This is a genomic window from Corallococcus sp. CA054B (assembly GCF_003611625.1).
In the GTDB taxonomy this organism is placed as follows: domain Bacteria; phylum Myxococcota; class Myxococcia; order Myxococcales; family Myxococcaceae; genus Corallococcus; species Corallococcus coralloides.
This window is the reverse complement of the sequence record NZ_RAVY01000021.1, coordinates 1-56,212: the sequence shown is the minus strand read 5'-3', so window position 1 is coordinate 56,212 and position 56,212 is coordinate 1. Positions and strand designations below refer to the sequence as shown.

Sequence of the window (56,212 nt, the reverse complement as noted above, 5' to 3'; positions counted from 1 at the left end):
GCCAAGCAGCAGCACCGTGTTGGCCCGGTGGAAGACCTGGGCCGCCTTGGCGATGCCGATTCCGCGCACGGCGATGGAGGAGCGGCCCCGTGGGTGCTGGCCGCCCTGGGACAGCAGATAGAACGCCAGGTTCGGGATGCCCGAGCTGTAGTGGACGTCGGTGAACGGGCTGAAGGTCTGGTCGAAGTAGTCCAATGACTGCCCATCCCGCTGCGGGTCGTTCATGTAGCGGAGGGCATCGCCAGATGTGGCGGGGGTATAGATTTCCTCCGCGCACTTCCAGGTGTTGGCATTCACCACCTGCCCGTTGCGGTACCACTCGCACACACTGCCCATGATGTCGGACATCGACTCGTTCAGGGCACCGGGCTCGGCGAAGTACAACAGGTTGGAGGTGGAGATGGTGAGCCCATGGGTCACCTCATGCGCTGTCACGTCCAGCGCGTTGACCATGCTGCCGAACGTCACGCCGTCGCCGTCGCCGTACAGCATCTGATTCTTCGAGCCGCTCCACGCCGCGTTGGCGTAGCCGTAGCCATAGTGGACCGAGCTGACGAGCCTGGAGCCCGCGCCGTCGTAGGAATCGCGGTTGAAGAGGCTCTTGTAACAGTCGTAGGTCGTCCCCAGCAGGTCGTATGGAGGACGAGTGCGGCACCCAGGACCTCACGGCCATGTTTGCGCTGCACATAGACGAAGTGCCGGTCGCCCATGCCATCCGTGACGGCCCGCTGGAAGGCGAGCTCCGCGGGGTCCGCATGGAACACCTTGCTCACCGCCAGGAGGGAAGGGCGCAGCGCGCTGACCGCTGCCTCCTCGGTCCGCTCCTTCCCGCCGAGCCGGAGCTGGCCGAAGTTCCCATTCGCGAACGTGGGCACATGGCCCTCGTCGGCGCCCACCACCTGGAGTTCGGAAATCGTGACACCCAGGGATGCGTCCGGCTCGGCGCCGGTGCGCTTCTCGTGCTCTTCCATTCCCTGGCAGGCCGAAAGGCCGACCAGGGCGCCCAGGGTCGCGAGACCCCGAATCCGATGCGCGGTCATCCGTGGGCGGGTCGCGGAGTTGCTGTCTGCCGGGCCACCCCAATCCCAATTGCTTCTGCACGCCCCTGGGCGTCTGGGCCTGCAGCGCGCTGTGACGCGCTCGGGGGCCCACGGACTCGCCTCCTGCCAGCACGGCGCTGGCAAGAGGCGGTCACGGCACGGACATCAGTCGCTGACCCAGCAGAACCACTTGTTGAAGGGGACATCCTGGCAGTAACACTCCCCCAGAGCGCCATTGGCCCAATAACAGCTGTTCGACGTGTCATAGACACAGGGGCGGGTCTGGAGCGTCTCACAGCTGTTGACGAGCGCCGAGGAGTCCTGCCCGAGCGACTCTCCGCTCTCGGGACCCTCCGTCACTTCCGCGCCACCACAGCCCATTCCGAAGATGGAGACGACCGCGGCCATCGCGAGCCCACGAAGAAGCATGATGCCACTCCCTTTCGCTGAAGAAGCGCTTCAGTTGCTCAGGCAGACCCACTTGTTGGCGGGGATCTCCTGACAGAAGCACTCGCCAAAGGTGCCATTGGCCCACTGGCAGCCCGTCTCCGCCCCCGGAGTACAGCGGCGGGTCTGGAGCGTCTCACAGCTGCTGAGGGCCTCGGCGGAGACCTGACCGGACTGCGCACCGCTCTCGGCACCGTCCGTCACTTCCGCACCACCACAGCCCATCCCGAAGATGGAGACGACAGCGGCCATCACGAACCCACGAAGCAACATGTGACGCTCCTTTTCGCTGGTGAGGTGCTGATGCAACTGCGGACGAAAGGGTTGGTCAAGGTTTGCCTGGAAAGCCGCGATGTCATTGAAAAGCTATGCTCGGAGCGGTCTCAGCGTCTGAGATTGTGCTTCGTCCTCAGGCTCAGCAGAACGCCCGCGAGCAGCGCGGAGCCACCCAATAGCAAGCGCTGGGTGAGGGGCTCTCCGAGCAGCAGCACCGCGCCCACCGCCGCGATGACCGGGACGCACAGCTGCACCACCGCCGCGCGCGCGCTGCTCAGGTGGGGCAGCGCTGCGTACCAGAGGCTGTAGCCCACGCCCGAGGCGAGCGCGCCGGACGCGACCGCGAGCAGCAGCCCCTTCGGCGACGGGGGTGGGGCCGCCTCCAGGGCGAGGGAGAGCATCACGAGTGCCAGGGCCAGTGGCACGCTGCGCACGAAGTTGCCGGCCGTTGCCGCGAGCGGGTCCGTGCTCCCACGCCCTCGCAGGCTGTAGATGCCCCACGCCACGCCCGCCGCGGCCATGAGCCCCGCGCCGAGCGCATCCGGCGCGCTCGCTCCAGGAAGCGTGAGCCCCGCGAACCCCGCGAGTGCCACCGCGAGCCCCACCCACTCGAGCGCGCGCGGCCGCTCACCGCGCGCGAGCCCCGCCGTGAGCATGGTGAGCTGCACGCAGCCGAAGAGCAGCAGGGCGCCCACGCCCGCCCCGATGCGCACGTACGCGAAGCTGAAGCCGGCCGCGTACACGAAGAGCGCGAGCGCCGAGGCCCAGCTCCCATGCCCCGCCGCCCCTCGGCCGCCCCGCCGGAGCCGCAGCAGCAGCGCGAGCACCAGCGCTCCCGATGCAAGCCGCACCAGCGTGAACGAGCCCGCGTCGATGCCGCGCGCCGCGCCACCGGAGAGGGCCGCGCGGCACAGCAGCGAGTTCGCGGCGAAGCCCAGGAGGGCAAGCAGGGTGAGGAGGGGCGTGCTCACGCGGCACCGGACATAGCGGGCCGCGTGACGCGCGTCATGCCCCCTGGCATCACCTCCTGGCTGAAGTGTTCTCCCTCCCCAAGTCCGTAGGAGCAGGTTCACGTCGGCGCGCTCTGTCGACGAGCCCCGCCCCTCGGTGGCTGCTCACGCGCGAGCCGCTGCCTGCCTGCCCCCTTCCACAGCCCTGTGAGCGTCCGGTGGAGGCGGACGCCGTACGCGCAGCCAGGGAGCGCTTCCTCGCGAAGGTGCCGGCGCACGACGCCGCGAGACTCGACTTCTTGTGTGACGGGAAGATGCAGCCCGTCATGGCACCGGGCTTGAAACACGCCTTCCGCACGTTGGGGAGCGTGTAGGTGTGGTTTCTCTCCGATGCGCCTTGCCCGGGTCAGGGGCGCACCCGAAAATGCCGTCCCATGCGTTTAATCCTGATGGCAGTGCTGTGTGCCTCCGTGTTGGCGGGGTGCAAGAAGGACGACTCGAAGGCCGGAGCGCTGAACGTCACCATCGGCTACAGCGGCTTCACGCGCGGATGCGTCACGGTGACCGCCACGGACGCGGACAACGCGGGGAACACGAGCAGCCTCGACGTGGCGATCCCCGGCAAGACTCCGGGCACCGTGTCGGTGGCGGTGTACCGGAAGAAGGACTGGGGCCGCGTGCTGAGCGTGACGACGCAGCTGCACGAGGTCGACTGCTCGGGCCCCGTGGTGGGCGAGCCGCAGGAGCAGAGGGCTCAGGTTCCCGAGGAGGGCTCGCTGGACGTGGACTTCACCGTGAGGGCCATCGATGGGGATGGGGACGGCTACTTCAGCAGCGCCGACGCTGAAGGTGTCGTCAGCGGCACCGACTGCAGTGACGGGGACCCCGCCGTGAACCCCAGCGCCATGGAGGTTTGCAACGGGAAGGATGACAACTGCACCCTCGGCGAGACGGACGCGAACGACAAGAAGGTCTGGTTCGTGGATGCGGATGGGGACACCTACGGAAGCACTCGGGTGGAGAGCTGCACCCAGCCTGCCGGGGCCGTGGATAGAGGGGGGGACTGCAACGACAGCGATGGGCAGGTCCACCCGGATCGCGCGGAGTTCCGCTGCGATGGCAAGGATGACAACTGCAATGGCATGGACGACGAGGACTTCGACGTCGACGGTGATTGCAAGGATGAGCTCAAGTGCAATGGCAAGGTCGCGTGTGCCTCCACCCCGAGCCAGACGACCTGTGCGCGACTCCCGACCGAGAATCCGGTGGCCTGGTTCGTGGACGGCGACGGTGACGGTTTCAAGGGCCAGGACGTGGGGCCGGCCTGTGAGGCCCCCGTGGTTGGCGCTGTGACCCAATCCGAGGACTGCGATGAGAGCTCAACCTACGTCCGGAATGGGTTGGCGGAGGCCTGCGACCGGCTGGACAACAACTGCTCCGACGGCGTGGATGAGGGATGCGCTCCCCTCGAGTGGACGACGGGAGCGGGCGTTGGAGGAAATGCGGAAGTAACGGCCATCGCCCTTTACGACGAGGGGCGGAAGGCGTGGCTGGTCGGTCAGGACAAGCTCGTCCATTTCGACAGCACGACCAGTCCGACCCCCACGGTGACGTCGTTTACGAGACCTTCCTGCAAGGGGAACTGGAAGGCGGTGTGGGCGTCCGCGAGCGGGCGCGTCTTCGCCGTCGGTGATGGAGGGAGGATGACGACCCGGGGCCCCCTAACCACCGATCTGGAGTGTTACACGCCCACCGCGCCCGGCTCGACCGGCCAGACGACGTTGTATGGCATCACGGGGATCGAGCAGCCCACGGAACCCACTGTCTATGTGGTCTCGAACCAGGGCAAGACCTTCAAATGGGTGGAGCCCTACAACCGGCTCAACACGGATCTGACTGAGTTCGGCACTGTTCCCGACAACCTTCGTGCGGTCGCGAGCGCCGGTTCCGAGGACACCTTGCTGGCCGTGGGCGGGGATGCCAGTAACAAGGCAGTTGCCTACCGTTATGACACGGCAAGCTCCTCGTGGAAGCCGGACCCCCTGGGCGGATCCTTCGACGGATTCCTCAAGGGCATCCATGTCACGGATGGCCGCTTCGCCTACGCGGCAGGCGACAATGGGATGGTCTTCAAGAGGAGTGGAGGCGTCTGGACCTCCTTGCCTACCGCCTTCGAACCCAATGGAACCACGAAGGCCGCCATCCGGGACGTCCTTGCCTTCAGTGAGAAGGGCATCTACGTCGCCACCAGTGAAGGGAACATCCTCTTCTACAATGGCTCCGAGTGGAGCACCGCGTACCAAGGGCAAGCGACAACCCCGCTGTCCTCGCTGGATGGCCCTTCACCCACTCGCATCGTGGCCGCCGGAGCCGGTGGCACCGTGGTGGACTTCACGGCGCCGCCTGCGCCCTGAGCCATCCATGACCGGCTGGAATCGCGCGCCGAATCCATCGGCGCGCTTTTCCCCGGGCCCTGGTGCTGGACGAGGCGTCCGCTGACATCCTGGGGGCCGGCGCTCCCGGTCCCCGGGCTCAATCCCTGACTTTGCGGCCGCGCCAGAGCCGCAGCGTGGCGAGGAGCCCCAGCACCGTCAGGCCCCCTCCCGCCTGGGTGCAGCCGTTCTTGGACGGGCTGTGGAGGGGATCCTCATCCACGGGGTCTTCGACCACGTCAGTGCCCCCGTCGGCGCAGCGGAGCTCGAAGTCCACGCTCAGCGGCGGCAGCGTGAGGTCCGCGTGCTCCAGCGTTCCCCTGAGCGTGGCCTGATGGAGCCCGGGCGTGAGGCCCCGGTTGGGCGGCGGCGGGTTGTACGCCGTGCAGACGGTGTAGAGCGCCAGTAGCTGCCGGTTGTACTCGTACTTGTGGCTGTCCGGGTTGTCCTCGCCCGTCGAGCTCAGCCCGTGGTGATTGCTGAACGACCAGGGCTGGCCGTCCACCTCCACCTCCCAGCGCATCCAGGGCATGAACGGCACCAGCTCCGCCGAAGGGGTGAAGCGCAGTGTGGTGAAGTCCCCCTCCTGCGGACTGCCGCAGTTCGAGTCCCCGAACACGGAGAACACCCCGCGGCTCGGCGTGTCCACGCTCAGCGTGCCCAGGGTGGTGGGCAGGGGCCGTTCCGGGCCCGCGGTGAAGGTCGCGGACTGCGTCTGGGTCTCCTGGAACTGGCAGAGGCCCTTCGCCTCGATGCGGTACTGCGTGCCCGGTACGAGCGGCGCCTTCGGGACCACGACATGCGTCCTGCGCCCGCCATCCGCCAGCGTGAAGGGCACCTCCGTGCCATCCGCCCGGGTCAGCTTGAGGGTGGAGACATCCGTGTTCTCCACGAGCGGCGGCACCACCACCAACCCGGGGACGTTCGCGGGGACCGTCCCTCCGTCCTCGGGGAGCGGGAAGCGGACATCCACCAGGCAGTTGGGCGCGACACACGCGTCCGCCGACGAGGGAACGAGGGCCCCCATCGCCAGGAGGGCCATCCCTACCGCGCCACGTGTCCACGTATGTCCGTGCATTTGCTTCATCAGACACCGGAGCCCGGGAGCCTGGGACATTCCTCAGGGATGTTTCCCGCGTCGCCAGAGCTGGAGCGTGGCCAGGAGTCCGAACGCCGCGAGGCCTCCGCCCGCCTGGGAGCACCCCTCGTTCCGCGGAGCCTCGGGCTTGGGGCCGGCGTCAGGGGCTGGCCCGGGCTCGGGCTCGGGCTCTTTCTCGGGGCAGCTCAGCTCGAAGGAGACCTCCAGGGCGGGAAGCGGCGTGGGGGACTGTTCGAGCACCGGACGCAGCGTGGCCACATGTCTTCCGGGAGGCAGGCCCTGGTCGGTGGGGGGCGGCTGTTGCTGTGGGAACTCGCAGACCGAGTACACGGTGAGCAGTGCATGCGGGTACTGGAGCCGGTCCATGAAGCGGAGGGTGCCCGCCGGCTCCACCACGCCGTGCGGTGCGATGGCCCACTGCTGCCCATCCACCTCCAGCGTCCAGTGCACCCACGGCAGGAAGGGCACCAGCTCCGGCGAGGGCGTGAAGTCCAGCGTCACCTCGCTGCCCTCCACCTCTGTCGAACAGGAAGCGCCGCCATAGACGGGGAAGGACCCGCGCTGCTCGGGGCCGGCTTGCAGGGTCCCCGACGTCGCGGGGAGCGCGACCGCCGGGCCCGCGGTGAACGTCGTCACCGCGGTGTTCTCTTCCTCCGAAGCTCCCGGGCATACGCTGTGGCCCTCCAGCCGGTAGCCGGTCCCAGGTACGAGCGGCGCCGCCGGGACGAGGACCCCGCTTCCGCGAGGGCCTGACAGGAGCCGTGCCTCCACGTCGGCGCCGTCCTCCGTGCGCAGGCGCAGACTTCCGCTGTCGACGGGGGGCCATCCGGTCGACGCCATCACCAGCGCCGGCACGTTCGCGGGCACGACCGCGTCCGCCGGCATCGGGAAGTCGATCCATCGGGGGTAGCAGGGAGCGCCGCTGCACGCCTCCGCGGAAGGGGGCAGCACCATGCCCCCTGCGAGCAAGAACGTCCCCACGCCCAGGGCCTTCCATCCACGTGTCGTCATGGCCTTGAGACACGCGGGCCCGGCGGGTTGGGACAAGGCGTTCGCGGGAGGCGCCGGTTCGGATGGGACCGCGACCGTTCAGTGCACGGGGCCGACCGTCCGGCTCGAGGCGCCACGATGCGGCCCCGCCCACGGCCGAGACTGCCGGGCATGCGACGCAAACTCGTGCTGCTGGTGCTGGCCGTGGCGGTGTGGCTGCCCGCGCTCCACCTCCTGTTCCGGCCCCGCGACCGGGAAGCGCTGACGGCGGCGCTGGCCCTTCGCCAACGCGCGTTCTCGCTCCAGGAATCGAGCGCGGAGCGCGACGTGCTCCACCGCACGAATCCGGAGTGGGACCTGATGGTGCGCACCTTCTCCGTGCTGTCGTTCGCGAACCTCGCGCTGTCGGAGCCCGCGCGAAGGGCGGAACACCTGGCGGTCGTGGACGCGCTCATCGGCCGGACGCTGCGAGACGAACGGCGGGCGCACGAGGCCTTCTTCCTGCCCTACGTGCACGCGGGCCCCTTCAAGGACCCGGCCGGGCGCAGCCTCTTCGTGGACGGTGAGCTGGCGTTGATGCTCGCCGCACGCCAGATGGTGGAGAAGCGCGCGGACCAAGCGCCGCTCCTGCGCGAGCGCGTGGACCTCATCGCCGGACAGCTGGAGCGCGCGCCGGTGCTCGCGGCGGAGAGCTATCCGGATGAAGGCTGGACCTTCTGCAACACGGTGGCGCTCGCGGCGCTGCGCCTGTCGGACCGGGTGGACGGGCGGGACCATGGCGCGCTCCTGCGCCGGTGGGTGGCCTCCGCGCGGGAGAACCTGTCCGACCGTCGGACCGGTCTGCTCGTGTCCAGCTTCACCTACGACGGCGTGACGAAGGACGGGCCAGAGGGCTCCACGCTGTGGCTCGCGGCGCACATGCTCCAGGTGGTGGACGCGGACTTCGCGAGCGACCAATACCAGCGGGCCCGCGCCGCGCTCCTGGGGCAGGCGCTGGGCTTCGCGTGGGCAGGGGAGTGGCCCGAGGAGACAGCGGCGGTGCAGGACATCGACTCCGGGCCCACGATTCCGTGGGTGAACGCGAACGCAGGCTCCAGCGGGCTCGCCCTCGTGGGGGCGGCGGCGTTCGACGACGAAGAGGCGCTGGACGGGCTGCTCACGAGCCTCCACTTCGCGGCGTTCCCGGTGCACGACGACACCGGTTTGCGCTTCGCGGCGGGCAATCCGCTCGCGGACGCGGTGCTGCTGTACGCGCTCGTCGAAGGACCCCTCTGGCGTCTCGCGCGGGCGCCGCACCTGGAGGCGCACCGATGATGCGACATCCGTTCGTCCTTGCCGCGCTGGGCCTCGGCGCGCTCTTCCTGGCGCTGCACCTGGGCGGGGGGCGTCAGTCCGTGGGCGTGCTGTCCGGGACCGTCATGGGCGGCCCCGGGAGCATGGGCTTCGGCGTCCTCTACGCGCTGGCCTGGTTTGGCGCGGTGCTGGCCGCGCCGGTGCTGCTGCTGGCGGGGCTGGCGGACAGCCTGCTCGGCCGCGTCCGCCGTGCGAGGCGTTGAGCGCCGCTTCAGCGCCGGTACAGCGTGCCGCCCTTCATCACCAGGCGCACCTGGCGCACTGCGCGGATGTCCTGCGTGGGGTCGCCCTCCACGGCGACGAGGTCCGCGAAGAGCCCGGCCTTCACCTGTCCGACGCGGTCCTCCCAGTGCAGCATCCGCGCGTTGCCGGAGGTGGCGGCCTGGAGCGCCTGCGCGGGCGTCACGCCGCTGGCCACCAGCAGCTCCAGTTCGCGCGCGTTCTCCCCGTGCGTGAAGACGCCCGAGTCCCCGCCCACGCACAGGGGCACGCCCGCCGCCAGCGCGGCCTTGAGGCCCTCGCGTTTCTTCTTCGCGGACTCGGGCTCCGGGTCCACGCCGCGCTTCCAGCCGCGGTACTGGAGCATGGCGTCGCCCGCCGCCAGCGTGGGGCACAGGAACACGCCCCGCTGGGCCATCAGCTTCCAGACCTCCGGCGTGCCGGCGTCTCCGTGCTCGATGCTCTCCGCTCCGGCCAGCACCGCGCGCTTCATGCCCTCCGGCGTGCTGGCGTGCACGGCCACCGGACGCCCGCCGCTCTTCGCCGTCTCCACGATGAGGCGCAGCTCGTCCAGGGAGAAGGTGGGGAGCGCCTCGCCGCGCGGGCCCCAGCGGTAGTCGCCGTAGACCTTGATCCAATCCGCGCCGCGCCCCATCTGCCCGCGCACCGCGCGCGTGAGGCCGTCCACGCCGTCCGCCTCCTCCGCGCCCTGGGGCACCGTCCATTCGGACGCGAAGCCCTTGGGGCCGTAGCTGCCGGTGGCCACCAGCGCGCGCGTGGTGACGACCATGCGCGGGCCCGGGATGATGCCCTGGTCGATGGCCTGCTTCAGGCCCACGTCCGCGTCCGCCGCGCCCTCCGTGCCCAGGTCGCGCGTGGTGGTGAAGCCCGCCAGCAACGTCGCCTTCGCGTGGTTCGTGGCCCGCGCCACGCGCAGCGCCAGGGACTCCTTGAGCACCTGGTCGTTCCAGTTCGCCTCGTTGTACGGATGCAGGAACAGGTGCGAGTGGCCCTCGATGAGGCCGGGCAGCAGCGTCGCGCCGGGCAGGTCGATGACCTCCGCACCCTCCGGCGCCTTCACGCCCTGCGACGGTCCCGCCGCGACGATGCGCTCTCCGGTGACGACCACCACCCAGCCCGTGTGGGGCTTCGCGGTCGTGCCGTCGAAGACGCGCGCCGGGCGCAGCACGTAGGAGCGGGAAGGGGCCTGGGCCCGCGCGGACGCGGAGCCGAGGACCCCGGACAGGACGGTGGCGAGGAGCAGGGCGCGCATGTGGGGGCGCAGTCTGCGCGCGTCGCGCCGTCCGGGGCCATCGGTTCGTGGGGCAGGGCCTTCCGAGTGCTTTTCTTCGTGCACGACGTCAGCTGGCGCGGGTTCGTGCGTCAGGGGGGCGGCTTTCGAATGCCGCACCGTTCTGATGGGGGACCTTCATTGCATCGCTTGATTGTGCTCGCCGTGCTGCTGTGCGTCGCCTGTGGCGACAAGACCGACCCGCCCACCCACACTCCGGACGCGGGCCCGGAAGGCCCGGCCACCCTCATCGTCCATTCGGACTGGTGGGACTTCGTCGCCGGCCTTGGCGACATGCAGGGCATCACCGTCCTCCTGGGAGATGGCAGCCGCTTCCGTCAGCCGCTGGGCCGTGACGGCATCGCACGGTTCCATGACGCGGCCATCACCGGCCCCCAGGACATCACCGTCGTCATGGTGGGCGACGGCAAGGTGTGGGCCAGCACGACGCTGAACGTGGAGGGCACGGAGGTGTGGGTCCGCTCCGGCTTCGGCTTGCTCGCGGGCGGCTTCCAGGGCAGCCGGCAGGCCACGCTCACCGGGCGCGTGACGAACCTCTCGGGAAGACCGGCGCAGGTGCGCGTGGTGGGAGAGGGCTTCTCGGGCGTCGACAACACGGAGGCAGATGGCACCTTCAGCGTCGACGTCTGGAGCGAGACCGCCGGCCAGGTGGCGCTGTTCGTCACCGACAACACCGACCACAGCGGGCGGGTTTCCGCCGTGGGGCTGCTGCGGGACATCGCCGTGGGAGAGGGGCGGACCGTCAGCGGGCTGGTCATCCCCCTGGACCACCCGCTGGACCAGCGGCTGCCCGTGGAGGTGACGAACCTCCAGCCCTATGGGGCGCTGTCGGGCGTCACCGCCACCTTCTCGCTCGGGTCGGAGTACCTCTTCACCACGAGCACCCCCGGCGCCACGCCCATCGAGGTCCCGGCCATGGCCCGGACGCCGCCGTTCGACACCGTGGACGTCCGCTTGTCCGCGACGGCGGGCCGTGATGAGCGGATCTCCTCCGGGCGGATGGTCGTGAACGCGCCGCTGGCTGCTGGAGGTGTCACGTCGCTGGCCCTGCCCGCGCCCGTGACGCTCGCCTCGCCTTCGGTGGGCACGGAGGCGGCGCCCGGTTCCGGGCCGCGCTCCGGGCTGACGCTGCGCTGGAGCGCCGACCCCGCCATGCACAGCGTGACGGTTCGCATGATTCCCCAGCAGGCGCCCGAGCTCGACTGGTACGTCACCGCCCCCGCGACCGTGGGCAGCTTCACCCCTTTCATCCTCCCCGCGGAGGTGTCGCCGCTGCGGGAGCTGGGCGCGGGCCGCTACTTCGTGCAGTGGTCCTCCCGCTCCCTGGGGATGGGCCACGGCTACCAGGACCTCTACAAGGCAGTCCCCCCGGGGTTCGAACCGGACTCGTGGAGCTCGAACGCGTACGGCTACGTCGTCCTCCAGGACTGAGCGCGCACCCCCTTCCGCGTGCTGGCGCTACGGCGTCAGCGCGCGGAACACCTTGGTGTCGCCGTCGTAGTTGCCGGGGTTCCAGTACACCTTGTCCGCGCCGTCCCGGCCGTCGATGTCCGCGAAGAAGAAGTCCGTGTTCTCCGAGTTGCTGAAGCCCGTGTTGTCCATCACCGGGCTGCCCGCGAAGTTCGTGCCGGTGCTCGGGTAGATCTGCATCCGGCCCTCGCGGAAGCCCGGCCGCCAGAAGACCTTGTCCGCCTTGCCGTCGCCGTCCACGTCCGCGAAGTAGAAGCGGGACGTCTCCACGCCGCTGGTGCCTGACTCGTGCAGGAAGTGCAGCGTGAACGCCCCCGCGCCGGTGGAGCGGTACACGCGCGTGCGGCCCCCCTCCTGAGCCGGGTTCCAGAGGATGCGGTCCGCCTTGCCGTCGCCGTCCACGTCCGCGAAGTACACGCGGGTGCCGACGCTCGTGTTCGCTCCCGTGGTGCTCGTCACCGCGGCGCCGAAGGACACCGTGCCGTTGCACTTCGACACGAAGGTGTCGAAGGCGCCGGACTTCTGCGTGGGATTCCAGCGCACCAGGTCCGCGCACCCGTCGCCGGTGATGTCCGCGAAGAAGAAGCGCGTGGCGTCGCTGGTGCTCGCCGCCTGGGTGATGGCCACGCGGTCGCCGAAGGTGCCGTCGCACTTCGCGGGGTAGATGCGCACCTCGCCGTCCCCCAGGTTGGGGCGCCAGAGGACCTTGTCCGCGCACCCGTCGCCGGTGACGTCCGCGAAGAAGAAGCGCGTGGTGGCGACGCCGCTCGTCGCGCCCGTGTTCTTCACCGCCGTGGCGAAGCCGCCGTCGCACTTCGACTTCGCCACCCACGTTTCGCCCTCGCCCGCCGCGTAGTTCCAGGTGATGCGGTCCGCGCAGCCGTCACCGGTGACGTCCGCGAAGAACAGCTGCGTGCTGGTGGACGTGCCGCTCGGGGTGGGGGAGAGGGTGGAGCCCGCGTTGAAGATGGAGGGGCGAATCGTGGCGAGCACCGGGTAGTGGTCCGACGGCGTGAGGCCGCCGCTCTCCGTCCGGTCGATGGCGGGCGCGGACGAGGTGAGCGCGCCCCCGTTGTGGAAGATGTAGTCCAGCCGCTGGTACTTCGTGGACGTGGACCCGTTCCACGCGTTGTTGAACGTGGCGTCATCCACGCCCGTCACGCCGTCGAAGCGCGCGGTGCGGAACAGCCGGGCCCCGCCCTCCAGGTCCGCGATGGTCGTCTCCCCCGGCGTGGACTGGCCCTGCGCGTCGGAGTTGAAGTCCCCCATGGCGATGACCGGCAGGCCCCCGGGCTTCGTGGCCAGGAACGACGCCATCTGCTCGGCTTCCCGCAGCCGCCCCAGTGAGCACGCCGCCGCGTAGGCGAAGTGCGTGTTGGCCACGAAGTACACCTGGCCGGAGGCCAGGTCTCGCAGGCCCACCCAGGCAATCTTCTTGCCCTCCGCGTGGCTGAAGCACGTTTCGCTGGAGGCATAGGGATTCACGAGCGCCTCGTTGCCCTGGCCCACCTCCGGGGCAATCTCGAAGCGGCTCTTCTTGAAGAAGATGAGCTTCGGGCTGCCGCCACCCGGGTTGTAGACGCCGTAGGGCTTGTCCGCGCCCGTGAGCCCCGCGATGAGGTCCGCGGGGATGCTGGGGCCGCCCGAGGGCGCCTGGGCCTCCTGCACGCCGACGATGTCCGCGTTGTTCGCGAGGATGCGCTGGAGGACCGCCGCCTTGCGGTTGGGCCACGCGCGCACGCCCGTGTCCAGGGGACCGCGCACGTTGTACGTCATCACCCGGAACGCCTTGTGTCCCGTCGTCGCCAACGCTCGCGCCTGCCCGGGCTGCACGTCAGGGGAGGGCGGCGCGCTTCCGTCCGGCCCGCAGGCCAGCAGCGGAGTGAACACCGAGAGCAGCGCGGCGGCGCGCGCGAGATGGGGACGGAGGCATCGCATGGTTGCGATTATACATGGAAAACTAGAAATAGCTTAAATTCCTTCAATGTGCCGTCGCGGCGTGGATGGCTCACGGCGCACGAAAGGCCGCGTCCAGGAACCGGACGCGGCCTGGGCATGACTGCGATTGCGAGCTACTGGCGCACGACGCGCTTGAGCCGGAAGGGCGAGGGCGACTCGCTCATCGTGTAATAGGCCGTGCCGGTCGAGTCGTACTCGATGGCCTCGCCCTGGCCCTCCACGGTGTCCGTCAGGGAGACGGGCGTGGCGGCGAACGCGGTCTCGAAGGCCGCGCCGGCGGCGGCGCGGAACTCATACACCTTGCGATAGGTGCGCAGGATGAAGCGGTTGGCGCACGGGTGGATGGCGCCGGACGTGGCGGCGCCGTAGTTCGTGTCCGTGGTGGTGGGCAACGGGAGGTTGGCCACGAACACGAGCGTGCTCATGGTGCCCGGCGTGGGGAGCGGCTGGGGGAACTTGTAGACCTTGCTCGCGCCCGAATAGGACTTGGTGACGATGTAGATGTCGCCCGTGGTGGGGTGGACCATGATGGTCTCCGCGTCCTTGGGCGTGTCCGGGTACTGGAAGGGGAAGGCCTCGGCGGTGAGGTTTCCGCTCGTCTGGCCCGCGCCGATGTCGGGCTCCGGGATGCGGTAGACGGCGAAGGTGGACGGCGGCGTGGGGAAGTTGGCGCTCGAGCGGCCGATGTCGCCCATGTAGATGCACTGGCCGGCGGGGCACGGGCCGGTGGCGACGTCCTCCCAGTCCGCGGGCGTCACGTTGGACACGGTGAAGGTGCCCTTCGTGCTCGCGTCCGCGGTGCTGATGGCGACGATGGCGGTGGTGTCCTCGTTGTGCGCGTAGAGGACGCCCGGCGTGAGGCGGCTGGCGGCGATGCCGGACGGCTCCACCAGCGCGGTGGCCGTCACGGTGCCTTGGGTGGTGTACGCGGTGGCGAAGGTGTCTCCCACGGAGCAGGAGGCGGAGGTGTTGGCCGCGCGCAGCGCCACCACCTGCGCGGTGTTCGTCTCCGCGTAGGGGGAGGAGCCGTTGAACGAACCCTGCGCGCCCGCGGCGCCCAGGTCCTTGTGGGCCACGTTGTAGATGACGCCGGTGGACGAGGACACGAGGCAGGTGTCCACCGGCTCGGTGAAGCCCGCGGGCGGGACGATGGGGCTCGCCGGGCACGCGGAGCCGGTCCACAGCTGCGAGCCGAACCACACCGCGACGCCATTGGCCGTGCTGGTGGAGAGGGCGGGCGTGTTGAAGCTGGCGGTGAGGCCGTTCTTCTGGCCCGTCTGCGCGTCGATGGGGTTGGCCGTGTCCACGCCGGAGAACGCGGAGATGCTGCCGGCCATGTAGCTGGCGATGTCGATGGTGAACTCGTACGTGGACGGCTCGGAAGCGGTGGCGACCTTGTAGAAGATCCACGCCTTGAGCTGCGACGCGCTCTGGTCCGAGCGCACCAGCGTCCAGCCCGCGGGCGGCGTCGCCACCGCGGCCACGTTGTTGCGGTTGATGATGCGGGCCAGCAGCACGTCACCCACCGCCGTGCCCGCGGGCTTCGCGATGCTCAGCGAAGTGCGCGTGCTGCCGCCTGCCGTGGCGCTGCTCCGGTACGCGATGTTGGACACCGCCTGCCGGGCGGTCGCGACCTCCTGCTCGGGGAGGGAGGAAGCGTCCTGTTCCAGCGGCCCGCAGCCTGAGAGCGCGAGCAGGGACACCGAGCACAGCATGCGTGAAACATTCCGGTTGAAGAACGTCAAGGTCACTCCTGCCTGGGGGATGAGGCGAGTTGAAGCAGGAGGTTTTCGACAGGTCCCGGAAAGTGTTGCGGATTCCGTGCGCGGTGGCCGCTGAGTTGACTGTGATTGCAATCTTCCACGAGAGACCTTTCCTCGCGTGCGCGGGTGTGGAAGAGGGGAGGACATGAAGCGTCACGCTCCGGCCACCGAACGCAACCGCGAACCGCTCCTCGCCGTCCTCCGGGAGGTGCTGCCCACGGAGGGCACGTTGCTGGAGGTGGCGAGTGGCACCGGCCAGCACGCGGCCTTCTTCGCGAAGGCGTTCCCGGGCCTGACCTGGCAGCCGACGGACGGCGACCCGGCGGCGCTGGAGAGCATCGACGCGTGGCGCATGGAGGACGGGTTGGCCAACGTCCTGCCCGCGCGCTGGCTGGACGCGAGCTCGGACGCATGGCCGGTGGAGCACGCGGACGCCATGCTCTGCGTGAACATGATCCACATCGCGCCGTGGGCGGCCTGCCAGGGATTGATGCGGGGCGCGGCGCGGGTGCTGCGCCCGGGCGGACGGCTGGTGCTGTACGGCCCCTACTTCGTGGAGGGGAAGGAGCCCGCGCCGAGCAACCTCGCCTTCGACGAGTCGCTCCGCGCACGCGACCCATCCTGGGGCGTGCGCGAGCTGGGCGCGGTGACCGCCGAGGCTGCGCGCCACGGGCTCCAGCGCGAGCGCGTGGTGGAGATGCCGAGCAACAACCTCACGGTGGTGTTCCGCCGGTAGGGCCTCCACCGGGACGGCGTTCGTCACGCCGTCCCGGCGCGTGGGCTACATGCCGGGGCAGAGGCCACCCTTCAGCTGACGGGCGGTCTCGTGGACCTCGTCGATGAGCTGGCGCTTCTGCATCTGGTCCTGCGCGGAGTAGGTGATGGTGATGCCCTGCGGTGTGTCCGTGGCCACGGCCTGGGCGGGGACGGTGGGCGCCCCGGCCATGCCCTGGGCGCCACCTCCGCCGGTGGCGCTCTCGTCGAGGCCATCCTGGATCTCCATGGAGCTGTCGCCCAGGTCCTCCGCTCGCGCCATGCCCATGGGCGTCTCCTCGCTGGAGCCCTTGGATTGCTCTTTCAGCATCCGCCGGGCGCGCGTCTGGAGGTCTGACACCTGCGACGGGTCGGACGTGGTGAACATGAGCGCCACGCCGTCGGACGTGTCCTGCGTCTGGACCTGCGCGCCCGGGACCGACATGGGGCAGCGCTGGTCCCCCGTGGATGACATCGCGGTGGCGGACATCGGCTCCTTGGACTCCGCCTTGTTCATCCCCTTCTTGGAACAACCCGCGGAGAAACAAAGCGCCGTGGTCGCGGCGAGCATCAGCGGCAGTCGGGACATGGGCATGGTGTGCCTCCTCTGTCGTGGGTTCGTCGTGCGGCAAGGTGGAGAGGCGTCCCTGTCCTCGCAACACGTCCTCCACGCCGCCTTGCCTGAAGGCCCCACCCCGGGGATGGACAGCTCCATCGCGGAGCCGACACGGGCCTGCGAGCCTCAGTCCCGCTTCGTCATGTCGAACAGCGCGCGAGCCTGCGGCCCCAGGAACCCGTCGAACCCTCCCGAGCGCTGGGCGATTTCAAAGTACGCATACGGCCATGCGCGCGTGCCACCCCCCCGGAGCGTCAGGGGCAGTGGGGCCGCGTGCGTGGCCGTCTGCCGGAGTGAAGTGCCGGGCGCGCCCTCGATGTCCGCCTTCATGGGCACGCCCGCTTCGCGCATGCGCCGCTGCCACGCCTCCACGTCGTCCACCGCGCCGGTGAAGTGATTCACCTTGCGGCCGAAGGCCAGCAGCCACGCGCCGTACTGCGTCTCCTTCTCCAGCTCCAGCAGCGCGGCCTCGTCCGGCGGCGGCGGCGCCGTGAACCACGCCGCGAGCGCCTCCACGTCCTCCGGCGGCGGCGGATCCACCGGCAGCGCGGCGAGCAGCTCGCGGGCGCGCGGCGACAGCTCCTCCTGCTTCAGCTCGGACAGGAAGACGCGCGGCAGGCCGTCCGGATGCGACAGGTAGATGGCGGACAGGTGCGCGTCCGGGAACGTGTACGCGCCAGCCGGCTTCCACCCGAACCGCTCGAACACGCGGGAGAAGAGGGCAATGCCCCCCTCTGGCCGCGCGAGGGTGCGGAACGCGACGTGGTCGTTGCGGAAGTGTCCCCCGGACAGCGTCACGAAGGTGCGCGCGAAGGGGACTTCAGAGGCGTAGCGCTCCCACAGCAGGTCCAAGAGCCGCGAGGCGTCGGAAGCGGAGGTCGTCATGCCCGGCAGTCTACGCCGCGCTCCCCGGGGCTTTGAGCGCCATCCGTGAACCGTATTAACAAGCGGAAGCCCGTTCAGGGTGGAAACGCTGATTACACGGAGATTGACGATGAACGTGATGAAGACGGGGCTGCTGGCCCTGGTGTCCGGACTGCTGCTGGCGTGCGGAGGGGCGGTGGAGACGGAGACCGCCGTGCCCGAGCTGGCGCGTCAGGAGAAGGCCCTGTGCGGCACATGCGGCGACTCCATCTGCGACCCCGCGACGGAGAATGCCTTCAACTGCCCGTGGGACTGTAGCCCCGGGCCCACCTGTGGTGACTCCGTGTGTTGCGACGGGGAGACGCCTTCCAACTGTGCGCAGGACTGCCCGTACATGTCTGACATCTGCTACGTGACGCCCATGGGGTTCGCGTCCGCGTCCGCCGCCGGCCTGTGCGCCTTCTGCGGTGACAGCTACTGCGACTCCAGCGCGGAGAACGCCTTCAACTGCCCGGAGGACTGCGGCATCCCCGGCGGCTACTGCGGTGACAGCTATTGCAACTTCCACACGGAGACCAGCTACAACTGCCCGCGGGACTGCGGCAGCCCCACCGGCTACTGCGGCGATTACACCTGCGACCCCGCGACGGAGAATGCCTTCAACTGCCCGGTGGACTGTGGCTTCGGGCCTGTCTGCGGGGACAGCGTGTGCTGCGACGGGGAGACGCCGTCCAGCTGCCCGCAGGACTGCCCCTACCTGTCTGACATCTGCTACGTGACGCCGGTGCCTTGACCCGTGGGGCACGCGGTGGACTTCAGCGCAGCTCCACGGTGAGCCCGCCGAAGGTCATCGCTTCCAGGTGACCGTTGTCTCCGGAGTGCGTCATCGGCGCCTCCGCGAGCCCCACCGCCACCAGCGAGTCCCCGTCCGCGTCCACGCCCAGCAGGTGGAAATGGCGGCCCTGTCCCTCGGGGCCGGGCCGCCGCGTGCGCACCGTCTGGCCGTCAGGGGACGCGAGCGCGAGCAGGGCGCCGGAGCCGCGTGAGATGCTCATCCCGCCGTACCACCGGTCCCAGCCGGACGCGCCCACGGCGGCCAGTCCCGCGTCCGTCCAGCGCAGCGCGGAGAAGTGGTCCGCGCGGCCCGTGTCCACGCGGTGCTCGAAGCGCAGGGCGCCCGAGTCGAGCGACAGCACGCCCAGGTAGCCGTCGTAGGGCGTCATCCGCTGCGCGGACACGGTGAGCCGGCGGGTGTCCCGCCCTTCCTCGTCCCGCGTCGTCTCCAGCACGAAGGTGCGTCCAGCGGCCCGCCGCACCTTGAGGCCCCCGAAGTTCGCGCGTGGCTGCGTCTGGGAGGACAGCGTGCCCTGCTCGAACGCCCGGGCTCCGCGCAGTCCGAGCCCTCACACGGGGATTCAGCCCCGTCCGTCCCGTGGCAGGCGGCGGCGCACCACGACAGCAGGGCGCCCAGCAGGGACCGCGTCCGGCGGAGGTCCATGACTCGCATGCCTTCTCATACGGAGGCACGCGGCCCGGCGGGTCGTGCCCACCGGGGCCATGCCTCCGCGGCCCTCCGGATAGGATGAAGGCCATGTCCCTTCCGCCGCGCGTCGTGCTGCCGCTATGGGCCTGCGCCTGCTGCGCTTCGTCCTGCCTCCTGCTGGAAGACCTCCCCAGGGTCCGGGGGGAGTGCCGGGGGGACGCATCAGGGCCGGCGCGTGCGGTGGCCCCTCGAGGAGCAGTCCTCGCTGGTGCACCGCTCCTTTCAGGGCGAGCTGCCGGGCACCTTCGACGTGCCGGAGGCTTCCGAGGAATGACGCGGTGGGACTGACGGGACGGGTGGGGGCCCTGGTTAGATGGGCAGATGGTCCGACCCTTGTTCCGCACCGCGCTGCCGCTGCTGGCCTGCGTCCTGTCCACCACCGCCTGTGATTCCGTGCCCAAGCCCGAGGGCGAATGCCGGGGCCCGTACGGCGCCCAGAGCATCGGTTGGCCCATCGAGAACAACTCGATGATGTCCGCGTACGTCCACTACGACGGGACCCGGGGAACGCAGCTCCACCTGGCGTACACGCCGAACGGTGCCCCCGAGCTCTCGCTCTTCGGCGTGGACATCGTGATCCCGGGAGAGCCCACGGTGAGCGGAGGGGCGTGGACCCTGAAGCTCCTGCGGCAGGGAGACGTGCTCGTGGCGGAAGACACGTCCCGGGTCCGCGAGTGGGGCGCGTTCATCGCGCCGGGCCAGGAGGGCTATCCCTCCGTCACCGGCGTCCCGGTGGAAGGAGCGCTGACGTTGGAGCGGCTGGTTCAGGACGACGGCCAGGCCCAGGGGCGCTTCGTCTACCACTACGAGGACGGCGGCGAGCTGACGTGCACCTTCAACATCACCGACCGGCTCTACACCGAAGACGGCGATTGGTTGGACGGTGTTGGCGGGGACGACGACGATGACGACGACTGAGCTGCGCGCCCAGGGCTGGTAGTCTCAAAGCCATGGGCGTCCACGACTACCGATGCAGTGTCTGCGGTCCCCCCTCGTCGTTCGAGTGCGGTGAGACGACAGGCAAGGAGTGCGAGGAGGAGGGCTTCGGCAATGACGAGGCCCTCCTGGACCTGTTCTTCTTCGCCGCCGACGAGGCGCCCGAGGACGCGGACGCCTTCGAGGAAGCCCGGAGCCGCGCCAGACGCACGCGGACGCAGGCCTTCGGCTACGACTGGGGCGAGTGGGAGTTCGTCCCCAGCCTCAACTACCGGCAGCTGCTCATGGACGACGATGACGCCACGGGTGTCTGGCGCATCGAGCCGTACGACGAGGACCTGAGCGACGGCAGCCCTGTCTCGCTGGAGATTCCAGAGGGCGAGCGCGTCTGGGTGGTCAACTACTGCCCCGTCTGCCATCCGCTGTTCGCCGAAGGCAAGGCGCCCCAGGACGAGCCCTGTCTGGAATACCTCCGGGCCATTGCAGAGAACCTGGACCTGGACTTCGACGGCGTGAAGGGCAGCGCGGACAAGCCCGCCTTCATCGCCACCGTGCGGGAGCGCGTCGCCCGGAGGCGGCCCGTGGCCCGCTGAACGCTTCAGCTGGCGGAGGCCCGCGCGTCGGTGAAGCGCATGCCGTCCGGCAGGTTGGCGACCCAGGTGGTGACCTCTTCCAGGTGGAGCGTCTCCTCGCGAAGGACCTCGCGGAAGGCGCCCGCCAGGTCGGGCGGTCCCAGCTCCTGGGCCAGGTCCACGAGCATCGCCCAGCCCGCGTTGTTGAGGATTTCGGAGATGAGGACCGCGCGCAGCGCGTCCGGGAGCGTGGCGCACGGGTCGTCCACGGCCCGCAGCAGCCCATGCGGGCGTGGATCCGCGCTGTCCCCGTGCGCCGTCAGCTGGGGCGCGTCCACGCCGAGCTGGTAGATGCACTCGCGGATGAGGTTCAGGTGGTCCAATTCCTGGTTGTGCAGCTCCACCAGCCTCTCCGGCGTGGGGCCTCCCGGGTAGCTGCCCAGGGCATGCGTCTTCACCAGCAGGCCCGCGTAGAGCCGTGAGCTGGTCCGCTCGAAGGCGAGCCGCTCCCGCAGCTGGGCGATGAAGAGCAGGGGCGCGGGGCCCTCCACGGCCTGGAGCGCGTGGCCCACCATCTCCTGGAAGTCCGGCAGGTGCAGCTCGCCCAGGTGCCCCGCGATGCGCATGAGGTGCACCCGCAGGAACCGCACGGCGCTACCCGAGGGGGGCAGGGCGGAGTCCCGGAGCGGCTCCTCGCGGGCCACCTGCTCCAGCTCCTCGGCGGTGAGCTGTGCCGCCACGTGCTTCAGTCCCCAGTCTCCGCCTTCTCCAGATGACATCGCGCCCCTCCCACCAGGGATGCCTTCCGGGGCGATGGCCCCGGAAGGGGGCACAACGTGGAAACGACGTGCCGGGTCTGCCATCGTCCCTGGGGACTAGCGCGCCGCGGCCGGAGCGGAGGCGAGCGACTCCCGCAGCCTCGCGATGTCACGCGAAGGTGGTGCACCGAACATCCTGCTGTACTCGCGGCTGAACTGGGACGGGCTCTCGTAGCCCACGGAGTGGCCGGCCATGGCCGCGTCCATGGCCTGGGCCAGCATCAGGCGGCGGGCCTCCTGGAGCCGCAGCTGCTTCTGGTACTGCAGCGGGCTCATCGCGGTGACGGACTTGAAGTGGTGGTGGAGCGCGGACGGGCTCATGTGGACGGCGCGCGCCAGCCGCTCGATGCGCAGCGGCGCGGCGTAGTGCTCCTTGAGCCAGTGGATGGCGCGGGTGACGGACTCGCGGCGGCTGTCCGCCACGGCGATGCGCCGCAGCCGTTCGGAGTTCTCCCCGGACAGCAGGCGGTAGAGGATTTCGCGGATGACGAGCGGCGCGAGCACGGGGATGTCGCGCGGCGTGTCCAGAAGCCGCACCAGCCGCGCCGTCGCATCCAGCAGCGGCGCCCCCACGGGCCCGAGCGCCAGGCCCCGGACCATGTCCGTGGGGCCGGGAGCCTCCAGCGCCGCCTCCATCATCAGGCTGCCCAGCTGCCCCGGCTCCAGGTCCAACCGGAAGCAGAGGTAGGGCGCGTCGGGCGAGGCCTCCACCACCTGCCCCGTGACGGGCAGGTCCACGGACGCGACGAGGCACTGGTCCGGGCCATAGACATACAGCTCGTCGCCCAGGAGCACCTGCTTGCGGCCCCGCGCCACGATGCACAGCGCCGGCTCTTGCAGCGCGTGCAGGGGCGTGGAGGGCTGGGAGGCGCGGATGAGCACCATGCGGGGGATGGCGGTGGCATGGATGCCGTCCGCGGGCGTGTGGCGCTCCAGGAGGGTCGCCAGCTCGGACAGGTGCGGGCTCAGGTCGGTCGGCATGCGCGTTCGTTCTAACTCCTGCTGGGGATGGGCGCTCGTGCAGGAATGGGCAAGAGTCCGCGAGCATCCGGATACCGCCATCCCCACGCTCCTTGAGAGGGTGCAGTCATCCCCGGCGCGCTTCCCGTGCCGGGCCCAAGAGCGAGGACGAACGCGATGACGACGGACATCCAGGGCAAGGTGGTGGCCATCACGGGCGCGAGCAGCGGCATTGGCGAGGCGACGGCCCGCCTGCTCGCCAGCCAGGGGGCGAAGGTGGTGATGGGGGCGCGCCGGACGGACCGGCTGGAGGCGCTGACGGGCGAATTGAGGACGAAGGGCGGCGAGGTGCGCTACCGGCCGCTGGACGTGACGAAGCGCGAGGACGTGGAGGGCTTCGTGGACTTCACGCTGAAGGAGCTCGGGCGGCTGGACGTGCTCATCAACAACGCCGGGGTGATGCCGCTGTCCAAGCTGGAGGAGCTGAAGGTGGACGAGTGGAACCGGATGATCGACGTGAACATCCGGGGCGTGCTGCACGGCATCGCCGCGGGGCTGCCGGTGATGAAGCGCCAGAAGTCGGGGCAGTTCATCAACCTGTCTTCCATTGGCGGGCACGCGGTGAGCCCGACGGCGGCGGTGTACTGCGCCACGAAGTTCGCGGTGATGGCCATCTCCGAAGGGCTGCGCCAGGAGGTGGGCGCGGACATCCGGGTGACGGTGATTTCGCCGGGAGTCACCCAGTCGGAGCTGGCGGAGAGCATCAGCGACCCGGCGTCGCGCGAGTACATGCGCGAGTTCCGCAAGGACGCCATCCCGGCGGACGCCATCGCCCGCGCCATCCGCTACGCCATCAGCCAGCCCGCGGACGTGGACGTGAGTGAGATCATCATCCGCCCCACGTCGAGTCCGTATTGAGAATGGATTGGCGGGGCGTCAGTCATCGCATAGGGTGGGCGTCCTCCTGAGGGGGAGCCCATTCCATGCCTGTCTTGAGACGCTCTTTGTCTGTCTTCATGCTCGGCGCCTGTCTGCTCACGCTGAGCGCCTGTGATTCCAAGGGCGACCCGACGCCCGACGCGGGTTCGACGGAACAGCCGCCGCCCGTCATCCCGGAAGGCCACACCCTGGTGACGCCGTCCGAGACGGAGGTCCACTCCCATCCCTGGGAGGGCGTGGAGACGCCGCGCCGGTTCGCCTTCGTGGCCCAGGCCGGGCACCACTACGACTTCGTCGTCGAGCCCGGCAGTGATGGCTACATCCTGGAGATGCGGGATGGCGCAGGGGCGTCGCTCGACTACGGCTACCCGAGCCGGCGCGTCAGCGACATCCCCTATCCGTGGCACTGGTCCGGGCTTGCAGGGGGCTCCGTCTACACGGTGGAGGTCCGGTGGTACTCCGAATACTCCGAGGCCCCCGTGGCGCCCTTCATCTTCCGCCTCGTGGACATGGGCCCGGACGACCATGGCGACCTGGTCGCCACGGCGACGCCCTGGACGCCTTCGGCGCAGGTTCTGGTGGGTCGCGGTGAGCACTGGGGAGAACGGGATCTGCTCTCCTTCCAGACCGTGGTGGGCAACGTCTACGCGCTCGATTGCACCTTCCCCACGCCCTACTGGGAGCTCTCCATCATCAACGCTCGCGGGCAGCGCTACGGCGCCACGGACAACACCACCTTCGAGGAGACCCAGGCCGCTACGGCCTTCAAATCTCCCGGGGGCATGTTCTACGCATCCATCAAGGACCAGCAGGACAACACCACGACCCAACCGTACACCTGCGTCTTGAGCGACAAGGGCGCGGAGGACCACGGGGACACCCTGGCGACCGCCACCGTGCTCGCGGCAGGCACTGCGTCCGTCCAGGCGAAGTTCGAAATGCTCGGGGACACGGATGTCTTCGCCCTGGGCGTCGTGGCCGGTCATTCCTACCAGGTGTCGTGCACCATCGGCGGAGGGAAGAGCTGCGAGGTGCGCAATGCCGTACCGGGCGGCGAGCTCACCGGCTCGCCGGGGGACCACACGAGGACCACCTTCAAGGCGTCGCAGGCAACGCACTTCGTGAGCGTGCACAGCAGCTTCGCCGTGCCGGTGCGTTGGGTGGAGGGGAACTACACCCTCCAGATTGAAGACCTGGGCACGACCGGGCCCTGATGGACCCACGCCGCGGTCCCGGGACACCTGCCCGGGACCGCGGCGTTTGCATCACATGTTGCGCCGGTACTGGCCGCCCACCTCGTACAGCGCGCGGGACAGCTGGCCCAGCGTGCAGACCTTGCAGGCGTCCATCAGCGCGCCGAACACGTTGCCGTTGTCCAGGGCCGCGCGGCGCACCGCCTCCAGGGCCGCGGGCGCCGTCTTCGCGTTGCGCTTCCAGAAGGCGTCACGCGCGGTGATGGCGTAGTCCTTCTCCTCCTTCGTCGCGCGGATGACCTCCGGCGGCGTCACCGTGGGGGAGCCCTTCGGATCCAGGAAGGTGTTCACCCCGATGATGGGCAGCGTCCCGTCGTGCTTGAGCGTCTCGTAGTAGAGCGACTCCTCCTGAATCTTGGAGCGCTGGTACATGCGCTCCATCGCGCCCAGCACGCCGCCGCGCTCGGAGATGGCGCGGAACTCGTTGAGCACCGCCGCCTCCACCAGGTCCGTCAGCTCCTCGATGATGAACGAGCCCTGGTTGGGGTTCTCGTTCTTCGACAGGCCGAACTCCTTGTTGATGACCAGCTGGATGGCCAGCGCGCGCCGCACGCTCTCCTCCGTGGGCGTGGTGATGGCCTCGTCGTAGGCGTTCGTGTGCAACGAATTGCAGTTGTCGTTGAGCGCCAGCAACGCCTGCAGCGTGGTGCGGATGTCGTTGAAGGCAATCTCCTGCGCGTGCAGGGACCGGCCGGACGTCTGGATGTGATACTTCAGCTTCTGCGACCGGTCGTTGCCGCCGTACTTGTCCCGGATGGCCTTGGCCCAGATGCGGCGGGCCACGCGCCCCAGCACCGCGTATTCCGGGTCCATGCCGTTGGAGAAGAAGAACGACAGGTTGGGCGCGAAGTCGTCGATGTGCATCCCTCGCGACAGGTAGTACTCGACGAAGGTGAAGCCGTTGGCCAGCGTGAAGGCCAGCTGGGAGATGGGGTTCGCCCCGGCCTCCGCGATGTGGTACCCGGAGATGGACACCGAGTAGAAGTTCCGCACCTTCTGGTCGATGAAGTACTGCTGGATGTCGCCCATCACGCGCAGGGCGAACTCCGTGGAGAAGATGCAGGTGTTCTGCGCCTGGTCCTCCTTGAGGATGTCCGCCTGCACCGTGCCGCGCACCGCCTGGAGCGTGGACGCGCGGATCTTCGCGTAGACGTCCGCCGGCAGGACTTCGTCACCCGACACGCCCAGCAAGAGCAGGCCCAGCCCGTCGTTGCCCTGGGGCAATTCGCCCTGGTAGCGCGGACGCGGCAGGCCGCGCTCCTGGTAGAGCGCTTCGATCTTCTTCTCGACCTCCTCCACCTTGCCGTTGGCGCGGATCCACTTCTCGCACTGCTGATCCACCGCGGCGTTGAGGAAGAAGCCCAGCAGCATGGGCGCCGGGCCGTTGATGGTCATGGACACGGACGTGGACGGGTCCGCCAGGTCGAAGCCGGAGTAGAGCTTCTTCGCGTCGTCCACGTTCGCGATGGACACGCCCGAGTTGCCCACCTTGCCGTAGATGTCCGGCCGGTGGTCCGGGTCCTCGCCGTACAGCGTCACCGAGTCGAACGCCGTGGACAGGCGCTTCGCCGGCAGGCCGCGCGACACGTAGTGGAAGCGCTTGTTGGTGCGCTCCGGGCCGCCCTCGCCCGCGAACATGCGCGCGGGGTCCTCGCCCTCGCGCTTGAGCGGGAAGACGCCCGCCGTGAACGGGAAGGCGCCCGGCGCGTTCTCCCGCAGCAGCCACGTCAGGATGTCGCCCCAGTCCTCATACTTGGGCAGGGCAATCTTGGGCACGCGCAGGTGCGACAGCGTCTCCGAGATGAGGTCCAGCTCGATGACCTTGTCGCGCACCTGGAACTGGTACTTGGACGCGGCGTAGCGCTTCTTCGTCGCGGGCCACTCGGCCAGCAGGCGCCGGCAGTCCGCGTGCAGGCGGCTCTCCAGGTCCTGGTACAGCGCCACCAGGTCACCCAGGTACGCGGGCTCGCCCTCCACGCGCTCCGTCACCTGCACCACGTCGTCCGCGCTCTTCGGCTCGACGATTTCCAGCTTCTTCTTCCCCACGTTCTGGCGCAGGGCCTGGATGGTGCCGTGCAACTGGTACATGCGCCGGGCGATGGCGGCCTGGGCGCGCGCGAAGCCGTCGTAGCCCTCGCAGGCTTCGACAATCTCGGCCAGGTAGCGCGTGCGGTCCGGGGGGATGATCCACTTCTTCTCGCTCATGCCGGGCGTGAGGGAGAACCGGCTGTCCAGCTTCGCGCCCGTCTTCTTCACCAGCGCGTCGATGATGGCCCGGTACAGCGTGTTCATGCCCGGGTCGTTGAACTGCGACGCGATGGTCCCGTACACGGGCACCGAGTCATCAGCCAGGGTGAAGGCGTTGTGGTTGCGCTTCCACTGCTTCTTCACGTCGCGCAGCGCGTCCAGCGACCCGCGCTTGTCGAACTTGTTGATGGCGATGACGTCCGCGAAGTCGAGCATGTCGATCTTCTCGAGCTGCGTCGCCGCGCCGTACTCGGCCGTCATCACGTAGAGCGCCACGTCCGAGTGCTCGGTGATTTCCGTGTCCGACTGACCGATGCCGGAGGTCTCCACCACGATGAGGTCGAAGCCCGCCGCCTTGCAGACCTCAATCGAGTGGGCGACGTGCCGGGACAGGGCCAGGTTGCTCTGGCGGGTGGCCATCGAGCGCATGTAGACGCGCGGGTTGTCGATGGCGTTCATGCGGATGCGGTCGCCCAGGAGCGCGCCGCCGGACTTGCGCTTGGACGGGTCCACGGAGAGCACCGCCAGCGTCTTGTCCGGGAAGTCCGCCAGGAAGCGGCGCACCAGCTCGTCCACCAGGCTGGACTTGCCGGCGCCGCCCGTGCCGGTGATGCCCAGCACGGGCACCCGGGGGGCGTCCGCGACGGCGGTCTTCAGCGCGGCGCGCAGCTCTTCTCCGGCGTCCGCGAAGTTCTCCGCGATGGTGATGAGCGACGCGATGCGCTCCGGCTCGCGGGGCAGCGGTTCCTTGAGCAGGCCCTTGAAGTCGGACGGGCGCTTCTCGAAGTCACATTGGGAGATGAGGTCGTCGATCATCCCCTGCAGGCCCATGGCGCGGCCGTCGTCCGGGGAATAGATGCGCGCGACGCCGTACTTGTGCAGCTCGTCGATTTCGGTGGGGAGGATGGTGCCGCCGCCGCCGCCGAACACCTTGATGTTCGCGCCGCGCTCGCGCAGCAGGTCAATCATGTACTTGAAGTACTCGACGTGGCCGCCCTGGTAGGACGTGAGGGCGATGCCCTGGGCGTCTTCCTGGATGGCGCAGTCGACGATCTCCGCCACGGACCGGTTGTGGCCCAGGTGGATGATCTCCGCGCCGGAGGACTGCATCAGGCGGCGCATCACGTTGATGGCCGCGTCGTGTCCGTCAAAGAGGCTGGCGGCCGTGACGATGCGGACGTGGTGCTGGGGCCGGTACGGCTGGGGAGCGGTGGTCGGTTGGGGGTGTCGCACGGGCGTACACTAGGAGTGCGGTGCAGGCCCGGCAAGCGATTGAGACAGGCGTTGGCCGTTGGACGACGCGGCTTGTCACGCCTGCGATTAGGGCAGGAATGCTCCCAGCACACGCAGTGCGGCGGAGGTAGGCGTCGCGCGTCCTTCGCGTACGGCCTGCTCCAGGGCGGGCACCAGGGCGGCCACCTCGGGGTGCGCCCGCAGGGCTGCTCGCAGGCCGTCGTTCACCATGGCCCACATCCAGCCCACCTGCTGCTGGGTGCGCCGGTGGGAAAGGTCGCCGGAGGCCTCGCGCTTCGCGAGGACGTCCACCACGGAGGCCCACAGCGTGTCGATGCCGGTGCCCTCCATGGCGCTGCACGTGGTGACCACCGGCTCCGCGCCGGGGCGCATCAGGTGCAGGGCGGCGCGGTACTCCGCGCGGGCCCGCGTGGCGCGCGGCAGGTTGTCGCCGTCCGCCTTGTTGATGGCCACCATGTCCGCGACTTCCAGGATGCCGCGCTTGATGCCCTGCAGTTCGTCACCGGCGCCCGCGAGCATCAGCACCAGGTAGAAGTCCACCAGGTCCGCGACCACCGTCTCGGACTGGCCCACGCCCACCGTCTCCACCAGCACCACGTCGAAGCCCGCGGCCTCGCAGAGCAGCAGCGTCTCCCGCGTCTTGCGCGCCACGCCGCCCAGCGTGCCGCTGGAGGGGCTGGGGCGGATGTACGCGGCCTGTTCGCGCGCCAGCCGGTACATGCGCGTCTTGTCGCCCAGGATGCTGCCGCCCGTGATGCTGCTGGACGGGTCGATGGCGAGCACCGCCACCTTGTGGCCGCTGCCCACCAGGTGCATGCCCAGCGCGTCGATGAAGGTGCTCTTGCCCACGCCCGGCACGCCGCTGATGCCCACGCGGCGGCTCCTGCCGGTGTGGGGCAACAGCCGCGTGAGGACCTCCTGCGCGAGCCCGGCGTGCTTCGGGTGCTCGCTCTCCACCAGGGTGATGGCGCGCGCGAGCACCGCCCTGTCGCCCGCGCGCACGCCGTCCACGTAGGTGTCCGCGGGCAGCAGCTTCACGCCGCCTCCTGCTCGGCGGCCAGCTTGTCGAGCAGCTCGATGGCGGCCTTCGCGATGACGGTGCCCGGGCCGAAGATGGCGGCGGCGCCCGCGGCGCGGAGCGCGTCGTAGTCCTGAGGCGGGATGACGCCGCCCACCACGACCATGATGTCCTCGCGGCCCAGGGCCTTGAGCGCGTGCTTGAGCTGCGGCACCAGCGTGAGGTGGCCCGCGGCCAGCGACGACGCGCCCACCACGTGCACGTCGTTCTCCACGGCCTGGCGCGCGGACTCCTCCGGCGTCTGGAACAGCGGGCCAATGTCCACGTCGAAGCCCAGGTCCGCGAACGCGGTGGCGATGACCTTCTGCCCGCGGTCATGGCCGTCCTGGCCCATCTTCGCGATGAGGATGCGCGGCCGGCGGCCGAAGCGCGCCAGGAAGTCATCCGCCTTCGCCCGCGCCTCGGAGATGCCCTGCGCCTGTCCTGCTTCCGCTGAGTACACGCCCGTCACCCCGCGCACGGTGGCCTCGTAGCGCCCAAAAACCTTCTCCAGGGCGTCGCTGATTTCGCCCACGGTGGCCTTCGCCCGCGCCGCGTCGATGGCCAGCGCCAGCAGGTTGCCCTCGTTGCGGCGGCCCGCTTCGGTGAGCGCGTCCAGGCGGCGGCGGACCTCCTCCGCGTTGCGCTCCGCGCGCAGCTCCCGCAGGCGGGCAATCTGCGCCTCGCGCACGGCCGAGTTGTCCACCTTGAGGATTTCAATGTTGTCCGGGCGCTCCGGCGGGTACTTGTTGACGCCGATGATGGCCTGGCGTCCGGAGTCGATGCGCGCCTGCGTGCGCGCGGCGGCCTCTTCGATGCGCAGCTTGGGCAGGCCGGCTTCAATGGCCTTGGTCATGCCGCCCAGCGCCTCCACCTCCTGGATGTGGCCCCAGGCCTTCTGGGCCAGCTCGTGGGTGAGGCGCTCCACGTAGTAGCTGCCGCCCCACGGGTCGATGACGCGCGTGGTGCCGCTCTCCAGCTGGAGGTACAGCTGCGTGTTGCGGGCGATGCGCGCGCTGAAGTCGGTGGGCAGCGCGATGGCTTCGTCCAGCGAGTTGGTGTGCAGGCTCTGGGTGTGGCCCTGCGTCGCGGCCATGGCCTCCACGCAGGTGCGCACGACGTTGTTGTAGACGTCCTGCGCGGTGAGGCTCCAGCCGGACGTCTGGCAGTGGGTGCGCAGCGCCAGGCTCTTGTCGCTCTTGGGGTTGAAGCCCTTGATGAGGCGGGCCCAGAGGAGGCGGGCCGCGCGCATCTTGGCCACCTCCATGAAGAAGTTCATCCCGATGGCCCAGAAGAACGACAGGCGCGGGGCGAACGCGTCCACGCCCAGGCCGGCGGCGAGGCCCGCCCGCACGTACTCCACGCCATCCGCGAGCGTGTAGCCCAGCTCCAGGTCCTGCGTCGCGCCGGCCTCCTGCATGTGGTAGCCGCTGATGCTGATGCTGTTGAAGCGCGGCATCCGCTCCGCCGTGAACTTGAAGATGTCCCCGATGATGCGCATCGAGGGACCGGGCGGATAGATGTACGTGTTGCGGACCATGAACTCCTTGAGGATGTCGTTCTGGATGGTCCCGCTGAGCTGCTCGGGCTTCACGCCCTGTTCCTCGGCCGCGACCACGTAGAGCGCGAGCACGGGGAGGACGGCGCCGTTCATCGTCATCGACACGCTCATCTGGTCGAGCGGGATGCGGTCGAACAGGATGCGCATGTCCTTGATGGAGTCGATGGCGACGCCCGCCATGCCCACGTCACCCGCGACGCGCGGGTGGTCGCTGTCGTAGCCCCGGTGCGTGGCCAGGTCGAACGCGATGGACAGGCCCTTCTGACCGGCCGCGAGGTTGCGGCGGTAGAAGGCGTTGGACGCCTCCGCCGTGGAGAAGCCGGCGTACTGGCGCACCGTCCACGGCTGCTGCACGTACATGGTGGAGTAGGGGCCGCGCACGAAGGGCGGCAGGCCCGGCAGCGAGCCCAGGTGCGCCACGCCCTCCAGGTCCTCGCGGGTGTAGAGCGGCTTGACGGGGATGCCCTCGGGCGTGTCCCAGCGTTCGGCGGCGGCCGTGGCCTGGCTCGCCTTCGCGCGCTGCGCTTCCAGCGCGGACGCGGGCGTCTGGGTTTCGGGGGCGTCGAAGGCGACGCGGGAGAAGTCCGGAACGGTGGGGCGCATCAGGCCACTCCCAGGTGCGTGTGCAGCGTCTTCAGGAGCTGGAACAGGTCCGCTCCCGCGTAGAGGAAGAGGTCCACGCCGGCCGCGCGGAAGGCGGCCTCGTGGTCACCGGGACGGCCCGCGACGGCGACCGTGCGGGCGCCCTTCGCCTTGAGGGCCGCGACGTAGGCGGGCACCGCCTCCGGGTAGAGGGAATCCGGACCGGAGATGACGGCGAGCGTCGTGCCCGCCTTCGCGAACAGCTCCGCGGCGGCGTTCGCGTCCGCGAAGCCGTGGTGCTCGTGGGGCTCGATGCCGCCCACGGCGAGCACGTTGGCGATCCACGTGGAGCGCGCGGTGTGCTCCGCCACGGTGCCCAGGTTGGCCATGAAGGCACGAGGCCGGACGCCGTGCGCCGCGTGGTAGCGGTCGCTCGCGTCGCGCAGGGACTCGAAGGCCTCCGCCACGCGCACGGGCTGGGGCGGGGTGATGGCGCCCTCGGCCCGAGCGGGTGCCGCCGGACGGGCCTCGCGCTGCACGGGGGCCTCGTGGAGGTGGGGGAACTCGCTGACGCCCACGATGGGGAGCTTGCGCGTGCGCACGGCCTTGTCGCGCGCGGCGCGCGTCTCCGTGAGGACGCGGGCCACGTCGCCCTGCGCGATGGCGCGGGAGATGCCGCCCAGCGCTTCGATGCGCTGGAGCTCCGTCCAGGCCGCGCGGGCGAACTCGCCGGTGAGCTGCTCCAGGTAGTAGCTGCCGCCCGCGGGGTCCGCGACGCGGTTGAGGCTGGACTCGTCGCGCAGGATGAGCTGCGTGTTGCGCGCGAGGCGCCGGCTCTGTTCGTCGGGCGTGCCCAGGGGCTCGTCGAAGGGCGAGGTGCTCACGCTGTCCGCGCCCGCCACGACGGCGGCGAAGGACTCCGCGGTGCCGCGCAGGATGTTCACCCACGGGTCGCGCCGCGTCTTGGTGGCGCTGGCCGTGCGCGCGTGCAGCGCCATGGCCTGCGACTCCGGCGCGCCGCCCGAAGCGGCGACGACCTTGGACCAGAGCAGCCGCGCCGCGCGCAGCTTCGCGATCTCCGGGAAGAACTGGCCGCCCACGGACAGGGCGAACTGCATGGACCGAGCGGCCTCGCCCGGCGACACGCCCGCGCGCTCCAACTCGCGCAGGTACTCCACGCCGGTGGCGATGCTCCAGGCCAGCTCATGCACGGACGTGGCGCCCGCGTCCGCCCAGGGGCGCGACGACACGAGCAGCGAGCGCAGGCCCGGCGCGTCCTTGAGCAGCGACGTGATGAGGGGCGCCGCCTCCGTCAGCGTGCGGGCCACGTCCACCTTCGCGGCGCCGTGACGCGCGAGCGCCGCGATGGGGTCGATGCCCAGGCTGCCGCGCAGGGCCTGCTTCGCGGCGCCGGCCTTCTTCGCCAGCACCTCCAGCAGCAGGGACGCGGGCCGCAGCACGTCCGCGGTCGGCTCCAGGTGTACCGGCGTGCGCTCCAGCGGCACGTGCTGAAGCAGCCGCGCCAGCGTGGCCTCGTCCTTCACGTCCAGGCCGTGGGGCGCGTCCAGCAGCAGCCACACGCCCTGCGTGCCGCGCTCCAGGTCATCGCGGAGCGCGTCGGCGGTCGCGGCCACGTCCGGGCCCGCGTACTCCTGGCACAGGAGCCATCCGCCCTCGGTGTGGCCCAGGGGCTGGGTGCCTCGCACGTAGGGTGCGACGCCGGGCGGCTCCGAGGGCGCCGGGGCGTCCTGGGGCGTGTAGAGGGGCTGGAGGGACAGGCCGCCCTCCAGGGGCGACTGGAGCACCGTGAAGGGCTTGCCCTTGAGGTCCTTGTCCACCAGCCGGCGCCACTCCTCGACAGAAGGGGGCGGGAAGTCCGCTGCGGTAAGAGGCACGTCAGCCATGCCCCTCCCATAGGCGCATTGCCCTACCCGGGGCAATGCCTTGGTGGCCCCGCCCGCCCCCGGGTGTGCCCGGCAGTCTCCATGCGTCACTGGGACGACTTCGGGAACGTCTTCGTGATGCAGTGCAGGGAGCCCTGACAGGGGATGAGGGTGTCCGAGGGGATGGGCACGACCTTCACCGCGCCCGCCCCGAACTCGCGGTCCAGCGCCCACTGGTAGGTGGCCAGGGCCTCCCGCTCCTGGCCGTGGTGCCGCCAGGCCTGGGAGGGTGGGACCCAGCGGTACACGGGCACGGCCATCACGTCCCCCAGGCGGATGGAGTTGAGGTACGTGGCCCAGACGCGCGTGTTGGTGCCATCACACTCGCGGACGCGCTCGGGCGTTCCCCTACAGCTGCTGCCTTCGTCCTGGCAGTAGGGGGTGGGCATGGGGATGCGCACGACGTCGTAGCCCAGGTCCGCGAGCCGCCGAGCGTTGCGGTCCAGGATGGCGGCGTTGAGGGCGTCGTCGCGTACGTCGTAGCGGCCCACGAGCACGGTCTTGGGGGACAGCACCGTCATCCACATGTCGATGTGGTCGATGACGTTGCCCTGCATCGACTCCAGGGTGACGACGTCACAGCCATGGCTGCGGCCGATGACCGCGTCCGTCTCCGCCTCGCTGTAGCACCAGCCCGCGAAGCAGTTCTGACGGTTGGTGGCGTCCCGGGCGCGGAAGCAGCGGCCGGCGCCGTCCGTCAGCAGGTTGCCTCCGGACAGCACCAGGGCGGGCCGGTCCACGGGGACGCTCCAGAGGCGGGCCAGGTCGTCCGGCACGCGGTCGAGATGGTCCACTTCGAGGGTGGAGCACTGACGGACGGCCATGGGGAAGTAGACCATGTCCACGAACCTGCGCTCCCCTCGCGGCCCGGCCACGACGTCCGGACCGAAGTCGCGGACCCAGACGTCCTCGACCTCCACGTCCACCAGGTCGATGCCCCGTTGTTGCTCCTCGGTCGCGCCCGCCTGGGTCAGGCAGTCGCGCACCGTCGGGTGGAGCGACGCGGCCGCGAGCACGTGCACGGGGATGTGCCCTGCCGCGGTGAGCGCCAGCGCCGTCTGCTCGGGAGGACCGCACTCCGGGCCACGAAAGGCGAGGAGCAGTCCGCCGTCGGACTCGGACTCCGCTGGGAAGCGCACGCCATCGGGAGACGGGGTGAAGCCGTAGCGCTGCGGGAGGCACTCCCATTGATAGGACCGGGAAGGCGTCGTCGCTTCCAGGCTGGCGCGCAGGGCCTGCTGTTGTTCATAGCGGTTGCTTGGGGCCTGGGGCGCCGCCTCTTCCACAACCTGTCCACAGCCGATGCTCCACGCCGCGAAGAACATCCAGTGCAGTCGCCTCGTCACGTTCCGGCCCGGTCCGCGAGGAGCGCGGCCCGCGACCCTGGATGGGTCCGGGGGCTCCTCGCGAAATGATTCCGGTGGGAAACGCCCGGTCCGGTCCTCACGGCGAGAAATACTTCCTATGCGCAAGCAATTCACCGTGGACCGATATGGCCGGGCACCGGATGCGTTCCGGAGGGCCGGTGTTGGCGGAGGGGGGCAGGGGGGGCGGTAGATTCGCGGGCCGTGAGGCCCGAGACGAAGTCCCCATCACGCGAGCCGGGCCTCGAAAGTCAGCTCATGCTGGACGGGGTCCAACGGCTTTCCAGCGAGACAGGCGGCTCCTGGTGGCGCCCACGTACTTCCTGGGCGCCGCCTCTGTCATCCCTTTCAATGGCAATAGGTCCAGAGGGTGATGTGGCCAATGCCAGGTCAATAAACCCAGCATCCGTCGGTGGAATTTTCTCCGGTTGATGCAATTAAATGCAATTAAGTGACTTTGACGTGAAATTTCACTCTCGGTAGGGATCAGGCGTCCCGGCAGTCGCATTTCCGAGCGAGCTGGGACGTCACCCCTGCATGGAGGCGATGTGATGAAGCGTCAAAGCCTGTTCCTGGCCTTGTTGGTGTTGCCGCTGCTGGCGTGCGGCGGCATGGACGTGCCGTCGGAGGAGACGACGTCTGAAGTGGAAGTGGGCAGCGTGGAGTCGCAGCTGCAGCCCAACTGGGCGTCGTGCAGCGGGGACATGGACTGCCAGTCCAATCGCTGTGGCTGCAACGGGGGCACGACCCGCGTGTGTCTGCCGAGTTCGGCGTATCCGAAGCAGTGCGCCAACTGGACGGCGTGCAGCAATGACTCGCACTGCACGTCCAACTGGTGCGGCTGCAACGGTGGTCAGGTGATGGTCTGCCTGCCGAACACCAGCTATCCGAAGTACTGCACCTGAGCCGTCCGCGCCGCCGCCCGCCGTCCGGGCGGTGGCGTGTTTCCCCAGGGGCTCGCGGCTTCAACGCCAGACGTTCGGGTGGGCCCGGACGAAGGATTCAAAGTCGCGAGGGGCCCGGCCGGTGACCCGGAGCACGGTGTCCGTCACGCGGTCCTCCGCGCCGTCCCGGATGGACGTGTCGAGCAGCGTGAGGAAGCGCGCGTAGATCTCCGGCATGCCGGAGGCCTGAAGGTGCCGCTGTGCCTCCTCCGGCGTCGCGTGCACGTGCCGGATGGAGCGGCCCGACACCCGGGACAGGATGGCCGCGAGGTCGTCATAGCTCAGCGCCTGGGGCCCGGTGATGACGTGCGCGGTGTCATGGGACGCGGCATCCGCCAGCGCCCGGACGCCCACCGCCGCGATGTCCCCCGCGTCCACGAAGCCCACCTGTCCCTGGCCGGTCGCCGTCACCAGTGCGCCGTCGCGCTGAAGGCTGACCGCATGGTGGTGGCCGGGGCTGATGAAGTTCTGCATGAACCATGACGGCTGGAGCACGGCCCACTCTGGCGCGTGCGTGCGCAGGAAGTGGTGCACCTGTCCCAGCCCCGGGCCCTCCTCCGGCACGGCGGACGCGGAGAGCAGGACGACCCGCCGCACGCCGCCCGCCAGCGCGCGCTTCAGGACGGAGAGCATGAGGACGGACGGGTCCTCCACCAGCGCGGGTGCCAGGGCGTACATCCGGTCCACGCCTTCGAACGCGGCATCGTGCGTGGACGGATCCGCCCAGTCGAAGCGCACGTGCTCGGCGGCGGTGATGGGCGGCCGTGTGTCGCGCGTGGCGGTGCGCACCGTGAAGCCCTCCGCCGTGAGCCCTTGCGCGATGGGACGCCCCGTGTTGCCGGCGGCTCCGATGACGAGGACGCGCGTCATGCCTGCTCCCGGGTGAAGGACTCGAAGGTGCCGCGGGGCGCGGCCAGCGGGTTCCAGTACTCGCGGTAGTGCACGATGCGGCCGTCGCGCGCCTGCACCCGCATCACGTAGTCCTGTTCGTAGGGGATGTTCCCGGGCTGCAGCGTCGCCGTGCCGTGGACCTCCATCCAACCCGTCGTTGAATCCACGCCCGGGTACCGCTGGACGTTCGTGAAGGTGAGCCCCTGGAAGTGCGTGATGATGGGCGCGAAGTAGGCGCGGATGGCCTTGATGCCCTCCAGCCGCGACGGACTGCCGAGCGAGGGGGCGTAGGGGAACTCGACGACGGCGTCGTCCGCGAAGAGCGCCAGCCAGCGCTCGACGTCCGTGGCGATGAGCGCGAGGTGCGCGTCCATCAGCCGGACCAGGTCAAGGGAAGTGCGGTCCATGTGCGGCCTCCAGCAAGAGGTGATGGACCAGGAATAGGCCGTTCGTTATGGACGCTCCATGTCACTGCGTCCAAAAGAACTGTCTTCGAGTCCAATGCCCCCGGACGGAAGGACCGACGTGGTCTCCGACGTGCTGGAGACGCTGCGGTTCAAGACGCTGCTCTTCGGCCGCTTCGAGCTGGGCGCGCCCTGGGCGGTGCGCATGCCCCGCAAGGCCAACGCGTCCTTCTACGTGGTGGCGCGCGGAAGCCTGCGCCTCCAGGTGGAGGGCACGGCGAAGCCGGTGTTCCTGTCCGCCGGAGACGTGGTGCTGCTGCCCCGGGCGCCCGCGCACGTGCTGGATGACGGCGGCCGCCGCGCCCCTGCCGCCAGCGACTTCGTCCCGTCGCAGATGCTCCGCCCGCCCGCCACACGGCTGGGTGGAACCGGGCCGCTCACCACGCTCATCACCGGCTGCTTCCAGTTCGGCGCGGACCCCACGCATCCGCTGCTGCGGGCCTTCCCCTCCATCATCCGCCTGTCCACGCAGGAGGGGCAGGGGACGCCCTCGCTCGCCGCGAGCGTGCAGCTCATCACCGCGGAGACCGCCCTTCCGGGGCCGGGCAGCGCGCTGGTGCTGGGCCGGCTGGCGGACGTGCTGCTCGTCCACGCGCTGCGGGCCCAGACGGCGCTCGGGGGAGGGGGCCAGGCGGGATGGAAGGCATTGGCGGATCCCGCGGTCGGAAACGCGCTCGCGTTGATGCACGAGCAGCCCGGCACCCCGTGGACGTTGGAGCAGCTGGCTCGGGCCGTGGGCGTGTCGCGCTCCGGGTTCGCCGCGCGCTTCCACGCGCTGGTCGGGGAGACGCCGCTGCACTACCTGTCCAACTGGAGGATGATCCGCGCCGCGCGCTGGCTGCGTGAGTCCACCGACAGCCTGGACACCATCGCGGAGCGGGCTGGCTATGAAAGCGGGCCTGCCTTCAGCAAGGCCTTCAAGCGCCGCTGGGGCGTGGGGCCCGGCGCCTATCGGCGTGCGCCCGTGGACAGCGTGGCTCGCGCGTCAGACTTCAGCGCGAGCCACGGAGCTGGGCGTCAGTAATAGCAGCGCCAGTAATCGTACCCTTCGCCGTCGCAATAGCAGAAGGCATGGCCCACGCCCCCGGGGCGAATACACGTACGCGGGTTGGCCCCAGCGGACGGACAGGACATGCCATCCAACACCTCGCACTCAAGCAATGCCGAGGAGGTGACGTCGGCCGCCGGCTGGTTTGCCGTGTCATCCACGGTCGCGGGCTCCATGGCGCCACCACAGCCAACGAGCAGACCCAACATCAACGCTGAAACAATTCCGCGCATATGTCCTCCAGGTTGAGAGTCATTGCGAGGGTAGCACTGATTTGCGATTAAGCTCAATATTCCGTGCAATGTGTCAGCACGTCAGCATTGCGTCTGGGATGGTGTCCTGACAGCCCCTGGCGGAGAGTGGAGTCTGGTTGGGTTGGGAGCCGGGCCTCTTCACCTGTCAGGAGTTGCTAGCTGTAAAGCACGTATACTCTGAAAGGTCGCACTTCCCCCTCCAGGAGTATCCCCCCCATGCATCCGCGGCTCCATCGCTTGTTCTTCTCCGTCACCTCCTCCCTGGCCGTGGTGTCCACGCTATGCGCCGGAATGACTGCTTCGGCGGATGCGCTGACGGGAAGCCAGGGCGGCGCTTCAACTACTCGGTGGCGATGTTCCCCAGCGGGCAGGGCACGCTCGCGTCGTGCGCGGCGGGGGCGTATGACCCGCGCTTCAAGAACCTGGCGTCCAACCTGGTGGCCTATGAACTCCAGGGCACCATCATCCGGCTGGGTCGGGAGTTCAGCGGCAGCTGGATGCCCTGGTACTCCGGCAACGGCCAGCAGGCGAACTTCGCCGCGTGCTTCCGCCGCATCGTGACGGCCATGCGCACGCAGCAGCCGAACGCGGGCTTCGAGTTCGACTGGAACCCGAACTACGACATCTCCGCCGCGGACCTGAGCGCCACGTATCCGGGCGACGCGTACGTCGACTACATCGGCCTGGACATGTACGACCAGGGCTGGAACGGCGCCTATCCGATTCCGGCGGGCTGCACGGGCTCATGCGCGCTCACGCGGTGGCAGTCGGTGTGGAACGCGCAGTTCGGTGGCGACGGTGAGCCCGGCGACGGTGACGCGTGGCCAGTCCTTCAACGTGACGGGCACCGTGACGTCCTCCACCGCGCGCACGCTGGTGGTGAAGTATGAGATCCGCAACGCGACCGGCTCCGCGCTGGCGACGTCCACGGCGTACACCAACCAGGCGTTCACGGCGGGGCAGACGCGCGGGTACACGTCCGCGTTCGTCATCCCCACGTCGCTGAGCGCGGGCACCTACCGCGTGGACACGCTCGTCTACTCGGCGGACTGGTCGCAGACGCTGCTGTACCGCAACGACACGACGTTCACCGCGAACTGATGGGGGGACGGGACCTTGCAGGCGATGCCTGCTCCAGGGCTCGCTCCATCGTCTCCGTCCACTCCAGCAGGCACGAGGGGTCGACCACGAAGGTGACTTCAGCGCGGGTCTTCACGCTGGAGTAGTACAGAGTGAAGGCCGGCTTGTACGGGCCGCAGTTCATGTCGTCGCGCATCCCGACCTCCATGGTGCAGGTGGCGTTATGTCCCTCCGGCTCCAGGTCCACGCCGAAGTCCTCCTGGGTGTCCTGCCAGCGGTGCAGATGGTCCAGCAGGTCCTCCATGCGGTCCCGCAGCACGACCACCTGCGGGAGTCGGAACGCATAATCCTCGACCACCTTTCCGGCGGGGGAGGCGTCACGGGCGAAGTCGGTCCCTGTCGTGCGCAGCTCGAGGAGCAGGCACTGCTCTCCGTTGATGCGGACCGGGCGCAGGATGGCGCCCTCCAGGGTGTCGTAGCCAGCGTTCGAGGGAAGGCGGAAGTTCATGCTCAAGCCTGCGCCCTGACGAGGCTCACTGCGCGGAACTGACGGGCGTCACCAGCAGCCGGACCGCCTCTACGACGGAGCGGCGCCGCCGGCGGAGCTCCGCGGGCGTGGGCGGGGTGGCCGTGGCGCAGTAGGACAATGGGAAGGCCCACGCCTTGGACAGCGCCAGCACCAGCGCCAGCAGCTCGTCCGCCGCGAAGTGCTTCGACACCAGCCCCTCCTTCTGTGCCTTGGCGATGGCGGCCGCCTTGTGCTGGTTGTTGCGCGCGACCGGCTCCGGGATGTCCACGGTGGGGCCGTGCTCCAGCTCGTACCAGGTGGCCAGGCGCAGCACCTGCGGCCGGGCCTGGAAGCCGTCGAACAGCCGCCCCGCGTAGGCGGGCAGGTCCGCCGCGTCGATGGGCGTCTCGCGCGCCACCTCCGCCACGTGCGCTTCGAAGACCGCGTCGAACAGCTGCTCCTTGCTGCCGAAGTACGAATAGATGAGCGCCTTGTTGCAGCCGGCCGCCGCCGCGATGCGGTCCACGCGCGCGCCCGCGATGCCCTTCTCCGAGAACTCCGCCGCGGCCGCCTCCAACAAGCGCTGCCGGGTCTTCTGCGCGTCTCCAGCCATGCCCACCCACCATGCCCCAGCCCATTCCGGGTTGCACCCTGTCAGGAGGGCCAATATATCCATGTAACCAACTGGTTAGTTGAAAGGATTCCCCGCCATGAGTGCGACCCCTGAGGCGTCCCGTGTCTGGCTCATCACCGGCTCTTCCCGAGGCCTGGGACGCAGCTTCGCGGAGGCCGTGTTGGCGGCCGGGCACCGGCTGGTGGCCACGGCGCGCAAGCCGGAGCAGCTGGCTTCCCTGGTGGAGCGTTACGGGGAGCGGGTCCGCGCGGTGGCGCTGGACGTGACGAGCCCTGAACAGGCGAGGGCCGCGGTGCGGACCGCGGTGGAGGCGTTTGGCCGACTGGATGTGGTGGTGAACAACGCGGGCTACGGCAGCCTCGCGCCCATCGAGCAGGTGACGGACGAGGACTTCCGCTCGCAGCTCGACACCAACCTCTTCGGCGTCCTGAACGTCACGAGGGCCGCGCTGCCGGTGCTCCGCGAGCAGCGCTCCGGGCACATCATCCAGGTGTCGTCCGTGGGAGGCCGCTTGTCCACGCCGGGGCTGGGCGCGTATCAGGCCGCGAAGTGGGCGGTAGGGGGCTTGTCGGAGGTGTTGGCTCGGGAGACCGCGCCCTTCGGCGTGAAGGTGACGGTGCTGGAGCCGGGCGGCTTCCGCACGGACTGGGCGGGCGCGTCCATGACCATCCCGGACTTCCGGCCGGAGTACGCGCCCACGGTGGGCGTGGTCGCGCAGCACATGCGTTCGCGTACGGGCAAGGAGCCGGGAGACCCGGACCGCGCGGCGCAGGTGCTGCTCCAGGTGGCCGAGATGGCGTCGCCGCCGCTGCACCTGGTGCTGGGCAGCGACGCGTTCGAGCTGTCCCAGCAGAAGCTGGACGCACTCAAGGCGGAGGACCAGAAGTGGAAGGACCTCTCCGTGTCCACCGACTTCCCGGAGGCCCGCGCTCCGGCCCCTCGCCTTTGACGGCTACCAGAGGTTGCGGCCGTCCACGAACGTCACGCGCACCGCGTCCAGGTTGAAGTCGTCGAACAGGCGCGCGTTGAGGCCGACCTTGAACTGGCCCGGCACGGGCGCGTTGTTCTCCCAGACGGGAATGTCCGACCACGTCCCGCAGCCACACCTCTGGCAGTGGTGGTGCACGACGGGCGCGTTGCGGTCGTACGCGCCCGCCTGCTCCCGGCTCGTGAACTTCACCTGCTCGGTCGGGTAGTAGGCCCAGAGCACGCCGCGCTTGGAGCAGAACGTGCAGTTGCAGCGGGTGAGGTCCCTGGGGGGCGCGGCCGCTTCAAACCGCGTCGCACCGCAGTGACAGCTTCCCTTCAAGGTTCCGGTTTCGCTCATCCCGCCATCATCCGGAGCGTGGCATTTCCTGGAAGCGCGGTGCGCGTACGGTGTTCGTGCGCCGACGCTCGCGCCGTGAGCACGGGTGCCTTCCGCCTGTCTTGACAGGTCTGGGGGTAGTCGTGAGGATGCAAATCATTATCAACTTTGAGCCAAGAGACGGGGTCGCGCGGTGGACGCGATGTTGAGCCTCGCCGCGCTGTGCTTCTGCGTGTCGGCGGTGTCGTGGATGGGCGTGGGGGGCCGCGCGCGGTGGATCGCGGCCGTGCCGGGGCTCGCGTCGCTGGGGTGCTGCGTGGGCGACTTCGGGTGGGTGGCGGGGCTGCTGGTGCTGCTGGTGCTGGCGATGACGGCGGCCTCGGCGCTGGTGCTGGTGCTCCCGCCCTGGCCTTCGCGTGCGCGCACGTTCGCGTGGGTGAGTGGCGTGGCGGGGCTGGTTCCGGTGGCGCTGATGGGCGTGGGCCGATGAGCGCGGGCCGAGGTGACAAGGCGGCGAACCACTCCATCGCGCGGACGCTGGCGACGGTGCTGGGGGCTCCGCTCGCGGCGTTCGCGGTGGGCGCGGCGGTGATGGCGTTCCTGCCGGGGCCATGGGCCTTCGCGGTGGGCTTCCACGTGGTGCTGCCCGTGTGGGTGGGGCTCGCGTGCGCGCTGCCGCTGGCGCGGAATGGCCGGGTGGCGTGGGGCGTGTGTCTGGCGGTGGTGGCGCCGGTGGCCGTCGCGCTGCTCGTACGGGGGCCGCGATGAAGCTGTCGCCCCGGACGTTCCGCATCCAGTTCGACCTGCATGCGTGGGCGGGCGTCATCGCCAGCCTGTTCCTGTTCGTCATCTTCTTCTGTGGCGTCTTCGCGATGTTCCGCGAGGAGCTGGAGGTGTGGCAGGAGCCCGCGCTCCACATCGCGCCGCCCTCGGAGTCACCGCCGTCGTTCGACCTGATGCTCGAGCGGGTGCGGGAGCAGGGGCCGCTGCCGCGTGGCTCTCATGTGGGAATGCTCACGCACGAGGAGACGCGGTTCATCACCGCGTACCTCTTCGAGCCCACGGGGATGCGAGTGTTGTGGCTGGACCCCGTCACCGGCACCGCGTTGCCGGAGCGCAGCCGGCTGGCGAGTGAGCTGTACTGGATGCACTTCTTCTACCGGGTGCCCTGGGGGATGGAGTTCTCGGGGCTGGTATCGGTGGCGCTGCTGGTGGCGCTGGTCAGCGGCCTGTGGATCCACCTGAAGGACCTGCGCGCGCAGTGGTGGCGCTTCCGGCCCACGGTGAAGCCGCGCTTCTCCGCGTCGGACGCGCACAAGGTGCTGGGCGTCTTCGGGCTGCCGTTCACCGCGATGCTGGCGTGGACGGGGGCGGTGCTGTGCCTGGCGGGGCTTGCGGCGCAGGGCTTCGGGAGCACGGTGTACCGGGGGCAGGTGGACCGGGTGACGAAGCTGCGCGGCTACAGCGTGCCCGTGCGGGAGGCGGCGGGGAAGGACGCGCCCATGTTGTCGCTGGACACGGTGGTGGACCGGGCGCGCGCGTCGGTGCCGGGCGCGGAGGGCACGCCGCGCTACGTGGAGCTTCACAACCACGGCGATGCGCGCGGTTGGGCGGGCGTGTACTTCCAGTTGGCCCCGCTGGGGCCGGACCACTTCGCGCACGTGGACAGCGTGAGCGGGGAGACGTTCGGGTCGAGCGTGGAGTCCCGCACGCCGAACTTCACCTTCGAGCGGCTGCTCTTCGACCTGCACGCGGGCCGGTTCGCGGAGGCGCTGATGAAGCCGCTCTACGCGCTGCTCTCGCTGGCGATGTGCGCGGTGCTCGTCACGGGAAACCTCATCTGGCTGGAGCGCCGGGACCCGCTGCGTGCGCGGAGGGGCAACCGCGTGCTGGAGCGGCTGACGGTGGGCGTGTCCGCGGGGCTCGCGTTCGGAACGGCGGTGTACTGCGTCGCGAACCGGGTGTTGCCGTGGGCGATGGCGCGGCGGGCGGACTGGGAGTTCGGCCTGTTCCTGGGCGCGTGGGCGCTCGGAGTCGTCATCGCGCTCGTGCCGCGTGGGTCGTCGCGCAGGGTGGGCAGCATGCTGTCCGCAGTTGCCGCGGTGCTGTTCGGCGCGGTGGTGGTGGGCGACGTCGTGACGCAGGACGCGAACCTGTTCACGGCGCTGTCGCGCGGACTGCCCCCGGTGTTCATGGCGGAGGCGTTCCTGGCCGCGATGGCGCTGGGGTGCGGCGGGCTCGCATGGGGCCTGCGCAGGCGCAAGACGGCGGAGCCTGTGTCTGGTGGCGCCGCGCCTGAAGGTCCCCTCGTCAAAGCGTGAGGCCCGAGCGGCCGCGAAGCGCGGCGGGCGCCAGAGAGACTTCCCAGTTGCGCGGTCGTGAGGCCTGAGGTGCACGATGCGCGCCAGGCCCCAAGTGCCCATGCGGTCCACCTCGCATCCGAGGCGCCGCTCTGTGCACGGTCTCCCAAAACTTGTCCGACAGTCGGACAGGTTCCCGCTGCCCAGGCAGGGCGGCGCCCAGGTCCACGGACTCTCAAAACCTGTCCGACTGTCGGACAGGTTTTTTCGGCGCGCCGCTGGCGGGGCGTCCCGATGGGGTTCTCAGCTTCTCACCCATGGGGACAAGCTGCGTGTCCGTGGGCCTGTCGCTCGGGGAGAAGCCCCGTCAACGCGTGACCGTGGGGCCCGTGGGCATCTGGGAACGACTTGGGGCCCTTGCTGGCGGAGACATGCCAGGCGAGGGCCCCTTTTGGATGCAAGAGGGCTTCAGGTCCTTGCGGCGGCTACCAAGTGTAGCCGACCGTGGCGGACGCGCGGCGGCGCTCGCCGTAGAAGCAGGCCGTCGCGGAGCTGCAGGAGGACACGTAGGTCTTGTCCGCCACGTTGGAGGCGTTGATGGCCGCGCGCCACGGGCCGCGCTCGAAGTGCACGCTCGCGTCCACCAGCGTGAAGCCCGGGACCTCCAGCGTGTTCTCGCGGTCCGCGTAGGAGCTGCCCACGCCGCGCACGCCCGCCGCCGCGCCGAAGCCGCGCAGCACTCCGTCCTGGAACGTGTAGTCCAGCCACAGCGACGCCAGCACCTCCGGCACACCCACCGGGCGCTTGCCCAGCTCGAAGTCCGCGCCCTCGGTGATCTCCAGCGAGTACAGCGACGCGGAGCCAATCAGGCACAGCCCGCGCAGCAGCGTGGCGTTGGCCTCCACCTCGAAGCCTCGCGAGCGGACCTCGCCAATCTGCAGCTGGTTGAAGGAGCCGTCCGTCGTCACGAAGTTCTGACGCTTCAGCTCGAACACCGACAGGCCCACCAGCACCGGGAACACATCCGGCTGGTACTTCACGCCCGCTTCAAGCTGCTGGCCCTTCTCCGGCTCGAAGAGCGAGCCGTCCGACTTCGTCCCGGCCACCGGGTTGAACGATTTGGAGAAGCTCACGTACGGCGCGACGCCGACGTCGAAGCGGTAGAGCAGACCCGCGCGACCGCTGAAGGCGCTCTCGCTGCCGTCGTAGCTGGACGTGGGCGCGAGCTCGTTGTCCACGTCCATTCCCACCCAGTCATGACGCCCGCTCAGCACCAGGCTCAGCCGGTCGCCGATGCGCAGCTGGTCCTGGAGGTAGACGCCCAGCTGGTTCTGCGTGGACTGGTTCAGCGTGTAGCGAGTCTCCGTGGGCGTGTAGTCGCCGCGCACGGGATTGAGCAGGCCCAGCGGAGCGCCCGCCTGGTAGCCCTGCTCGTCGTTCAGCACGTAGTTCTTGAAGTCCACGCCCGCGAGCACCAGGTGGCGCACGGGGCCGGTGCTGAAGCGCACGTCGCCCTGCGTGTCCACCGTGAAGAGGTTCGCGGTCGGCCGGGTGACGAAGTTGCCGCGCGACAGCCGCGCGTCCGCCGGCTCACCCACGTAGCCCACGCCGTAGAGCGTCTGGAAGTCCAGGTCCAGGTGCGCGTAGCGCAGGTTCTGCCGCAGCGTGAAGGTGTTGTTGAAGCGGTGGGAGAACTCGTAGCCCGCCCAGGACTGGTTGCGCTGGAAGTGGTCCAGGCTCTTGTCGCTGGTGAAGAGGTCGGTGGGGATGCGGCCATAGGGCGCGTCCACCACGGTGCCCACGTAGGGCAGGAAGTTCTGACCCTGCGTGCGGTCCGCCATGAAGCTGCCGTGCACCGTCAGCGCCGTGTTCTCCGACGGCGCCCAGGTGAGGGCCGGCGCGATGAAGAGCCGGTTGTTGTCCGTCTCCTCCACCTGCGTGCCGCCGCCGCGCGCCAGCGCCGTCACCCGGTAGCGCCAGTGGTTGCCCGAGTCGATGGCGCCGCCCAGGTCCACGGCCGCGTAGCCGTTGGCGAACTCGTTGACGCTCAGCTCCACGTGCCGGATGTGCCCTTCCACCGGCGGACGCTTGCCCACCATGTTGAGCAGGCCGCCCGGAGACGTGCCGCCGTACAGCACGGAGGAGGGACCGCGCACGGTCTCCACGCGCTCCAGGCCAAAGGTCTCCAGGCGCCAGGTGGCGAAGCTGCTGGAGTACAGCTGGAGCCCGTCCAGGAAGTAGCCGCCCTCCTGGGACGTGAAGCCGCGAATCAGGAACCAATCGTTGCGCGGATCCGCGCCGAACGTGTCCGAGCGCACGCCCGGCGTGTAGCGCGTGGCCTCCGTCACGGACTGCACCTGCTGCGCGTCCATCTGCGTCCGGCCCACCACCGACACCGACTGCGGCGTGTCGCCAATCGCCGTGTCCGTCTTCGTGCCGCTGCCGCTGCGGCGCGCGGTGTAGCCCAGCACCGGACCGTTGGCGCGCTCGCTCTCCACCACCACCGTGGGCAGATCGTAGACGCCGTCGTCCATGGGAGCGGCGTCAGGCGCCGGGACCTCCGGAGCCGGAGCCGGCGCTTCTTGGGGCGCGACGGGCTCCTGCGCCAGGGCAGGGGAGGCGAGGGAGATGGAGGCGCCAAGCAGCGCCCCCGGGACGAGGCGGCGCGGACGGCTGCGGAACGGAGTGGGCATGTTGAGAATGATTTGCGAAATCAGGGGGCCGTCTCGTAACACCCGCCCCCTGAGGCGGCAAGCCGGGAGTCGCCCACGCCCTCCCGGTCCTCGCCGCGCCACACCGGATGTCTGCTTTTACGGCCCCGGGTATGTGTCTACCCGGAGCCGTCTTGCCCAGCTCTCCGGTGGCCCGGGCTTCAGGCGCGCTCGACGCGAATCTTCGCGGGGAGGCCGTTGAGGCTGGCCTCCTCCACCGTGCCGGTGAGCCCCTGGGGGCCCACGTGGATTTCGGAGGCGAGCGTCTCGCGAGCAATCTCGTCGCGGGCCGCGTCGACGACGCGCTTCACGCGGTCATCGCCGTCCACCCACAGGCGGATGCGGTCGGTGTAGCCCAGGTTCATGTCCTTGCGGGAACCCTGCACGCGCGCCAGCAGCTCGCGCACCAAGCCTTCGTCCACCAGGGCTTCCGTGAGCTGCGTGTGCATCACCACCACGCCCACGCCTCCGCCCGCGGCGGCGTAGCCCGGCTGCGCCTCCACCAGCGTCTCCAGCTCCTCGGCGGGGAAGACCATGTCCTCGCCGCCCACGTTCAGGGCGACCTTGCCCGTGGTGAGCAGTTCCTGGTGCAGCGCGCGGCCATCACCCGCGTCGAATGCCTTGCGCACCGGCGCGAGCTTGGGGCCCAGCCGGCTGCCCATGGCGCGCAGGTTGGGCCGCACGCGGTAGCGCACCACGTCCGCCTCCGGGCTGCCCGGCTCCACCAGCTTCACGGTGTGCACGTTCAGCTCGTCGCTGATGAGCGCCTGGTACACCGCCACGCGCTCCGTCAGCTCGCGGCGCGACAGGATGACGTCCGCGCGCGACAGCGGCTGGCGCACCTTGAGGCGGTTGTCCGTGCGGACCTTGAGGCCCAGCGACACCAGCTCGCGCACGGCGCCCATCTCCGCGGCCAGCCCCTCGTCGATGAGGCTCGCGTCCACGTCCGGGAAGCTCGCCAGGTGCACGCTCTCCGGCTGCGACGCGCCCCACGGCTTGCCCACCAGGTTGCCCCACATGTCATCCGCGAAGAACGGGATGAAGGGGGCTGACATGGCGGTGATGGTCGTCAATGCCTCGTAGAGCGTGAAGTACGCGTCCTGCTTGTCCTGTTCGAACCCCGGCGCCCAGAAGCGCTCGCGGCTGCGGCGCAGGTACCAGTTGGACAGCGCGTCCACCAGCGCCACCATCCGCTGGGCCGCGTCGTACACCTGATAGGTGTCCAGCGCCTTGGCCACGTCGCGCAGGGTGAGCTGCACCTCGGAGAGGATCCACCGGTCCAGCACCGGCCGGGCCTTCACCTCGCGCCAGCCCTGGCTCTTGCGGATGGCCAGCCACGGGGCCTCCGCGCTGGACGCGGTGCCCTTCGCCGGGTTGAAGCCGTCGATGTTCGCGTAGATGGTGAAGAACGAGTAGACGTTGCGCAGCTTGACCTGGAAGTCCTTCTGCAACAGCCGCACGTTCGCCAGCGAGTGGCGCGTGTTGGACCAGGTGGGGCTGGCCGCGTAGAAGAACCACCGGAACGCGTCCGCGCCGGGCGCCTTGGTGGCGGGGTCCTTGAGCACGATGCGCTCGGTGGCCGCAAGCCGGGGCACCTCCACCGGCATCACGTCCACGCCGCGCGCGGAGGGCTTCACGTCCAACTGCTGGAGCTCCTGCGGCGCCAGCAGCACCACGCGGCGCTTGAGCTTCTTGTGTACCTTCAGCGTCACCGTGACGGGCTTCTCCGGCCGGTCCGGGCGGAAGAGCAGCACCTTGGCGCCCTCCTGCGTGTCCAGGCCCTCCAGGTCCTCGCGCGCGATGAGCGCCACGCCGGGCTCCGCGGGGACGCCGGCCTCCGTGGCGGTGAGCACCGCGAAGTCCATGCGCACCTCGTCCAGGATGATCTCCGGCGGGGTGTAGTTGCCCTTGGACTTGGACTCCTTCTTGCCCTCCTTGTCGGAGACGTGGCCCAGAACGATGCAGCTCTTGTACGGCATGGGCCACTCGCGCTTGGGCGTCAGGCCCATGCGCTTCTGCGTCTCCTCGTCGAAGAGCAGCGTGCTCACCATCAGCAGCGAGTAGAACCAGCCGCGCGTCTGGTCGATGGCCTCCGAGATGAAGTCCGCCGGGAACGCGCGGTTGAAGATCTCCTTGGAGCCTTCCGCGTGCGGGAAGCCCCACTGCGCGAAGGGCATGCAGCCGGAGTCGAACCACACGTCCACCACTTCGGGGACGCGCTGGAACTTCCCGCTGGCGCCGGCCTTCTCGTACGTCACCTTGTCGATCCACGGCTTGTGGACCAGCAGGTGCTCCGCGTTGGCCTCGTGCGGCTTGCCGGCGAGGAACGCCTTCAGCTCCGCCTCCACGGCGGCCACGTTGTTGCCCGGCTTCTGGCGCAGCTCCGCGATGGAGGACACGGCCTCCGTCTCACCCGTTTCGGAGTGGATCCACAGCGGCAGCGGCGTGCCCCAGTAGCGCTCGCGCGACAGGGCCCAGTCCACGTTGTTGGCCAGGAAGTCGCCGAAGCGACCGTCCTTGATGTTCTCCGGGACCCAGTTGACCTGCTGGTTGTTCGCCTTGGCCTGCTCGATGACGGAGGTGGTGCGGATGTACCAGGCGGGGCGGGCGTACTGGATGAGCGGGTCTTCGTCCGCGCGCCAGCAGAAGGGGTACTCGTGGCGGTACTGCTCCGTGTGGATGAGCAGCCCGCGCTCCTTCAGGTTGCGCTGCAGGTCCTTGTCCGCGTCCTTCACGAAGCGGCCGGCGACGAGCGGCACCTCTTCGGAGAACGTGCCGTCCGGCTTCACCGCGCAGCGCATGCCCAGCGCGTCCGGGTCCTGGAAGCGCGTGGCGTCCTTGCGGTAGGCCTTGTAGTCGTCCTCGCCGAAGGCGGGCGCCGTGTGGACGATGCCCGTGCCGCTGTCCAGCGTGACGAAGTCCGCCGGAATCACGCGCCAGCCCACCGTGTCCTGTCCGCCGTCCTTCAGGGGCAGCGTGGCGTCCGCCTCCTTCGCGAAGTACGTGTCGAAGGGCGGCGTGTAGCGCTTGCCGACCAGGTCGCTGCCCTTCTGCGTGGACAGCACGGGCAGGTCCTTCTTCAGCTTCTTGGCCAGCTCCTCGCGCAGCGCGGCGGCGAGGATGAGCTTGCGGTCGCCCGCGTCCACCGTGACGTAGTCCACGGACGGGTTCACGGCCGCGTACATGTTGGACGGCAGCGTCCAGGGCGTCGTCGTCCAGATGAGCAGCGACGTGTCCGGAGCATCGCGCAGCGGGAAGGCCACGTAGACGCTGGGGTCGTCCACCGTCTTGTAGCCCAGGCCCACTTCGGCCGCGGACAGCGCGGTGCCGCCGCGCGGCCACCACCAGACCACCTTGTGGCCCTGGTACAGCAGGCCCTTCTTGTAGAGCTCGGAGAGCGCCCACCACACGCTCTGCACGAAGCCTCGGTGATAGGTGACGTAGGCCTCGTTGAGGTCCACCCAGAAGCCGATGCGCTGGGTCAGCCGCTCCCACTCCGACGTGTAGCGGAACACGGACTCGATGCAGCGCTCCGTGAAGGGCTCCACGCCGTACTTCTCAATCTCCGCCTTGCCGTGGATGCGGAGCTCCTTCTCCACCTCCACCTCCACCGGCAGGCCGTGCGTGTCCCAGCCCGCCTTGCGCGGCACGTAGTGGCCCCGCATGGTCTGGTAGCGCGGGAACAGGTCCTTGATGACGCGCGTGAGGACGTGGCCGTTGTGGGGCAGGCCGTTCGCGGTGGGCGGGCCTTCGTAGAAGACGAAGGAGGGCTTGCCTTCGTTCGCCTTGAGCGATTTTTCGAAGATGCCGCGCTCCTTCCAGAAGGCCAGGATGCGGCGCTCCTCGGCCGGGAAGTCCATCTCCACGGGGACCGCGTTGAACAGGGGCGAAGGCGTTTCAGGCATGGTGGCCGCTTGATACCACCGGCCCGGCCCCTTGGCAGTGAATCCAGGGCCTTGCGAACCCGCCCGCACGCCGGTGGACAGATTTGTCTAAGCTGAAATCCGTGTAATTCGCGTGTGGGAGGTGGCACCCTGGCCGCTCCCCGGGCAGCCACTGGAGGTCCCGCGTGACGCACGTCCCCCTGAAGCCATCCCTCTTTTGCCTTCTGGCGGCGCTGGTGCTGTGCCTGGGCGCAAGCCGCGCGAGCGCCCAGGTGTCCCGGACGCTGAGCACGCCGGGGCCCACGGCGCAGGCGCAGAAGGTCTACAACCTGCTGACGGACCTGGAGAACAACAGCCGCAACGGCGGGACGAAGCAGACCATCATGGGCCAGCACTGCGAGGCCCAGAAGGAGGCCTACGCGGGCGAGTACTGGGTGAAGGTGGGGGACATTTCTGGCCGCCGCCCGGGCTTCGTGGAGTTCGACTTCGGGCCGGGCAATTACCGGAACACCTACGCGGAAGCGTACGTGGACTACGCGGTGGGCTTCGCGCGCGACCGCTTCAGCTACGGCGAGGGCATCGTGGGGTTCAGCTTCCACATGTCCTATCCGGGCGCGCCGGTGAAGAGCTGGCCGAACAACTTCCGGCAGTCATGGATGGACTCCAACTGGTTCGGCCGGGTCATCAACTGGCAGGCCAACACGGCGGAGTATCAGGCGCTGCTGAGGGACTTGTCCTTCGCGGCGGACAAGCTCGCGTACCTCCAGCAGCAGGGCGTGCCGGTGCTGTACCGCCCCTTCCACGAGATGGACAAGAAGGGGAGTGCGTCACCGTTCTGGTGGGCGAACCAGGACCCTGCTCAGTACAAGCAGCTCTGGAACATCACGCACGACTATACGGGGCTCGCGGGCTACAACAAACCGCGCATGCTGGCGGAGACGGACAAGCTGCCGGTGCGCTGGGGTGACAGCCGCTACGGCACGGTGTCCGAGTTGGACGCGCGCCCGTGGGCCATCTACTCCATCTGGGGCGACTCGCTCGTCTACAACCTGGGCACGACGAGCCCCAATGACTGGAACGTGTCCAGCAACTACAAGGCCATCAAGGACACGTATGGGTATTACAGCACGTACTGGCGCGTGCTGACCGGCGGGAGCAACGCGACCTACAACTGGGGCGCGCTGCGCTGAGGAGCCCCGAGGCTCACCAGTCCGTGGGGCGGTAGTCCTTGAAGAAGTTGCCCCAGACGTACTCGCCGGTGTTCACGGCGGTCATGATGGGGTCCACGACGCGCGCGGCCCCGTCCACGATGTCCAGCGGGGGCTGGAAGTCCAGCTCCTGCGTCTTGCGCTCGGCGAAGCGGGCGGGGTCTTCGTCCGTCACCCAGCCGGTGTCCGCCGCGTTCATGAAGATGTTGTCCCGCGCGTAGTCCGGCGCGGACGTCAGCGTCATCATGTTCAGCGCGGCCTTGGCCATGTTGGTGTGCGGGTGCCGGTCCGTCTTCGTCCAGCGGGAGAAGCTGCCCTCCATGGCGGACACGTTGACGATGTGGCCCGGCCGCGAGCGGTCCTTGAGCATCAGCGGCTTCAACTTCCCGCACAGGATGAAGGGTGCCACCGCGTTCACCAGGTGCACCTCCAGCATCTCCGCGGTGCGCACCTCCGACAGCTTGAGGCGCCAGGAGTTCGTGGCCCGCAGGTCCACCTGCTGGAGGTCCGCGTCCAACCTTCCCTGCGGGAAGAGGGCGTGCGTGTCGCCCTCCTGCTCCATGGCGTAGGGCAGCAGCGACAGCGCGGCGGAGGAGTGGATGCCCAGCGCCGGGTCGCTGCTGCGCCAGTTCGCCACGGGCAGTGACGCGTTGCCCACGTCGCCCGGGCCCAGCGCGGGACGGAGCGCGGCGACGCAGGCCTCGTGGCCCGCGAGCAGTGCGCGCAGCTGGGGGGGCAGGGTGCCCACGTCGCGCAGCTCACCGTCCAGCAGGTGCTGGTAGAAGCCCGGCGGCCGGCGCACGGTCTGCGCGGCGTTGTTGATGAGGATGTCCAGCCGCTCGTGCGTCTGTTCAATGTGGCGCGCGAACAGCTCCACGCTGGGCGCGTGACGCAGGTCCAGGCCGTGCACCTGGAGCCGGTGGGCCCAGTCCGCGAAGTCCGGCTCGCGCGCGTAGCGGTGCACCGCGTCCTGGGGGAAGCGCGTGGTGGCGATGACCGTCGCCCCCGAGCGCAGCAGCATCAGTGACGCCTGGAAGCCAATCTTCACCCGCGCGCCGGTGATGAGCGCCACCTGGCCCTTGAGGTCCGCGCGCTGCGTGCGCCGGGCGTAGTTCAGGTCCCCGCACGGGATGCACATGGCGTCGTAGAAGAAGTGGACCTTGCGGAACTCCACCTTGCACACGTAGCACTTGCGCGGCACCTCCAGCAGGCGCTCCGGCGCGGCTTCCGGGGGCGGCGCGGGCAGCACGGGCAGGGTGAGCACCGGCGCCTTGCGCAGCACGCGGATCTCCGTGCTGGAGCGCACGGCGCGGTCGTTGGCGCGCAGCGCGTCCTTCTTCTCCTTGCGGAGCGCGTTGACCATCCGCGACTTCGTGGCCTTGTCCGGGTGGATGAGCCGGCCCGCGGCGGCCATCAGGGCGTGGTGGTCCTCCTGGGGCAGGTGGTGCAGCAGCGCGCGGTGCTCGGCGAGCGTGCCGAGCAGCGCCGTGGCGCGGCGCACGTCCTCCACGGAGACGTCGGGCGGCAGGGCCGTTTCGGTGTCGGACGGGGGCGGGAGGTTCTCGACGGCCGGATTCTTCACGCCCTGGTGCTTACCCTCCCGGACGGCCCGGGGAAAGGCGCGGCGCGAAGGGTGCCCGAGCCGGCCCGGAGGGCGGCCGGTGGGACACCACGCGGGCGGGCGATGACGCGCCCGGGGAACCGCTCAGGGGGCCTTCCCGGTCGTCCCGGAGGCGGCCGGAGCGGTCCCGTCCCGCTCCAGCCGGACGACGCCGTCGGCCCGGTAGAACTGGCGGTAGAACCAGGCGTTCCGGCTGACGATGTCGTTCAGGATGCGAGTGGACAGGTCCGCGTCCATGAAGCTCCCGGGCGCGGACAGCTGGGGTGAGACCCGGTGCGGGAACTTGAAGTGGTAGTGCGAGTCACTCTCGTGGGTCCGCTGGGTGATGCGCTCCAGGGAGAGCGTCTCCGGCTGCGCGCCCAGCCACCGGAGCAGCTCCTCCGTGTACCCGCTCGGGTCCTTGATGAACGACTCGAAGCGCCAGAAGAAGAGGTTCGCGCGGAGGTCCGGGACGTCGTTCAGGTTCGCGAGCGCCCGGAGCGGCCCTCCGACGGTGCCCGTGTGGGCGAACAGCTGCGTCGCGCGCGCCTCCACCAGGTTCTGCTCCAACTGACCGGGGAAGGTCAGCAGCAGCGTCTTGCGGTGCTGGAGTTCGATGCTCTTGTAGATGTCCCGCAGGTCCCTCAGGCAGACGATCATCTTGAAGTCCGGGTAGAGCTCCCGGAGCGTCTCCACGATGAAGAGCCAGTAGCGGCTCTTGTCCACCGTGAAGGGCTGCTCCGTGTCGCTGGACCAGGCCTCCATGAACGCGCGGGTCGCACGCCCCAGCCGCCGGTAGACCTGCTCGAAGTCCGTGTCGAGCTGCGCGAGCAGCGCGGCGTCCTGGCTCCAGCTCTGCCGCATCGACTCCACCAGGGACGACAGGGGCGAGGTCGGGGTCGCGTGAATCTGGGCGTGCATCCCCAGGATGTTGCACAGCAGCGTCGAGCCGCTCCGGGGCAGCCCGGTCAGGAACACCAGCGACCTTTTCATGGTGAGGCTCCGATGGCGGAGGCCCGGCCTCGCCGCCCGGGATTGTCCGTGACGCACCCGACCCCGGCAAGTCGCATGTTTCAGGTGGAATCCATGCCTGAACCACTGTCTTTGTATTGCGGGATGCCCGCGCTATCCTGGCGAAGCCGTCATAAAGGAGGCGGCCCCCCATGATGACCCAGGACATGATCATCCGTGCTTGGAAGGACCCGTCGTTCCGCGCCACCCTCACCGTCGAGCAGCTCGCCGAGCTGCCCGCGAGCCCCTCAGGCCCGACGATGAATGAGCTGAACGAGGGCGACCTGATGGACGTCGTGGGCGGCGCGCAGGCCGTCAGCCACCGCAACTCCTGTGGCTACATCTGCACCCTCACCACCGAGTGTGGTTGCTGAAAACCGTTGGATGGCGGCGCCGCTCCCTGGCTGGGGAGCGGCCTGCTCTTCCTGAGGCGCGGGGGCTCCGGCTCCCGTGCCTTTTTCGTCTCCGCCCGGAAGTGCCATGCTCCTTGCGGCGCGGGGTTGCCGGTGAATGGAGCGCAGGGCACGCATGCGAGATTTCGTAGGGGCTGAAGCTTGGATGAAGTCGGCGTTCCTCCATGAGCGGGCCCTGTCCGCGGGAGAGGAGCTCGCGGCCGAGGAGCTCCAGCAGGCCGAGCAGCGGTTCCAGGCGTGGAAGAAGAGCACGCTGAGCGATGACACCTCCTTCGAGGAGCGGCTGCGCAGCGCGGGGCTGGATGCCGCGTCGTTCCAGCGGCTGCTCGCCCGCGGCACCGCGCGGACGGACGCGCTGGGGTGGCTGCCGCTCTTGCGCGAGGTGCTGGAGGACGGCTGCGCGGACGTCGTCCTCCCTTCTCCGCCGCCGCCGCCAACGCCGACGCCGGACGCCGGTCAGCGGATGCGCGTGCCCGCCCTGACCCGCCGCTTCCTCCAGTGGGGGCTTCGCCAGCTGAGGGCCGGAGTGGAGGCGCTGGCCGCGCGCCACGGGGGCTCCGCGGAGGCGCTGCTCGCCCCGCGCGCGGAGGCCCAGCTGGTGGAGTCGCTGGACCAGCGGCTGATGAGCCACGCGACCCGGGCCCTGGTGCTGGAGCTCAACGTGGCCCGCATGCGCGGCGAGCTGCGGGGGGACACACCCCAGGCGCGGTTCGCGGACTTCGCCGTGCGCACCCTGGAGGGGCCGGGCCGGCTGGGCACGTTCCTGGAGGAGTACCCGGTGCTGGCGCGGCTGCTGGTGGCGACCCTGGAGCGCTGGCTCCAGAGCAGCCTGGAGCTGCTGACGCGGGTGGCGGAGGACCGGGAGCAACTGGGCGCGGTGCTGGACGGAGGGCGCGCGCCCGGGGCGCTGGTGTCGGTGCGGACCGGGGCAGGGGACCTGCACCGCGGCGGGCGCAGCGTGGTGCTCCTGACGTTCGGCTCCGGCCTGCGGGTCGTCTACAAGCCCCGGTCCCTGGAGATTGAAGCGCGCTACCAGGAGCTGCTGGGCTGGTTGGAGCAGGGCGGCCTGCGCCACCCGCATCGGCGGCTGAAGGTGCTGATGCGCGAGGGCTACGGCTGGGTGGAGCACGTCGAGACGGGAGGCTGCGACACGCGCGAGGCCGTGGAGCGCTTCTACTGGCGGCAGGGCAGCCACCTGGCGCTGCTGTACCTGCTGCGCGCGGTGGACTTCCACTACGGGAACCTGCTGGCCGCGGGCGAGCACCCGGTGCTGGTGGACCTGGAGGGGTTGTTCCACCACCGGCCGTCCCTGGGCGAAGGGGACACGGCGATGCACCGGGCCGCGCTGGTGCTGGACCAGTCGGTGCTCAGCATCGGGCTGCTG

Annotated in this window: 49 protein-coding genes and 1 pseudogene (1 of these 50 cut by a window edge); 21 read left to right on the top strand and 29 right to left on the bottom strand. The window is 69.6% G+C overall.

Annotation, left to right across the window (positions count from 1 at the left end; genetic code table 11):
- The 5 genes and pseudogenes from D7V80_RS08120 to D7V80_RS08100 all read right to left on the bottom strand — a co-directional run.
- On the bottom strand, positions 1–627 hold the 5' portion of the coding sequence (locus D7V80_RS08120) for a M4 family metallopeptidase (RefSeq protein WP_233585211.1). 369 nt of this gene lie to the left of the window's left edge; 627 of the gene's 996 nt are visible here — the first part of the coding sequence; the start codon lies at positions 625–627; the stop codon falls past the left edge of the window.
- 14 nt (positions 628–641) lie between these two features.
- Positions 642–971, bottom strand: a pseudogene (locus D7V80_RS43840) (hypothetical protein); the annotation flags it as partial.
- A gap of 234 nt (positions 972–1,205) precedes the next feature.
- Positions 1,206–1,469, bottom strand: a complete 264-nt coding sequence (locus D7V80_RS08110) for a hypothetical protein (RefSeq protein WP_120587607.1) — start codon at positions 1,467–1,469, stop codon at positions 1,206–1,208.
- A gap of 30 nt (positions 1,470–1,499) precedes the next feature.
- The gene (locus tag D7V80_RS08105; RefSeq protein ID WP_120587606.1) at positions 1,500–1,760 is read right to left on the bottom strand and encodes a hypothetical protein; all 261 of its coding nucleotides are present in this window, start codon (positions 1,758–1,760) and stop codon (positions 1,500–1,502) included.
- A 110-nt stretch (positions 1,761–1,870) separates the two neighbouring features.
- Positions 1,871–2,734, bottom strand: a complete 864-nt coding sequence (locus tag D7V80_RS08100) for a DMT family transporter (RefSeq protein WP_120587605.1) — start codon at positions 2,732–2,734, stop codon at positions 1,871–1,873.
- A 428-nt stretch (positions 2,735–3,162) separates the two neighbouring features.
- Here D7V80_RS08100 and D7V80_RS08095 point away from each other — a divergent pair, with 428 nt between their 5' ends.
- Positions 3,163–5,127: a putative metal-binding motif-containing protein gene (locus D7V80_RS08095; protein ID WP_233585209.1), complete on the top strand. Its 1,965-nt coding sequence runs from the start codon at positions 3,163–3,165 to the stop codon at positions 5,125–5,127.
- A gap of 118 nt (positions 5,128–5,245) precedes the next feature.
- Here D7V80_RS08095 and D7V80_RS08090 read toward each other — a convergent pair whose 3' ends face one another.
- Positions 5,246–6,187: a hypothetical protein gene (locus tag D7V80_RS08090; protein WP_199738431.1), complete on the bottom strand. Its 942-nt coding sequence runs from the start codon at positions 6,185–6,187 to the stop codon at positions 5,246–5,248.
- Positions 6,188–6,265: 78 nt separating this feature from the next.
- Positions 6,266–7,255: a hypothetical protein gene (locus D7V80_RS08085; protein WP_120587602.1), complete on the bottom strand. Its 990-nt coding sequence runs from the start codon at positions 7,253–7,255 to the stop codon at positions 6,266–6,268.
- A 150-nt stretch (positions 7,256–7,405) separates the two neighbouring features.
- Between D7V80_RS08085 and D7V80_RS08080 the strand changes: the two genes are divergently transcribed.
- Both D7V80_RS08080 and D7V80_RS08075 read left to right on the top strand, forming a co-directional pair.
- Positions 7,406–8,548, top strand: coding sequence for a hypothetical protein (locus tag D7V80_RS08080; RefSeq protein ID WP_120587601.1), 1,143 nt, complete (start codon positions 7,406–7,408; stop codon positions 8,546–8,548).
- Positions 8,545–8,790: a hypothetical protein gene (locus D7V80_RS08075; protein ID WP_120587600.1), complete on the top strand. Its 246-nt coding sequence runs from the start codon at positions 8,545–8,547 to the stop codon at positions 8,788–8,790. The genes D7V80_RS08080 and D7V80_RS08075 overlap by 4 nt, the downstream gene beginning before the upstream one ends.
- 8 nt (positions 8,791–8,798) lie before the next feature.
- On the opposite strand, the gene D7V80_RS08070 is transcribed toward D7V80_RS08075, so the two are convergent.
- Entirely contained in the window at positions 8,799–10,079 is a 1,281-nt protein-coding gene (locus D7V80_RS08070; RefSeq protein WP_120587599.1) for an amidohydrolase family protein, read from the bottom strand.
- Positions 10,080–10,238: 159 nt separating this feature from the next.
- Here D7V80_RS08070 and D7V80_RS08065 point away from each other — a divergent pair, with 159 nt between their 5' ends.
- Positions 10,239–11,549 (top strand): hypothetical protein, encoded by a 1,311-nt coding sequence (locus D7V80_RS08065; RefSeq protein ID WP_147447015.1) that lies wholly within the window; start codon positions 10,239–10,241, stop codon positions 11,547–11,549.
- A gap of 27 nt (positions 11,550–11,576) precedes the next feature.
- On the opposite strand, the gene D7V80_RS08060 is transcribed toward D7V80_RS08065, so the two are convergent.
- Both D7V80_RS08060 and D7V80_RS08055 read right to left on the bottom strand, forming a co-directional pair.
- Positions 11,577–13,526: an FG-GAP-like repeat-containing protein gene (locus tag D7V80_RS08060; RefSeq protein WP_120587597.1), complete on the bottom strand. Its 1,950-nt coding sequence runs from the start codon at positions 13,524–13,526 to the stop codon at positions 11,577–11,579.
- A gap of 134 nt (positions 13,527–13,660) precedes the next feature.
- The gene (locus D7V80_RS08055) at positions 13,661–15,298 is read right to left on the bottom strand and encodes a cell wall anchor protein (protein ID WP_304987247.1); all 1,638 of its coding nucleotides are present in this window, start codon (positions 15,296–15,298) and stop codon (positions 13,661–13,663) included.
- Between the two features lie 157 nt (positions 15,299–15,455).
- Between D7V80_RS08055 and D7V80_RS08050 the strand changes: the two genes are divergently transcribed.
- Entirely contained in the window at positions 15,456–16,046 is a 591-nt protein-coding gene (locus D7V80_RS08050; protein ID WP_120587595.1) for a DUF938 domain-containing protein, read from the top strand.
- Positions 16,047–16,091: 45 nt separating this feature from the next.
- Here the strand turns inward: D7V80_RS08050 and D7V80_RS08045 are convergent, their stop codons facing one another.
- Both D7V80_RS08045 and D7V80_RS08040 read right to left on the bottom strand, forming a co-directional pair.
- Complete coding sequence (locus tag D7V80_RS08045; RefSeq protein WP_120587594.1) at positions 16,092–16,658, bottom strand: hypothetical protein; 567 nt, start codon at positions 16,656–16,658, stop codon at positions 16,092–16,094.
- Between the two features lie 147 nt (positions 16,659–16,805).
- On the bottom strand, positions 16,806–17,564 hold the full coding sequence (locus D7V80_RS08040; protein ID WP_014399481.1) for a DUF1338 domain-containing protein: 759 nt from the start codon (positions 17,562–17,564) through the stop codon (positions 16,806–16,808).
- A gap of 109 nt (positions 17,565–17,673) precedes the next feature.
- Here D7V80_RS08040 and D7V80_RS08035 point away from each other — a divergent pair, with 109 nt between their 5' ends.
- Positions 17,674–18,336, top strand: coding sequence for a hypothetical protein (locus D7V80_RS08035; RefSeq protein WP_120587593.1), 663 nt, complete (start codon positions 17,674–17,676; stop codon positions 18,334–18,336).
- Between the two features lie 22 nt (positions 18,337–18,358).
- Here D7V80_RS08035 and D7V80_RS08030 read toward each other — a convergent pair whose 3' ends face one another.
- Positions 18,359–18,832 carry a hypothetical protein gene (locus tag D7V80_RS08030; RefSeq protein ID WP_120587592.1) on the bottom strand — a complete coding sequence of 158 codons (474 nt, stop codon included), beginning with the start codon at positions 18,830–18,832 and terminating at the stop codon, positions 18,359–18,361.
- Positions 18,833–19,407: 575 nt separating this feature from the next.
- Here D7V80_RS08030 and D7V80_RS08025 point away from each other — a divergent pair.
- The gene (locus D7V80_RS08025; RefSeq protein WP_120587591.1) at positions 19,408–20,004 is read left to right on the top strand and encodes a hypothetical protein; all 597 of its coding nucleotides are present in this window, start codon (positions 19,408–19,410) and stop codon (positions 20,002–20,004) included.
- 32 nt (positions 20,005–20,036) lie between these two features.
- The gene (locus tag D7V80_RS08020; RefSeq protein WP_120587590.1) at positions 20,037–20,615 is read left to right on the top strand and encodes a hypothetical protein; all 579 of its coding nucleotides are present in this window, start codon (positions 20,037–20,039) and stop codon (positions 20,613–20,615) included.
- 5 nt (positions 20,616–20,620) lie between these two features.
- Here D7V80_RS08020 and D7V80_RS41705 read toward each other — a convergent pair whose 3' ends face one another.
- Entirely contained in the window at positions 20,621–21,373 is a 753-nt protein-coding gene (locus tag D7V80_RS41705; RefSeq protein ID WP_158616575.1) for a ferritin-like domain-containing protein, read from the bottom strand.
- 96 nt (positions 21,374–21,469) lie between these two features.
- Entirely contained in the window at positions 21,470–22,393 is a 924-nt protein-coding gene (locus D7V80_RS08010) for an AraC family transcriptional regulator (RefSeq protein ID WP_014399475.1), read from the bottom strand.
- A gap of 156 nt (positions 22,394–22,549) precedes the next feature.
- Here D7V80_RS08010 and D7V80_RS08005 point away from each other — a divergent pair, with 156 nt between their 5' ends.
- Positions 22,550–23,290, top strand: a complete 741-nt coding sequence (locus D7V80_RS08005; RefSeq protein WP_120587589.1) for an SDR family oxidoreductase — start codon at positions 22,550–22,552, stop codon at positions 23,288–23,290.
- 98 nt (positions 23,291–23,388) lie between these two features.
- Positions 23,389–24,525 carry a hypothetical protein gene (locus D7V80_RS08000; RefSeq protein ID WP_120587588.1) on the top strand — a complete coding sequence of 379 codons (1,137 nt, stop codon included), beginning with the start codon at positions 23,389–23,391 and terminating at the stop codon, positions 24,523–24,525.
- Between the two features lie 51 nt (positions 24,526–24,576).
- Here D7V80_RS08000 and D7V80_RS07995 read toward each other — a convergent pair whose 3' ends face one another.
- From D7V80_RS07995 to D7V80_RS07975, 5 genes are all read right to left on the bottom strand, one after another.
- Entirely contained in the window at positions 24,577–28,044 is a 3,468-nt protein-coding gene (locus D7V80_RS07995) for a methylmalonyl-CoA mutase family protein (RefSeq protein WP_120587587.1), read from the bottom strand.
- An 87-nt stretch (positions 28,045–28,131) separates the two neighbouring features.
- On the bottom strand, positions 28,132–29,103 hold the full coding sequence (gene meaB / locus D7V80_RS07990; protein ID WP_120587586.1) for a methylmalonyl Co-A mutase-associated GTPase MeaB: 972 nt from the start codon (positions 29,101–29,103) through the stop codon (positions 28,132–28,134).
- Complete coding sequence (gene scpA, locus D7V80_RS07985) at positions 29,100–31,286, bottom strand: methylmalonyl-CoA mutase (protein ID WP_120587585.1); 2,187 nt, start codon at positions 31,284–31,286, stop codon at positions 29,100–29,102. Before scpA ends, meaB begins: the two co-directional genes overlap by 4 nt.
- Positions 31,286–33,169, bottom strand: coding sequence for a methylmalonyl-CoA mutase family protein (locus D7V80_RS07980; RefSeq protein ID WP_120587584.1), 1,884 nt, complete (start codon positions 33,167–33,169; stop codon positions 31,286–31,288). The genes scpA and D7V80_RS07980 overlap by 1 nt, the downstream gene beginning before the upstream one ends.
- A gap of 86 nt (positions 33,170–33,255) precedes the next feature.
- A complete protein-coding gene (locus tag D7V80_RS07975) occupies positions 33,256–34,554 on the bottom strand; it encodes an agmatine deiminase family protein (RefSeq protein ID WP_147447014.1) in 1,299 nt (432 codons plus the stop codon).
- 569 nt (positions 34,555–35,123) lie between these two features.
- Between D7V80_RS07975 and D7V80_RS07970 the strand changes: the two genes are divergently transcribed.
- Positions 35,124–35,477, top strand: coding sequence for a hypothetical protein (locus D7V80_RS07970; RefSeq protein ID WP_014399466.1), 354 nt, complete (start codon positions 35,124–35,126; stop codon positions 35,475–35,477).
- A 60-nt stretch (positions 35,478–35,537) separates the two neighbouring features.
- Here D7V80_RS07970 and D7V80_RS07965 read toward each other — a convergent pair whose 3' ends face one another.
- Together D7V80_RS07965 and D7V80_RS07960 are read right to left on the bottom strand one after the other, a co-directional pair.
- On the bottom strand, positions 35,538–36,386 hold the full coding sequence (locus D7V80_RS07965) for an NmrA family NAD(P)-binding protein (protein ID WP_120587582.1): 849 nt from the start codon (positions 36,384–36,386) through the stop codon (positions 35,538–35,540).
- The gene (locus tag D7V80_RS07960) at positions 36,383–36,814 is read right to left on the bottom strand and encodes a nuclear transport factor 2 family protein (RefSeq protein WP_120587581.1); all 432 of its coding nucleotides are present in this window, start codon (positions 36,812–36,814) and stop codon (positions 36,383–36,385) included. The genes D7V80_RS07965 and D7V80_RS07960 overlap by 4 nt, the downstream gene beginning before the upstream one ends.
- A gap of 118 nt (positions 36,815–36,932) precedes the next feature.
- Between D7V80_RS07960 and D7V80_RS07955 the strand changes: the two genes are divergently transcribed.
- From D7V80_RS07955 to D7V80_RS42635, 3 genes are all read left to right on the top strand, one after another.
- Positions 36,933–37,895 carry an AraC family transcriptional regulator gene (locus D7V80_RS07955; RefSeq protein WP_233585208.1) on the top strand — a complete coding sequence of 321 codons (963 nt, stop codon included), beginning with the start codon at positions 36,933–36,935 and terminating at the stop codon, positions 37,893–37,895.
- Between the two features lie 559 nt (positions 37,896–38,454).
- The gene (locus D7V80_RS07950) at positions 38,455–39,063 is read left to right on the top strand and encodes a glycosyl hydrolase (RefSeq protein ID WP_233585207.1); all 609 of its coding nucleotides are present in this window, start codon (positions 38,455–38,457) and stop codon (positions 39,061–39,063) included.
- Positions 39,023–39,274: a hypothetical protein gene (locus D7V80_RS42635; protein ID WP_233585206.1), complete on the top strand. Its 252-nt coding sequence runs from the start codon at positions 39,023–39,025 to the stop codon at positions 39,272–39,274. Before D7V80_RS07950 ends, D7V80_RS42635 begins: the two co-directional genes overlap by 41 nt.
- Here the strand turns inward: D7V80_RS42635 and D7V80_RS07945 are convergent.
- Both D7V80_RS07945 and D7V80_RS07940 read right to left on the bottom strand, forming a co-directional pair.
- A complete protein-coding gene (locus D7V80_RS07945; protein WP_120587579.1) occupies positions 39,261–39,761 on the bottom strand; it encodes a hypothetical protein in 501 nt (166 codons plus the stop codon). The two genes, D7V80_RS42635 and D7V80_RS07945, sit on opposite strands and share 14 nt — an antisense overlap.
- A 25-nt stretch (positions 39,762–39,786) precedes the next feature.
- Positions 39,787–40,374, bottom strand: coding sequence for a TetR family transcriptional regulator (locus D7V80_RS07940; protein WP_120587578.1), 588 nt, complete (start codon positions 40,372–40,374; stop codon positions 39,787–39,789).
- A 97-nt stretch (positions 40,375–40,471) separates the two neighbouring features.
- Between D7V80_RS07940 and D7V80_RS07935 the strand changes: the two genes are divergently transcribed.
- Positions 40,472–41,344 (top strand): oxidoreductase, encoded by an 873-nt coding sequence (locus D7V80_RS07935; RefSeq protein WP_120587577.1) that lies wholly within the window; start codon positions 40,472–40,474, stop codon positions 41,342–41,344.
- A gap of 3 nt (positions 41,345–41,347) precedes the next feature.
- Here the strand turns inward: D7V80_RS07935 and D7V80_RS07930 are convergent, their stop codons facing one another.
- Positions 41,348–41,722: a GFA family protein gene (locus D7V80_RS07930; protein WP_120587576.1), complete on the bottom strand. Its 375-nt coding sequence runs from the start codon at positions 41,720–41,722 to the stop codon at positions 41,348–41,350.
- Positions 41,723–41,903: 181 nt separating this feature from the next.
- On the opposite strand from D7V80_RS07930, the gene D7V80_RS07925 reads away from it, so the two are divergent.
- Genes D7V80_RS07925 through D7V80_RS07915 form a run of 3 tightly spaced genes read left to right on the top strand, consistent with a single transcriptional unit; the run spans position 41,904 to position 44,022 of the window.
- Complete coding sequence (locus D7V80_RS07925; RefSeq protein ID WP_120587575.1) at positions 41,904–42,191, top strand: hypothetical protein; 288 nt, start codon at positions 41,904–41,906, stop codon at positions 42,189–42,191.
- On the top strand, positions 42,188–42,469 hold the full coding sequence (locus tag D7V80_RS07920; protein WP_120587574.1) for a hypothetical protein: 282 nt from the start codon (positions 42,188–42,190) through the stop codon (positions 42,467–42,469). The genes D7V80_RS07925 and D7V80_RS07920 overlap by 4 nt, the downstream gene beginning before the upstream one ends.
- On the top strand, positions 42,466–44,022 hold the full coding sequence (locus D7V80_RS07915; RefSeq protein ID WP_120587573.1) for a PepSY domain-containing protein: 1,557 nt from the start codon (positions 42,466–42,468) through the stop codon (positions 44,020–44,022). Before D7V80_RS07920 ends, D7V80_RS07915 begins: the two co-directional genes overlap by 4 nt.
- Before the next feature lie 464 nt (positions 44,023–44,486).
- Here the strand turns inward: D7V80_RS07915 and D7V80_RS07910 are convergent, their stop codons facing one another.
- Together D7V80_RS07910 and ileS are read right to left on the bottom strand one after the other, a co-directional pair.
- Positions 44,487–46,694: a TonB-dependent siderophore receptor gene (locus tag D7V80_RS07910; protein WP_233585205.1), complete on the bottom strand. Its 2,208-nt coding sequence runs from the start codon at positions 46,692–46,694 to the stop codon at positions 44,487–44,489.
- A 179-nt stretch (positions 46,695–46,873) separates the two neighbouring features.
- Entirely contained in the window at positions 46,874–50,617 is a 3,744-nt protein-coding gene (gene ileS, locus D7V80_RS07905; RefSeq protein WP_120587572.1) for an isoleucine--tRNA ligase, read from the bottom strand.
- A 164-nt stretch (positions 50,618–50,781) separates the two neighbouring features.
- On the opposite strand from ileS, the gene D7V80_RS07900 reads away from it, so the two are divergent.
- Positions 50,782–51,786 (top strand): glycosyl hydrolase, encoded by a 1,005-nt coding sequence (locus D7V80_RS07900; RefSeq protein WP_120587571.1) that lies wholly within the window; start codon positions 50,782–50,784, stop codon positions 51,784–51,786.
- Positions 51,787–51,799: 13 nt separating this feature from the next.
- Here the strand turns inward: D7V80_RS07900 and D7V80_RS07895 are convergent, their stop codons facing one another.
- Both D7V80_RS07895 and D7V80_RS07890 read right to left on the bottom strand, forming a co-directional pair.
- On the bottom strand, positions 51,800–53,386 hold the full coding sequence (locus D7V80_RS07895) for an SDR family NAD(P)-dependent oxidoreductase (protein WP_120587570.1): 1,587 nt from the start codon (positions 53,384–53,386) through the stop codon (positions 51,800–51,802).
- A gap of 123 nt (positions 53,387–53,509) precedes the next feature.
- Complete coding sequence (locus D7V80_RS07890; protein ID WP_120587569.1) at positions 53,510–54,397, bottom strand: sulfotransferase; 888 nt, start codon at positions 54,395–54,397, stop codon at positions 53,510–53,512.
- Between the two features lie 170 nt (positions 54,398–54,567).
- Here D7V80_RS07890 and D7V80_RS07885 point away from each other — a divergent pair, with 170 nt between their 5' ends.
- Positions 54,568–54,789 (top strand): mersacidin/lichenicidin family type 2 lantibiotic, encoded by a 222-nt coding sequence (locus D7V80_RS07885; RefSeq protein WP_120587568.1) that lies wholly within the window; start codon positions 54,568–54,570, stop codon positions 54,787–54,789.
- 184 nt (positions 54,790–54,973) lie between these two features.
- The coding region (gene lanM / locus D7V80_RS07880) for a type 2 lanthipeptide synthetase LanM (protein ID WP_120587567.1) at positions 54,974–56,212 on the top strand (1,239 nt) is incomplete at its 3' end.

What these genes read in the sequence shown, in the direction of transcription:
- D7V80_RS08110 (WP_120587607.1), bottom strand. Translation starts at nt 1,469, where the DNA reads ATGCTTCTTCGTGGGCTCGCGATGGCCGCGGTCGTCTCCATCTTCGGA.
- D7V80_RS08105 (WP_120587606.1), bottom strand. Translation starts at nt 1,760, where the DNA reads ATGTTGCTTCGTGGGTTCGTGATGGCCGCTGTCGTCTCCATCTTCGGG.
- D7V80_RS08095 (WP_233585209.1), top strand. Translation starts at nt 3,163, where the DNA reads ATGGCAGTGCTGTGTGCCTCCGTGTTGGCGGGGTGCAAGAAGGACGAC.
- D7V80_RS08090 (WP_199738431.1), bottom strand. Translation starts at nt 6,187, where the DNA reads ATGGCCCTCCTGGCGATGGGGGCCCTCGTTCCCTCGTCGGCGGACGCG.
- D7V80_RS08085 (WP_120587602.1), bottom strand. Translation starts at nt 7,255, where the DNA reads ATGACGACACGTGGATGGAAGGCCCTGGGCGTGGGGACGTTCTTGCTC.
- D7V80_RS08080 (WP_120587601.1), top strand. Translation starts at nt 7,406, where the DNA reads ATGCGACGCAAACTCGTGCTGCTGGTGCTGGCCGTGGCGGTGTGGCTG.
- D7V80_RS08075 (WP_120587600.1), top strand. Translation starts at nt 8,545, where the DNA reads ATGATGCGACATCCGTTCGTCCTTGCCGCGCTGGGCCTCGGCGCGCTC.
- D7V80_RS08070 (WP_120587599.1), bottom strand. Translation starts at nt 10,079, where the DNA reads ATGCGCGCCCTGCTCCTCGCCACCGTCCTGTCCGGGGTCCTCGGCTCC.
- D7V80_RS08060 (WP_120587597.1), bottom strand. Translation starts at nt 13,526, where the DNA reads ATGCGATGCCTCCGTCCCCATCTCGCGCGCGCCGCCGCGCTGCTCTCG.
- D7V80_RS08050 (WP_120587595.1), top strand. Translation starts at nt 15,456, where the DNA reads ATGAAGCGTCACGCTCCGGCCACCGAACGCAACCGCGAACCGCTCCTC.
- D7V80_RS08045 (WP_120587594.1), bottom strand. Translation starts at nt 16,658, where the DNA reads ATGCCCATGTCCCGACTGCCGCTGATGCTCGCCGCGACCACGGCGCTT.
- D7V80_RS08040 (WP_014399481.1), bottom strand. Translation starts at nt 17,564, where the DNA reads ATGACGACCTCCGCTTCCGACGCCTCGCGGCTCTTGGACCTGCTGTGG.
- D7V80_RS08035 (WP_120587593.1), top strand. Translation starts at nt 17,674, where the DNA reads ATGAACGTGATGAAGACGGGGCTGCTGGCCCTGGTGTCCGGACTGCTG.
- D7V80_RS08025 (WP_120587591.1), top strand. Translation starts at nt 19,408, where the DNA reads ATGGTCCGACCCTTGTTCCGCACCGCGCTGCCGCTGCTGGCCTGCGTC.
- D7V80_RS08020 (WP_120587590.1), top strand. Translation starts at nt 20,037, where the DNA reads ATGGGCGTCCACGACTACCGATGCAGTGTCTGCGGTCCCCCCTCGTCG.
- D7V80_RS41705 (WP_158616575.1), bottom strand. Translation starts at nt 21,373, where the DNA reads ATGTCATCTGGAGAAGGCGGAGACTGGGGACTGAAGCACGTGGCGGCA.
- D7V80_RS08010 (WP_014399475.1), bottom strand. Translation starts at nt 22,393, where the DNA reads ATGCCGACCGACCTGAGCCCGCACCTGTCCGAGCTGGCGACCCTCCTG.
- D7V80_RS08005 (WP_120587589.1), top strand. Translation starts at nt 22,550, where the DNA reads ATGACGACGGACATCCAGGGCAAGGTGGTGGCCATCACGGGCGCGAGC.
- D7V80_RS08000 (WP_120587588.1), top strand. Translation starts at nt 23,389, where the DNA reads ATGCTCGGCGCCTGTCTGCTCACGCTGAGCGCCTGTGATTCCAAGGGC.
- scpA (WP_120587585.1), bottom strand. Translation starts at nt 31,286, where the DNA reads ATGCGCCCCACCGTTCCGGACTTCTCCCGCGTCGCCTTCGACGCCCCC.
- D7V80_RS07980 (WP_120587584.1), bottom strand. Translation starts at nt 33,169, where the DNA reads ATGGCTGACGTGCCTCTTACCGCAGCGGACTTCCCGCCCCCTTCTGTC.
- D7V80_RS07970 (WP_014399466.1), top strand. Translation starts at nt 35,124, where the DNA reads ATGAAGCGTCAAAGCCTGTTCCTGGCCTTGTTGGTGTTGCCGCTGCTG.
- D7V80_RS07965 (WP_120587582.1), bottom strand. Translation starts at nt 36,386, where the DNA reads ATGACGCGCGTCCTCGTCATCGGAGCCGCCGGCAACACGGGGCGTCCC.
- D7V80_RS07960 (WP_120587581.1), bottom strand. Translation starts at nt 36,814, where the DNA reads ATGGACCGCACTTCCCTTGACCTGGTCCGGCTGATGGACGCGCACCTC.
- D7V80_RS07950 (WP_233585207.1), top strand. Translation starts at nt 38,455, where the DNA reads ATGCGCCGGAATGACTGCTTCGGCGGATGCGCTGACGGGAAGCCAGGG.
- D7V80_RS07945 (WP_120587579.1), bottom strand. Translation starts at nt 39,761, where the DNA reads ATGAACTTCCGCCTTCCCTCGAACGCTGGCTACGACACCCTGGAGGGC.
- D7V80_RS07940 (WP_120587578.1), bottom strand. Translation starts at nt 40,374, where the DNA reads ATGGCTGGAGACGCGCAGAAGACCCGGCAGCGCTTGTTGGAGGCGGCC.
- D7V80_RS07935 (WP_120587577.1), top strand. Translation starts at nt 40,472, where the DNA reads ATGAGTGCGACCCCTGAGGCGTCCCGTGTCTGGCTCATCACCGGCTCT.
- D7V80_RS07930 (WP_120587576.1), bottom strand. Translation starts at nt 41,722, where the DNA reads ATGAGCGAAACCGGAACCTTGAAGGGAAGCTGTCACTGCGGTGCGACG.
- D7V80_RS07925 (WP_120587575.1), top strand. Translation starts at nt 41,904, where the DNA reads ATGTTGAGCCTCGCCGCGCTGTGCTTCTGCGTGTCGGCGGTGTCGTGG.
- D7V80_RS07920 (WP_120587574.1), top strand. Translation starts at nt 42,188, where the DNA reads ATGAGCGCGGGCCGAGGTGACAAGGCGGCGAACCACTCCATCGCGCGG.
- D7V80_RS07915 (WP_120587573.1), top strand. Translation starts at nt 42,466, where the DNA reads ATGAAGCTGTCGCCCCGGACGTTCCGCATCCAGTTCGACCTGCATGCG.
- D7V80_RS07910 (WP_233585205.1), bottom strand. Translation starts at nt 46,694, where the DNA reads ATGCCCACTCCGTTCCGCAGCCGTCCGCGCCGCCTCGTCCCGGGGGCG.
- ileS (WP_120587572.1), bottom strand. Translation starts at nt 50,617, where the DNA reads ATGCCTGAAACGCCTTCGCCCCTGTTCAACGCGGTCCCCGTGGAGATG.
- D7V80_RS07890 (WP_120587569.1), bottom strand. Translation starts at nt 54,397, where the DNA reads ATGAAAAGGTCGCTGGTGTTCCTGACCGGGCTGCCCCGGAGCGGCTCG.
- D7V80_RS07885 (WP_120587568.1), top strand. Translation starts at nt 54,568, where the DNA reads ATGATGACCCAGGACATGATCATCCGTGCTTGGAAGGACCCGTCGTTC.